Origin of the sequence: Microbacterium ginsengiterrae (assembly GCF_014205075.1) — a bacterium.
Lineage (GTDB): Bacteria > Actinomycetota > Actinomycetes > Actinomycetales > Microbacteriaceae > Microbacterium > Microbacterium ginsengiterrae.
In genome coordinates this window covers 114,007-168,462 of the sequence record NZ_JACHMU010000001.1, presented here as the reverse complement: position 1 = coordinate 168,462, position 54,456 = coordinate 114,007, and the positions used below count along the sequence as shown (strand labels likewise).

Sequence of the window (54,456 nt, the reverse complement as noted above, 5' to 3'; positions counted from 1 at the left end):
GCATCGATGAGCAGGATGCGCATGGCGGCCCCGTTCGTGATCGCATCGAGGAACGCGTGCGACCCGGCCCTGAGCTGTTCGAGAGGCTGCGGGTCTGCATTCTCTGCTGCCGCGACGACGGCTCGTGCGACGTCGGCTTGGAGGCGGGCGACGACGTCGGCGAACAATGCGACCTTGTTCCGGTAGTGGTGATAGACCGCTCCTCGCGTGACCCCGGCGTCCCGGGCGACGTCGTCGACGGAGACTTCACTGAAGCCTCGTACCGAGAAGAGCTCCTTCGCCGAATCGAGGATGCGTTGGGCTGTCTGGGCGGCGTCGGCTGCGGAGGCGCGGGGCATGGTCCTCTTCCTTTACGTACAGTCTGTATGTATGCTGGCTTCGTTACATTCATATCGTACGTAAAGGAGTGCAATGTCCGTCACCAGCCTCTATCCCGTGCTCATGTCTCGCGATGTCGACGCCGCTGCGTCCTTCTACCGCGACGTCATCGGTTTCGAGACGACCTTTGAATCGGACTGGTATGTCAGCTTGCGCTTAGGCGCGTTCGAGCTGGCGATCTTGGCTTACGATCACTCCACGGTGCCGGCCGGATACCGTGAGCTCCCCCGAGGAGTGATCGTCAACCTCGAAGTCGGCGACGTCGATGCCGTCCACAAGCAGTTGGCCGGCAGAACAGGGATGAACGTGGTGTTGCCGCTTCGCGATGAGGACTTCGGCCAGCGGCACTTCATCGTTGCTGCCCCCGACGGTGTCCTGCTCGACATCATCCAGCCCGTGGCCCCCAGTGAGGACTACGCGAGCGCGTATGCGCAGCCATAGCGGCTCCCGTTCGGCGAGACCCTGGGTCCGGTCACCTCAGGTCTCGCCGAAGGGGAACGAAGACGGCGAGAATCGCCGCGATGACCGCGTATGCCACGAGGGTCGCAGCGCCGACCACAGGTGAGACCATCGTCGCGGGCGTCAGGGCTGTCTGGCTCGCGATCGCGCCGGTGAGGAAGTCAAAACTCGTCAGCGATGCCGTTGCGCCGCCCGGCAGGAACGGGTAGATCGCATTGACCCCGGGAACCATCATCAGGACGTACTCGACGAACAGGAAGTAGCCGAGAACGACGCCGATCGCGACGAAGGGTGAACGGGTCAACGCGCCGATCCCTACGCCGAGCAGTGTGTAGGCGGCAGCGGCGAGGCTGAGCTGTATGAGTGCCGGTACCAGATCCACCACATCGACGCCCAGCGGTACACCGCGCATCCATGTTGCGACGATCAGGGCGAGCAAGGCCGACAGAGATGCGACCATTCCGTAGACGATGCCCAGCACCGTGTACACGGCGAGCTTGGCTGTGAGTACTCGACCTCGTCTAGGAACGACGAGGAACGTCGTGCCGATCGTGCGGTGTCGATACTCGCTTGTGATCGCGATGGTCCCGATCAGCGCGGGGACGAACAGAAGCACGGTTCCGATGCCGAGCACGAATCCCACGCCTTCGGGGGTGTCGATGTCCGGCATGGGAGGCTGGGCGTTCTGCGGCCCGGTGAGCGCAAGGAGAAGCGTCAATCCGCCACCACACGCGAGCGCAACCACTGCCGACCACAGTGCTACTCCGGTGGCGCGCAGTCGCACGACCTCTCCGTAGACGGCATTCATGAGAGAGGTCCTTTCTGCGTGAGGCGCAGGAATGCTTCCTCGAGAGGAGCATCTTGCGCCACGAGTCGTTCGAGTGCGCCCGTCCAGACGGTGCGGCCCTGGTCGATGAGGATGACGTCGTCGATCGTGTGCTCGATCTCATGAAGCACATGGCTGGAGAGCAGTACGGCGCCGCCAGCATCGGCGAACTCGCGCAGGAATGTGCGGAGCCAGGCGATTCCGCTTGGGTCCAGACCGTTCGACGGCTCATCGAGCACGAGGATGTCCGGGTCGCCGAGCATCGCGGTGGCCAGCGCGAGGCGCTGCCGCATCCCGGTGGAGAAGGTGCCGATCCGACGATCGGCGTACGACTGCGCCCCCACGAGGGATAACACGGTGTCGACCCGCGACCGGTCCATTCCTCCGAGTGCCGCGCACGTGTGAAGGTGAGCGCGTGCCGTCACGCGCGGATGCGCCGAGGCGATGTCCAGGACTGCGCCCACGGTGGTTGCGGGAGCAGGCAGGCGGGCATAGGGCACGCCACCGATGTGCGCCTCCCCGCTGTCTGAGCGGATCAGGCCGAGTAGCGCGCGCATCAGCGTCGACTTCCCTGCCCCGTTGGGCCCGAGGAACCCGACGACGCGCCCGTACTCGACCTTCACGGTGACATCTTCGAGCGCAACGACTACCCCGAACCGTTTTGAGAGCGCCTCTACCTCGATCGCAGCGTTCAAGAGTGCACGTCCGATCGAAGGTCTGCCGCAATCGTCTCTGCAGCATCGGTGCTCAGGAGGACCTCGTCGAACCCGACGGCGGCCCGGTCGACGGTGATCCGCAGCAGCCGGAGCCCGCGCTTCATCGAGACCAGGCGCCGCACTCCCGAAGGGTGCCTGAACGTGCCCAGTTTGCGGTAGCCAGAGATGACGAGACCGGATCTCATCCCGAGGATCTCGGAAGTCCATCCCTGCTCGCTCGCGACACCACGGATCGCCGACCTCGGAATCGACAGCTTCGGCAAGCCCGTCATCGTCGCCTCCCAACCGGGAAACTGCACGTGCACTCCCGTTCGGTCGCATGTGATGTCCGTCATCGTGCTCTCCTCGATCGCTAGAATGGAATCGTACTGATAACATTATCATCGTGATAACAGTGGGGAGTCAAGGTGCCGGACAATACTGCTCTAGCAGAGGTCGTGCTGCACCCGGTGCGATTACGGATCATCCAGCAGCTGGGTGGACGCAACCGCACGACGGCACAGTTGCGCGAGGCGCTCCCGGATATCCCGCAGGCCACGCTCTATCGACATGTGGCGGCCCTCCTCGATGCCAAGGTTGTCGCCGTGGTCGATGAGCGCAGATCTCGCGGCGCGATCGAGCGAACCTTGGCGCTGGGGGACCGGATGGCCGCCGTTGACCACGCCGAACTTTCTGTGATGAGCAGCGCGCAGCTGAGCACTGCCTTCCTGACTTTCCTGGGAGACGTCACGGGTGACTTCGATCGCTTCCTCAGCGCGGATTCTCCCGAAGCCCGTGAGCTGGTCGGATTCGCCCGAACGCCCTTGTACGTGAACAGGGAGGATCTCGCCACGATCCAGTCAAGACTCGCCGAGCTACTGACCCCCTATCTGACGGAACGGGAGGACGGTCAGCAACGCGTCAACCTCGCCACGATCCTCCTTCCCGACGCGTGAACCCATAAAGAGAACGACGGCAACGCAAAGGAGCCAGGATGCCAACGACGAAGCACATACTCGTGTACTCGGACTCGCTGACCTGGGGCATCATCCCAACTACTCGGCAGCGACTTCCTTTCGAGGAACGCTGGCCCGGGGTTCTACACGCTGCCCTCAACGCGAGAATGGGCGGTTGCGTCCGGCTGACGGAGGACTGTCTCAACGGTCGTCGCACCGCCTTCGATGACCCGTACAAGCCTGGGCGGAACGCCCTCAGCGGCATCCAACAGGTCATAGAAGCGCAATCCCCGCTCGACCTCGTGATCCTGCTACTCGGTACGAATGACTTCCAATCCGTGCACCAGCACAAACCCTGGCACTCCGCGATGGGCATCTCAGCGCTCGTCCACGCGATTAGGACAGCGCCGATCGAGCCAGGGATGCCTACCCCGCCGATTCTCGTTATCGCGCCCCCGCAGCTGGACAACCCTCGAGGACCGATCGGCCCGAAGTTCGCGGGCGGGGATATAGCCGCTCGGGGTCTCGCGCGGGCGATTCGACAGGTCAGCGAAGACGCCGGCTGCCTCTTCTTCGACTCGAACACGATCATCACCAGCAGCAAGCATGACGGCGTGCATCTCGACGCCGACCAGCACCACGCCCTGGGTGTCGCACTCGCGCCCGTCGTCGCGGACCTGATGGCAGACCGTGATGGTGGCTGAGGCTCCACAGTCCAGCAACGAGGGTCTTCCGGCCCCTTCTGGGACGGTCAGAGCGTGGTTCCATTCGTGGTCACAGGCGGGGTCCGTTGCTGATGCCTGAATCGGCCTGGGTTTCGTTCCGTTCTTCAAGCAAGGATGGAACACGATGAACAGGAAGTACCCGCCGGAGATGCGTGAGCGGGCGCTCAGGATGCTCGCGGAGACGCGGCCGTCGCCCCCGACGATGATGAGCGCGGTCCGCCATGTTGCCGGGCTGCTGGGTATGAGCCCCGAGACGCTGCGGCTGTGGCAGCGCCGGGCCGAGGTCGACGCTGGGGTGAAGCCCGGGTTGACGACGGACGCGGCGGCGGAGATTAAGCGGCTGCAGAAGGAGGTCTCGGAGTTGCGGAAGGCGAACGAGATTCTCAAGGCTGCGAGCGTGTTTTTCGCGAAGGAGCTCGACCGCCCCTGACCGAGATGATCCGGTTCATCAATGAACACCGGGATCGTTTCGGGGTCGAGCTCATCTGCCGGGTCCTCAGACCCGCAGTCCAGGGCTTCCTCACTTCCCGCGGATACCGCTCCGCCGTCGGCCGCGCCCCATCAGCCAGGCAGCTGCGCGACGACCTGCTGGTGCCGGAGGTCGCCAGGCTGCATGCGGAGAACTACGGCGTGTACGGGCGTCGGAAGATGCATGCGCTGATGCGACGGCAAGGGTGGGACATCGGTCGTGACCAGACCGAACGGCTGATGCGGTTGGCCGGGGTCCGAGGCGTCAAGAAGTCGAAGCAGGTGTTCACCACACGCTCCGACAGGACCGCGGCACTGCCGAGCGACCTGGTCAACCGCCGCTTCACCGCCCCGGCGCCGCGGCGGCTGTGGGTGTGTGACGTGACCTACGTCGCGACGTGGTCCGGGTTCGCCTACGTCGCGTTCGTCACCGACGTCTACTCACGGCGCATCGTCGGCTGGAACGTTGCCTCGACTCTGCGGTCGGAGATCCGACCGATGCAGGCGCTCGATATGGCGGCGTGGGGCGCCGGCGGGGATCTCACCGGCCTGATCCATCACGCCGACCACGGGTCGAACTACACCGCGATGGTCTACACCGAGAGGATCGTCGAGCTCGGCGCCGTCCCCTCGACCGGCACGGTCGGGGACTCGTTCGACAACGCGATGGCCGAGGCGGTCAACAACCTCTACAAGACCGAGCTGATCCGACAGCAAGGTCCCTGGCGGACGGTCGAGCAGGTCGAGCTCGCAACGCTCGAGTGGGTGTGGTGGTGGAACAACCAGCGCCTCCACGGAGAGCTCGACATGCGCACCCCACTCGAGGTCGAGGACGCGTACTACGCTGACCTGGAATCAGCCCAACCGGCCCCTGCCGGACAAGGCTCCCGATAGGAACGAAAGTCAGGCCGATTCACTTCTTACCGCCGCCGTTGCCAAACATGCGTCAACGGTGCGCCCGTCGCAGGGACTGGGGTCCCATGAGCGGCGGACGCACCTTGCAAAGGTCGGGGTACGAGCAGCGGAAGGGCCCTCACGAGGGGAGCTTCATCGCACCGCTGAGTAAGAGCCCCGCCGACGAGAACGACGCCTCCGAACTCCCCAGAAATTCGTGCCGCGCTCTAGTCCGAACGCTACACCCGCGCTGGCCTCGCCATAACCCCCCTGGTGATCATGGCCTTCTGAAACGAGTCGCCAGGCATTGGATGGCGCGGTCGTGATCGCAAGGTCACATGTGCCCGAGGGGTGCGGTGCTGGTCGAGAGCCGCACCTGTGAGTGCGCACAGCTTGGGAGCGTACGGTCAGCAAATGAGTACACAACTGAAGAACGATTCCGCGCTCGGTTTGGGGGCGGTGCTGGTGGGGTCTCTGCCGGCGAAGCTGATGACGGACGAGGCTCCCGACCGTTACACAGTGGAAGCGGTGTTCACCCGCCAGGCAGATCGCGACGAAGTCGCCGCGGTCCATGACGGCGCCACCCGCGATTATCTGTCGACGAAGGGGTATCCCACCGTCGAGTTGCACGTCTCGGATCGACGCCTCGAGATCCACAACACGAACCTGGAAGAGCTGCGTGATGGCCTCGCGCAGGTCATCGCCGAACACCTGTCGGAGATGAGTGCAACGATTCGCGCTGAGCGTGAGGTCGCGTCCGCGCGATTCAACGAAGCATCCCATCGGGAGCAGACACGCGCTGCTGCTGTTGCGGCGTTGGCGGAGTCGGTCACGTTCTCCTCCAGCACCCCGCACGCGGATGAAGATACCGCGGCGCGTGCAGACGAATGGATCAGCGAGGGCGGCGCCGCCCGCAGTTAGCGGACACATCCGCCCGGAGGTGATCATGACTACCGTCCGCAACGCATCTCCCCGCGACCCATCCACAGCCGGGCCGCGGGGCACGAGCCCGTTCACCGATCTCGCGCAGCAGGTCAGAGATCGAGGCCTCCTACGGCGCCGGTACGGGTACTACTGGACGAAGCTGATCGCAGCGCCGGTGGTCGTGACAGCGTGTCTTGCAGTTTTCGTCTGGATCGGTGAGTCGTGGTGGCAACTGTTCACCGCCGCGGTGCTGGCGGTCGTGTTCACCCAGATCGCGTTCTTGGGGCACGACGCCGCCCACAGACAGATCTTCTCCTCGGGAAAGTGGAACGACTGGGTGAGCATCGTCCTCGGGGATCTGCTCGTGGGCATGAGCTACGGGTGGTGGCAGCACAAACACACCCGTCACCATGCCAACCCGAACAAGCTCGACGCCGACCCCGACATCGAACTGCCGGTGATCGCCGTCACTCCGGAAACCGCGGCAAAGCACCGAAACCCCGTGCTGCGATGGCTGCGCGAGCATCAAGGCCTGCTCTTCTTCCCGATCCTGCTACTCGAAGGGCTGTCGCTGCACGCGTCGGGCGTGCGGCGCGTTTTCTCGCCCGGCAAGCTTCCGCGACGGTGGGCAGAGATCCTCTTCCTAACCGTCCGGATCGGGGGATACCTGCTGCTGGTTTTCGTCGTGGTCTCCCCAGGGATAGCGTTCGTCTTCCTCGCCGTCCAGCTGGGGTTGTTCGGGTTCTACATGGGCATCTCGTTCGCGCCAAACCACAAGGGCATGCCCATCGTGCCGCGAGACATGAAACTGGACTTTCTCCGCCGTCAAGTGATGATGAGCCGCAACGTCCACGGGAACCGTGCCCTCGACGTGCTCATGGGCGGGCTGAACTACCAGATCGAACACCACCTCTTCCCCTCGATGCCCCGCCCGCACCTGCGTCGCGCGGCCCCCATCGTCGCCGCGTACTGTCGCGACAACGATGTCCCGTACACACAGGTCGGACTGCTCACGTCCTACAAAATCGTGGTCCGGTATATCAACCGTGTTGGGCTCGGTGAACGGGACGTGTTCACCTGCCCGCTCACCCAGGCGCGCACCGCCATCGGACGGTGACAGCACGTACACCGCATTGCCTGCAGGGGCGTTGCCAAAGTCGCATTCCAGCGGTAACCACCTCGCTCACCAACCTCGTGCCTCTACAGTTCCTCGAATCTCACTGCATTTCGGAACGAGCCGCCGTAACTGGCCCGCCCCGGCGTCGCGAAGGTCACGCACTGCACTCGAGGTGGACCTTGTCAACGGGCAGCGGCTGATCCTGGCTGCGAGTACGCTCACACTCATGTGGACCGTACTCATCATTCTCCTCGTAGTGTGGGCCGTTCTCTCCGTCGTCGGATTCGCCATCAAGGGACTCCTTTGGCTCGCAGTGATCGGCATCATCCTGTTCGTCGGCACGATCATCTTCGGGATGATCCGAAATCGCGCCCGGAAACGTTAGCGCCACGACACTGAACTACGTCTGAGGGTAGACGTGAGTCGTATCCCGGATCCGCGTAACGGCGTCACTGTGGACTTCGCCGACTCAGACCTGAGGCATATCGAGGACAACAGGAACGGCGCTGAGGTCGATCAAAGACTTGCGCCGTAAACGTGTGGTGTGCGCTACAGGAAAACTGCCTGTGGGGAACAGGAAAGCACCACGCACGCGGCTATCGTCATACGCGCCACGACGGGTTGTGCCAACAGCCCACTGAACCGAAGGGTTGTTGGCAGAACTGTTTGCTAAACGGTCGAGGAACGAGAAGGGCACTGGCTTCGAGCCGGTGCCCTTCTCGTTTCTGCCCCCTCATATCCGGGGCCCGAGGGTCAGACCACGGTAGAGAGCTGCCAGGGGACGAATTCGTTGTCGCCGTAGCCGAGCTCCTCGCTCTTGGTCTTCTCGCCCGAGGCGATCCGGATGATGAACTCGAATATCTCCTCGCCCATCTGCTCGATCGTCTTCTCGCCGTCGACGACCGACCCGCAGTTGATGTCCATGTCCTCGGTCATCCGCTCGTACAGCGGCGTGTTCGTGGCGAGCTTGAAGCTCGGCGCCGGTTTGCACCCGAACGCCGAGCCGCGACCCGTCGTGAACGCGAGTACCTGTGCGCCACCGGCGACGAGACCGGTCGCGTTCACCGGGTCGTAGCCGGGGGTGTCCATGAACACGAGTCCCTTGGCTGTGACCGGCTCGGCGTACTCGACCACGTCGACGAGGTTCGTCGAGCCGCCCTTGGCGGCGGCGCCGAGTGACTTCTCGAGGATGGTGGTGAGCCCGCCCGCCTTGTTGCCGGGGGAGGGGTTGTTGTTGATCGAGGTGCCGTCGGCGGTGACGTGGTCCTCCCACCAGCGGATGCGCTCGTTGAGCTTGTCGGCGACTTCGTCGCTGACCGCTCGGCTGGTGAGCAGGTGCTCCGCGCCGTAGATCTCCGTCGTCTCGCCGAACACCGCTGTGCCGCCGTGTCGGATGAGGATGTCGGCCGCGGCTCCGAGTGCAGGGTTTGCGGTGATGCCCGAGAACGCGTCCGATCCGCCGCACTCCATCGCCAGCACGAGCTCCGACACCGGCACGGGCTCGCGCTCTACCTCGTTCACTTCGGGGAGCAGCGCTGTGACGCGGCGGATGCCCTCCTCGACCGTGGCACGCGTGCCGCCGAGCGCTTGGATCGTCATCGACGACACCTTGCGGTCGGAGGGGACGTTCTTCCAGCTCTGCGTCATGTCGCGGATCTGGTTGACCTCGCAGCCGAGGCCGACGGCGATGACTGCGCCGAAGTTCGGGTGGCTGGCGTATCCGTGCAGGGTGCGGCGCAGGATGCCGAAGCCGTAATTGCCGGCACCGCCGGTGCCGCATCCGGTGTCGTGCGTGAGTGCCATGACGCCGTCGACGTTCGGATAGTCGTCGAGGATCCCGCTCATCTCCACCCGCATCGCGATCTGCTGTGCGGCGGTGGCCGAGCAGTTCACAGAGGTGATGATCCCGATGTAGTTACGGGTGCCCACCTTGCCATCGGCGCGGCGGTAGCCCGAGAACGTGCGGCGTTCGGCCTCGGGCACCATGACGGTCTCGCGCAGCGCAGTGCCGGCCACGCCCACGCGGTCGAACTCGCGGAACTCGACATTGTGCACGTGCGCGTGCTCACCGGGCTCGATCACGCGAGTGGCGAAGCCGATCACCTGCCCGTACTTGTGGATCGGAGCATCCTGCTCGATGCGGCGCACAGCCACCTTGTGACCGCGCGGGATGTCGGCGGGTACCGTGAGCGTCGCGCCGTCGAGGGTGTACGCGCCTGCGGCCAGGCTGTCGCGGACGATGCGCACGTCGTCGCCGTCGCGCAGCGACAGCGAGAGAGAGGCGAGATCAGTCATCGTCCCAACCACCCTCCGTCGACGGGGAGGACGGCCCCGGAGACGTAGTCGGATGCTGCAGAGGCGAGGAAGACCGTCGCGCCCGCGAGATCGTCGGATCGTCCCCAGCGTCCCACCGGTATGCGGTCGAGGATCGCCTGCGAGCGCTCCGGATCGTCCTGCAGAGCCTGTGTGTTGTCGGTGGCGATGTAGCCGGGGGCGATGCCGTTGACCTGCACACCGCGACCTGCCCACTCGTTCGACAGGGCCTTCACGAGACCGGCGACGCCCGACTTCGCTGCGGCGTAGCCGGGGACGTTGATGCCGCCCTGAAAGCTCAACAGGCTCGCCGTGAAGATGATCTTGCCGGCGCCGTGTCCGAGCATGCCCTGCCCGACAGCACGGGAGAGCACATACGGCGCGGAAAGATCGACCTCGAGTACCTCATCCCACCACTCGAGCGGGTGCTCGGCGGCGGGGGCGCGCTTGATGGTGCCGGCGTTGTTGACGAGGATGTCGACCCGTCGTCCGGTGAGCTCCCCGGCGAACGCCGTGACGGCGGCACGGTCGGAGAAGTCGACGGTGTGCGCCTCGAATGAGCGGCCGAGGGCGGAGACGGCCGCCTCGATGTCGCTGCCGGATGCCTCCAGCGTCGCGCTCACGCCGATGATGTCGGCGCCGGCGGCCGCGAGGGCTTCTGCCATCGCGAAGCCGATTCCGCGCTTCGCGCCGGTGACGACGGCGAGCTTTCCGGAGAGGTCGAAGGCGGTGGCCGGGTCGAAGGTCATCGTGTTGCTCCTGTGGTGACGGGTGCCTCGTCGCCCTGCACGTCGACGAGGATCTTCATCGCGCGGCCGGCCTCGAGGTCGTGGAAAGCCTCTTCGACGGCGTCGAGAGCGACGACCTTGGTGATCAGTGCCTCGCTCGGGATCGTGCCCTCGGCGAGCAGCTCGACGGCCTTCTCGAAGTCGGTGCGCTCGTAGACGCGGGCGCCGAGGATCTCCAGCTCTCGCCAGAAGACGCGCTGTAGATCGATGGGGCGCGGGGTCGGGTGAATCGCGACGACGACGATCGTGCCGCGCACCCTGGCGAGGTCCGTGGCGCCCAGCACGGCGGCGGCCGCACCGGACACCTCGAAGACGACATCGGCGCCGACGCCGCCGGTCCACTCCTCGATCCAGGCCTTCTGATCGACCGCGGTGGGGTCGACGGTGATGAAGCCGAGCTCCTCGACCTGCCCGCGACGAGCCGCGTCGACTTCGAGCACGGCGACGTCGGCGCCGAAGGCGCGGGCCACTGTGGCGATGAGCACTCCGATGGGGCCACCGCCGATGACTGCGGCCTTGGAGCCTTCGGTCAACCGCGAGCGCCGCACGTCGTGCACGGCGACGGCGGTGGGTTCGACGAGCGCGGCGGTGCGCAGGTCGAGTCCCTCGGGGAGGCGGACGAGCAGGTCGGTTCGCACGTTCCAACGTTGCTGCAGGGCGCCGGGGGAGTCGATGCCGACGAAGTTCAGATTGTGACAGATGTGCTGGTTGCCGGCCCGGCAGGCAGGACAGGTGCCGTCCCAGTCGAGCGGCATGACGGTGACGCGGTCGCCAACGGCCCAGTCTTCTACGGAGGAGCCGACGGCCGTGATCTCGCCGCTCATCTCATGGCCGAAGGCGAGCGGGGTGGCGACACGGGCGTCCATGTCGCCGTGGAAGATGTGCAGGTCGGTGCCGCACAGCCCTGTGTATGCGACGGAGATCTGCACTTCGTCCTGGCCGGGCGACGGCTGCGCGTCGCGGCGCTGCAGTTCGATGGTCTTGTTTCCGGTGTAGGCGGCGGTGAGCATGGAGGCGGCTCCTGTGGGGCGTGGGGATCAGAGTGGGCTGACGGGCGCGACCCCGAGGCGTGCGAACAGCTGCTGCAGCGCGTCGACGGTCGTCGGTGCAAGCGCGACGGCGGATGCTGCGGCGCGGCACCTGTGGTGCTCAGGGTCTCCGGGGGCGAGCACGCTCTCTCCGGTCGAGCGCACGCGCGCCTGCAGATCGGCGGCACGATCGGCGGTGTGCTGCGCGCCGCTGAAGGCCGCGGTGTCGATCGCGATGAGCAGGTGGCCGGTGTTCATCCGGTGGGACGGAGTAGACCAGATGTCGGTGGTCTGGAACGCGTAGTGGGCGTTCGTCAGCGATGCCGCCAGACCTTCGAGCAGTACGGAGACGGCGGAGCCCTTATGACCGCCGAACGGCAGCAGGGCGCCCGCCATCGCCTGGGCGGGATCCGTGGTCGGAGCGCCTGACGGGTCGATCGCCCACCCCTCGGGGATCTCGGATCCGGCACGGTTCGCGGCAAGCACCTTTCCGTATGCGCCGGCGCTGGTGGCCATGTCGGCGGTCAACGCGTGGTCCTCGCTGCTCGGGATGCTGATCGAGAGCGGGTTCGTGCCGAGGACGGCCTCCGCGCCGCCGTAGGGCGCAACAGTCGGACCGGTGGTCGAGGTGACGATGCCGATCATTCCGGCGTCGGCGAGCATCTGAGACCACCAGCCGCCCGCGCCGAAGTGCGTGCTCCCTTCGACGGCCACGGTGCTGACGCCGTGTGCGCGGGCGAGATCGATCGATTTCTCCGCTGCAGCATGTGCGGCGACCTGACCGAACGCGCTGTCGGCGTCGAGGATCGCGACGGCGTCGGCACCCGAGCGCCAGCGGAGGTCGGGGCGGGGATTGATGCCGCCGGCTTCGACCGCGGCGACGTACAGCGGCAGGCGCAGCAGCCCGTGCGAGTAGATACCGCGCTGATCGGCGGCGATGAGCGTGCGAGCGACGAGCTCGGCGTCGCCTTCCGGCACGTTGACGGCGACGAGCGCCGCTGCCGATGCGCGCTGCAGATCTTTCGGAGCAAGAGATATTTCGGGCATCGTTGCCTTCCTTGCGACATGCGTCTCTGGAGTCGAAGCGGGGATGCGAAGGATCCTACATGATTTATTCGGTCGTTCCAGGGTTGCACGGCGTTTGGGTTGACAAATCGTGCACGATCTCCCTAGTCTCGCCAAAGACGTCGATACCTGTCACGACAGGGCGTCTCACAACCCGAGATCAACGGAGATCATGAGCATCATCACCAACGCCACCGCGCGCCTCGTCGACATCCCAGTCGAAGCCGCCCGATCGGACGCCGTACAGAGTTTCCAGTCGCAGGAGACCCTGATCGTGGACCTCACAACGGATGCCGGTATCTCGGGCCGCGGCTACAGCTACACGATCGGAACCGGCGGCACCGCCGTGCTCGCGCTGCTGCGCGATGTCTTCCTCCCGCGCCTGATCGGGCATGACATCCGCCGCTACGAGCGCATCTGGTTCGATCTGTTCGCCTCGACCCGCTCGACCGCTCCTGGCGCCATCACCGCTCTCGCGCTCGCCGCGGTCGACACGGCCGTATGGGATGCGAACGCCAAGCGCCTCGGCGACCCGCTCTCCATCGCGGTCGGCGGTGCGCGCGACGAGGTCCCCGTGTACGACACCGAGCACGGGTGGCTGCACCTGTCGGAGCAGGAGCTCGTCGACGGCATCACCGCGGTGCGCGACGGCGGTATGCGTGCAGCCAAGGTCAAAGTCGGTGCGCCCACGCTCGCTGAGGACGTGCGCCGGCTGAGCGCCGTTCGCGACGCCGTCGGTGACGACTTCGAGATCTTCGTCGACGCCAACCAGTCCTTCACCGTCCCCGAGGCCATCCGCCGGTCGCGCGCCTATGCCGATCTCGGCATCGGCTGGTTCGAAGAACCACTGCCCGCCGATGACGTCGCCGGGCACCGCCAGCTCGCACAGCACAGCGCAGTGCCGATTGCCGTCGGTGAGACGCTGTACTCGGTCGGGCAGTTCCAGACCTACGTCGACGCCGAAGCGGCTTCCATCATCCAGGTCGACGTCGCCCGCATCGGCGGCATCACGCCTTGGTTGAAAGTCGCGCACCTCGCCGAGGCCGCCAACCTGCCCGTCTGCCCGCACTTCCTCATGGAACTGCACGTGAGCCTCACAGCCGGCGTGCGCAACGGCCGCTACGCGGAGTACATCCCGCAACTGCGCGCCGTCACCAGGAACGAGGTCGAGCTCACCGCCGCCACGCTCCGCGCACCCACGACCCCTGGGCTCGGCATCGACTGGGACGACGACCGGCTCGACGACCTCTGCGTCGCGACCGCGTGACGAGACCCGTAATCGCATACCCTGCATCACCCATTCGAAGGAGAATCATGATGAAGAAGAAGACCCTGCCCCTGGTGGCGACCGCCGCCGTCGGCCTGCTCGCACTGAGTGGCTGCGTCGGCACCGAGGCGCCGGCGGCGAAGGGCGACGCCGCGGGCGGCGCGGACAGCGACGCCACCGTGCTCCGCCTCGCCTACCAGTACGACGAGACCCACCCCGTCGGTGCGTGCGGCATCCCCGCGCTGAACGAGTCGCTCTCCGGCTCCGGTCTCCAGGTCGAGGGGTACCCCGCCGGCCAGCTCGGCAACGAGGAGGAGAGCATCCAGCAGGTCGCCGACGGCAGCCTGGATCTCGCCATCGGAGGTCCGTCGTTCCTCGGTCTCTACGAGCCGAAGGTCGCGATGCTCGACGCGCCATACGCGTTCGCGGACGTCGACCAGTTCGAAAGCGTGCTCGACGGCGAGGTCGGCCAGGAACTCTGGGACAGCCTCCGCGAGAACGGCGACCTCGAGGTGCTCGGAGCCTGGTACTACGGCACTCGCCACGTCACCAGCAACAACCCTGTCAACACATATGAGGACCTGAAGGGGCAGAAGCTGCGCGCCGCGAACGCCCCGATGTACCTGACCATGGCGGAGATCATGGGAGGCGCTGCGACGCCGATGGCGCTCGACGAGGTGTACCTCGCGTTGCAGCAGGGCACGATCGACGCCCAGGAGAACCCGATCCCGACCATCGCATCGCAGAAGCTCTATGAGGTGCAGTCGTACATCAACCTCACCGGCCACATGATCCAGGGCGTCATGCTGCTGGGCAACGCGTCGTCGATCGAGGCGCTGTCGGCAGAGCAGCAGGAGGCTCTGCACAGGGCGGGTAAGGACGCACAGGCGGCGGTGCGCGAATGCGTCGAGACGCAGGAGGCCGACTTCCTCGAGGAGTGGACGGCCGATGGCGAGGTCACTGTGAACGAGGACGTCGACGTCGACAGCTTCCGCGAGCGCGCGAGCGAGATCGTGCCGAAGAACTTCCCGGAGTTCGCGGACTTCTACGAGCAGCTGCAGGAGGGCTGATCCGATGACAGAGGTCGCCCCCTGGCACCCCGAGTTCCCGGAGCGCAGATCAAAGCTCTACCGTGTGCTCGTGCGCGCGGAGATCACCGTCGCCGCTGCGCTGCTCGTCGCGCTGTTCGCCCTGATCATCCTTCAGGTGTTCACCCGCTTCGTGTTGAACTCGCCGCTGATCTGGACCGAGGAGCTCGGACGCTTCGTGTTCGTCTGGTTCGTGTTCGTGGGGGCGACCTTTGTCACCGCGCAACGACGGGGAATCGTCGTGGAGATCATCCAGGCGAGGAGCACCGGCCGGATCATCTCTCTCATGGAGGGGTTCGCCGCGCTCGTCGGCGCCGTCGTCAACGGCCTGCTCTGCTATGCGTCCATCGAACTCTCGACCGGGCGGGCCTCTCAACTGGCCTTACCCGCCACCGGGATCCCGTACCCCCTTCTCTATCTGTCCGCCGCGCTCGGTTTCGCGCTGCTGACCGTTCATTCCGTAGTCAATGGCGTCATCGCTCTCAGGTACCCGTCGCAGTACCTCGAGCGCCACGTCGAGGTGGAGGCAATCGACTGATGTGGACTCTCACGTGGATGATCGGCCTGCTGCTCATCCTCCTCGCAATCCGTGTACCCGTGGTGGTGGCGCTGTTCGTGCCGTCGCTGCTCTACATCGCCCTCGACCCCGGCGCGAAGTGGGGAGTCGCGGCGCAGCAGACGATCTCGGGCGTCGACAGCTTCCCGCTGCTGGCTGTTCCGATGTTCATCCTGCTCGGCAACATCGCGAACGTCAGCGGTGTGTCCGACAAGCTCTTCGACGCAGCCACCGCCCTCTTCGGCCGTGTGCGTGGCAGCCTCGGATACGTCTCGATCGCGAGCAGCTTCGGCTTCTCATGGATGAGTGGCGCTGCGATCTCCGACGCCGCAGCTCTCGGGCGCGTGCAGGTGCCGGCGATGACCAAGCGCGGGTACTCCTCGAGTTTCGCCACCGGCATCACGGCGTCCGCATCGCTCATCGCTCCGGTGCTTCCGCCCTCGCTGCCGGCGATCATCTACGGCGTGGTCGGCGGGGTTTCGGTGGGCGCGCTCTTCGTTGCGGGTATCGTGCCGGCACTGGTGCTGGTCACGCTGCTCACGGTGACGGTCTGGTGGATGATGCGCAAGCGCGATGATCTGCGGCTCGAGCCCGTGCACGGCTCGGAGCGCTGGATCCCCGTGCTGAAGGCCCTCCCGCCGATGGGTGCCGCTGTCATCGTGCTCGGTGGCATCCTCGGTGGCGCGTTCACCCCGACAGAGGCGGCCGGCATCGGTGTGGCGTACATGCTCGTGCTGTCAGCGTTCTACCGGGCGCTGACCTGGAAGAACATCAAGACGATGCTGCGCTCGACGGCTGAGACATCCGGCGTCGTGATGCTCATCGTCGCGGCATCCGCGCTGTTCGGGTGGGTGCTGACCCGTGAGCGTGCGCCGCAACTGGTCGCCGAGGCGATGCTGAGCATCACGACCAACCCTGTCGTGTTCCTGCTTCTGCTGAACATCCTGCTGCTCATCGTCGGTGCGTTCATGGACGTCACCCCGGCCATCCTGATCCTCGTGCCGCTGATCGCGCCGATGGCCGGCGACTACGGTCTCTCGCCGATCCATCTGGGCATCGTCATCATCTTCAACCTGCTCATCGGCCTTCTGACACCACCTGTCGGTCTTGTGCTCTTCGTGCTCTCGAGCGTCACCGGCGTCTCGGTGCAGCAGGTCACGAAGGGGGTGCTGCCGTTCTTCATACCGCTGCTGGGCGCACTCGTCCTCATCACCTACTTCCCGTTCTTCGCAACCTGGCTGCCCGGGCTGCTCGGAATGGGCGGCTGACGCCGTCACACGTCTGGAAAGGACAATCAGATGTCGAAAATCATCTCGATCGAGACGAGCGATGTGCGGTTCCCGACGTCGCTGGAACTCGACGGATCGGATGCCGTCAACGTCGATCCCGACTACTCGGCCGCATATGTGCGGATCGTCGCCGAGGACGGCGAGGCGGGGTACGCGCTCGTCTTCACCGGCGGGCGCGGCAACGAGATCGTGGTCAAGGCGATCGAGTCCTACGGTCAGCTGATCGTCGGCGAAGAGCTCGATGACCTCGTCGGCGACCTCGGCGCCGCGGCGACGCGACTCGTGCACGACTCGCAGCTCCGATGGCTGGGGCCCGAGAAGGGCGTCTCGCACATGGCGGCCGGAGCGATCATCAATGCGCTGTGGGACGTCGCCGCGCGCCGTGAGGGCAAGCCGCTGTGGCGCTACCTCGCGGATCTGACGCCCGAGCAGGTCGTCGCCGCGATCGACTTCACACACATCTCCGACGCGCTCACGCCCGACGAGGCACGTGAGATCCTGCGCAGGGGTGAGCAGGGCAAGGCCGAGCGCATCGCGGAGCTCGAGCAGAACGGTTTCCGCGCGTACACGACCTCGCCAGGATGGCTCGGCTACTCCGACGAGAAGATGTTGCGCCTCACGCGCGAAGCGGTCGCCGACGGCTTCGAGCTCATCAAGTTGAAGGTCGGGGGCAGCCTTGAGGACGACATCCGTCGCTTCGAGCTCGTGCGCGCGGAGGTCGGCCCCGACTTCCCTGTGGCGATCGACGCGAACCAGCGCTGGGATGTCGAAGACGCCATCGCGTGGCTCGCGCCGCTCAAGCGGTTCGAGCCGTTCTGGATCGAAGAGGCCACCAGCACGGACGACGTGCTCGGCCATGCCACGATCCGCAAGGCCATCGCGCCGATGCGCGTCGCGACCGGTGAGGCCGTCCAGAGTCGCATCATCTTCAAGCAGCTGCTGCAGGCTCAGGCCATCGACGTCATGCAGATCGACTCGGTGCGTGTCGCGGGCGTGAACGAGAACCTCGCCAACATCCTACTCGCGGCGAAGTTCGGTGTGCCGGTGTGCCCGCACGCCGGTGGCGTCGGGCTGTGCGAGCTCGTACAGCATTTCTCGTTCTTCGACTACGCCGCCGTGGCCGGCACGCAGGATGACCGCTACATCGAGTTCGTCGACCACCTCCACGAGCACTTCGCCGAACCGGTTGTGGTGACGGGCGGTCGCTACCGCGCGCCGCAGCAGCCCGGCAACGGTGCGGAGATGCTGCCCGATTCCGTCGCCACATGGACCTTCCCCGACGGTCCGGGCTGGCAGGAGCTCGAGCGCCGGGGACTGCGCGCCGCGACACGAACAGCCCGATAGGCGGCAGGCTAGAGGGATGAGCGAGAACTCCACCGAGACGCCGGAAGGCGGCGTCTCCGCGCACGTGTATCAGAAACTGTTCCGGATGGTCATGTCGAACGACATCGCCCCCGGTTCACGGCTGAACATCGACAAGATCGCCGTCGAACTCGGGGTGTCGACGACCCCGGTGCGCGAGGCGCTGGCGCGGTTGGAGACTCAGGAGCTGGTCACCAAGGAGCCCATGCGAGGCTATTTCGTCAGTCCGATCATGAGCGGCGAGGAGTTCGACGACCTGTGGGAGTTCCGTCTGCTGCTCGAAGTGTACGCCGCCTCACGCGCGGCGGAGAGGGCGAATGCGGACGACATCGATCGGCTCCGCCGTGAGCTCGCGAGCATTCGGCCGGTCCGCCTGCTCGATGATGATTACACCTCGATGGCGACCTTCCGCAACCACGACCAGTGCTTCCATGAGCTCGTCCTCGACATCGCGGGCAACCGTCAGGCGAGCAAAGCACTCGCCCAGGCGCACGTCCACACCCGGATGCTGCGCATGCGCTTCGTGCCCCTCGACGGCTATCACGCCATCCAGGAGCACGACGACATCATCGACGCGATCGCGGCCGCCGACCCCGACCGCGCAGCCGAGGCGATGCGCACACACGTCCAGAACGCACACGAGCGCATCCGCGCCTATGCACAGTGAAGTTGGAGAAATGATGACATCCCAGTCGTACGGCGCTGCCCGCGACATCCTTCCCGACGATGCCGACCGCGCGCTGTTGGTCGGCCGCGTGTGGCTGCCCGAAGAGAACGGTCCCGCCGTCGTGGCACTGCGCGAGGGCGAGCTGATCGACCTCAGCCGCACGTTCCCGACCATGCGGGAACTGACTGAGCACCCCGTCCCGGCCGAGGTCGTGCGGATCGCCGATGGTGCATCGATAGGCTCGCTGGAGAGCGTATGGGCGAACACCTTGCCCGATTCTCGAGACGAGACGAAGCCGTGGCTGCTGTCGCCGATCGACCTACAGGTCGTCAAGGCGTCGGGCGTCACCTTCCCCGTGTCGATGCTCGAGCGGGTCATCGAGGAGCGAGCCCGCGGCGACGCGGACTCGGCCCGCAGCATCCGCGAGACGATCGTCGGCGCGCTCGGAGGCGACATTCGCGATCTCGTGCCAGGATCGCCGGCTGCGATGAAGCTCAAGGCCGTTCTCATCGAGGAAGGCGTGTGGAGCCAGTACCTGGAGGTCGGCATCGGGCCGGACGCCGAGATCTTCACCAAGGCGGCCGTACTGTCGTCGGTCGGCGCCGGATCCGACGTCGGCGTGCTCGCTGAGTCGGAGTGGAACAACCCCGAGCCCGAGATCGTCTTGGTGGTGTCGTCGGCCGGGGAGATCGTGGGAGCGATGCTCGGCAACGACGTCAACCTGCGCGACATCGAGGGGCGCTCGGCGCTTCTCCTCGGCCGCGCGAAAGACAACAACGCCTCGGCGTCCGCCGGTCCTTTCATCCGTCTCTTCGACGAGAGCTACGGCCTCGACGACGTGCGTGACGAGACCGTCGAACTCCAGGTGACCGGTACGGACGGCTTCCGGATGACCGGCCGCTCGCACATGACGCAGATCAGCCGCGACCCCGCCGATCTCGTGCGGCAGGCGTCGGGCGCGCATCACGCCTATCCGGACGGTTTCGTGCTGTACCTGGGCACGATGTTCGCGCCCACCGACGACCGTGGTGAGGAGGGGCGCGGATTCACCCACCACGAGGACGACATCGTGCGCATCGCGTCTCCTCGTCTCGGTGCCCTCGTCAACCGAGTGCGTCACTGTGAGAAGCTTCCCCCGTGGAGCTTCGGCATCGGCGCTCTCATCCGTAACCTGGCCGACCGCGGCCTGCTCGGAAGGAGTAACGCATGACCACCTTGTTCAGCACTGATCCCCGTACCGGCACGGAGAGTGCCACCGCGATCCAGGCGACCGAGGATGCCGAAGTCGCTGCGATCGCCGAGCGCGCTCAGCAGGCGTTCTCTGAGCTGCGCGTCCGACCACGCGCCTGGCGCGCCGGCCTGCTGCGCGCGATCGCCGAGAGACTGGACGTCGACCGCACCGAACTCGTCGCGGCAGCGATCGCCGAGACAGGTCTCGCTGAGGCGCGTCTGAACGGAGAGCTCAGCCGCAGTGTCTTCCAGTTCCGTCTCTTCGCAGACGCCGTCGAGGACGGCGGCTATCTCGAGGCCATCATCGACCACGCCGGCGACACCCCGCTCGGCGCCGGCCCCGACGTGCGCCGAATGCTCGTTCCCATCGGTCCAGTCGCGGTGTTCGGCGCGAGTAACTTCCCCTTCGCCTTCTCCGTGCTCGGCGGTGACACCGCCTCCGCTCTCGCGGCCGGGAACCCGGTCGTCGTGAAGGCGCACGGCTCGCACTTGCTCACTTCCCAGCGCTCGTACGAGTCGCTGGTGAAGGCTGCCACCGACTACGGCGCACCGGCGGGCACGTTCGGCATCGTCTACGGTCAGCAGCCGGGCTCGGTGCTCGTCGCCGACCCGCGCATCGCCGCCGTCGGCTTCACCGGGTCGCTGCACACCGGTCAGATCCTCCAGCGCATCATCGACGGTCGCGACACGCCGATCCCCTTCTATGGTGAACTGTCGAGCGTGAACCCGCTCGTCGTCACCCCGGAAGCCGCGGTGGCGCGCACCGCGCAGATCGCCGAGGGGCTGTTCGGGTCGGTCACCAGCTCCGCCGGTCAGCTCTGCACCAAGCCCGGCGTCGCATTCGTACCCAAGGGGGACGCCGGCGATGCGCTTGTCGCAGACATCGTCAGCCGCGCGCAGGATGCCGCGCCGCAGACGATGTTGAACTCCCGCATCCATTCGGCTTTCGACGAGATCCGCTCTCGGCTGATCGCCGAGGGTGGCGCCCGCAGTCTGGTCGACCCGGCGCCGGGGGAGCAGGGGTACTCGCTGACTCCCGCCGTGCTCGAGATCGACGCCACCGATGTCACGGCTGAGGTGACCGAGGAGGCCTTCGGGCCGCTCGTCGTGGTGGTGCGCTACAGCGACGTCGCCGAGATCGCGCGCGCGCTTGACGCCGTCCCCGATTCGCTGACGGCGACCATCCACAGCGAACCAGGAGAGACCGAGCTGCGCGCCGAGCTCACCGACGTGGTCAGCGGCCGCGTCGGGCGCATCGTCTACAACGGTTACCCGACAGGCGTGCGGGTCTCCTGGGCGATGCATCACGGTGGCCCGTGGCCGGCGACGAACACGCTGCACACCTCGGTGGGTGTGACCGCGATCCGACGCTTCCTGCGTCCGCTCGCCTGGCAGGATGCCCCGGCCGAGGTGCTGCCGGAAGAACTGCGCGACGGCCCCGTCGATGTTCCGCGCCGCGTCGACGGCGTGCTGGAACTCGCCTCCCGCTGACGGGCGCTGACGTGTCAGCCCGAGCGAAAGGGCTGTGGCAGGACTGATCGTGGAGACGGTCGAGAACGAGAAGGGCACTGGCTTCCCGCCGGTGTCCTTCTCGTCTTCTGCGGTATGGGTCGGGGGGACGGTCCGACCGGTGCTCGCTTGGCGTGGGTGGGTCGAGTCACTCGGCTCGGCTCAACGGCTGAGGCGCTCCGCGAGATACGGGGCCGTACGGCTCGCTGGGTCTTTCGCCACGGCATCCGGTGTTCCCGTCGCGACGATGCGCCCGCCCGCATCCCCGCCCGATGGCCCGAGGTCGATGACCCAGTCCGCGGCGGCGACGACATCCATGTCGTGCTCGACCACCACGACCGTGTCTCCGGAGTCGACCAGCGCGTGCAGCTGCGCGAGCAGCCGCCGCACATCGGCGGGATGCAGACCCGTCGTCGGCTCATCGAGCAGGTAGAGGGTGTGGCCTCGGCGCACGCGCTGCAGCTCGGTCGCCAGCTTGATGCGTTGCGCCTCGCCACCCGACAGCTCGGTCGCGGGCTGACCGAGTCGCAGGTAGCCGAGCCCGACGTCGAGGAGGGCCTGCAGGCTGCGCGCGGCCGGCAGCACCGGCGCGAGGAAGTCGGATGCCTGCTCGACCGTCAGCGCCAGCACGTCGGCGATCGTCTTGCCCTTGTAGGTGACCTCGAGAGTCTCGGCGTTGTACCGGGCGCCGTGACAGGTCGGGCAGCGCCCATAGCTGCCGGGCAGGAAGAGGAGCTCCACCGACACGAACCCCTCGCCGAGGCAGGTCTCGCAGCGCCCACCGGCGACGTTGAACGAGAAGCGTCCTGCGGTGTACCCGCGCTCCCGAGCGAGGTCGGTCTTGGCGAAGGTCGTCCGGACCGCATCGAACAGGCCTGTGTACGTCGCCAGGTTCGACCGAGGGGTGCGTCCGATCGGCTTCTGATCCACGCGCACGAGCCGGTCGATGTGCTCGAGCCCCGTGGCACGGCGCACCGTCAGTGTGTCGGCGCGCGCATCCGGGACCGTCGCTTCGGTGAGCCCCGCGTCATCGCCTGCGGGGTCGGTGGTCGTCGCGTCATCGTCCGGATCATCGATACCGTCGCCCTGGCCGGAGCGCAGATGCTCACGAACGACATCACGCAGCACGCGGCTCACGAGCGTCGACTTTCCCGACCCTGAGACGCCGGTGACCGCGACGAAGGTTCCGAGCGGAATGGCCGCGTCGACGCCGGCGAGGTTGTGCAGCGTGATGCCCTCCACGGTGAGCCAGTTCGCGGGCTCGCGCACGTCGCGACGATCTGCCGCCGTGGTGTCCTGATCGGGGAAGAGGAACGGCCGAGTGACGGATGCCTCGACCGCGGCGAGTCCGTCGACCGCTCCGCTGTAGAGCACGTCACCGCCGCCCTCGCCCGCTCCGGGGCCGACGTCGACGATCCAGTCGGCGCGGCGGACGACATCCATGTTGTGCTCGACCACGAAGACCGAGTTGCCCGAGCGCTTGAGCTGCTCCAAGACGTCGAGCAGCGGCTCCGCATCGGCGGGGTGCAGTCCGGCCGACGGCTCGTCGAACACGTAGATGACGCCGAAGAGCCCCGACCGCAGCTGGGTGGCGAGCCGCAGCCGCTGCATCTCGCCGGGGGAGAGCGTGGTCGTCACCCGTCCGAGCCCGAGGTACCCGAGACCGAGGTCGGTGAGCACAGTGATGCGCGCCAGAAGATCGGTCGTGATCGCGACGGCGACATCAGTGCGCTCGCCGGAGAGCGTGGTCGGCAGCGCGTGCTCAGGGTCCGTGAGCTGCGTGGTCGGGCGCAGCACGTCGGCGAGCTCGGTCAGCGGGAGGGCGTTGAGCTCGGCGATCGTGCGCCCGGCGAACGTGACGGCCAGTGCTTCGCGGCGAAGACCCGTGCCGTGGCAGAGCGGGCACGGTCCGGACCGCACGAACTGCAGCACCTTCGTGCGCATCATCTGACTCTTCGAGTCGGACAGCGTGTGGAAGACGTACTTCTTCGCGCTCCAGAACATGCCGTTGTAGGGCTTCGCCACGCGGTCGCGCTGCGGGGTGATCTGCACGATCGGCTGCTCGTCGGTGAAGAGCAGCCAGTCGCGGTCGGCCTGATCGAGGTCGCGCCATGGTCGATCGACGTCGTACCCGAGCGCGATGGTGATGTCTCGCAGGTTCTTCGCCTGCCACGCACCCGGCCAGGCGGCGATGGCACCATCGCGAATGCTCAGCGAGGGATCGGGCACCAGCGAGTCCTCGCTGACGGTGTGCGAGACGCCGATGCCATGGCACTCGGGACAGGCGCCCGCTGCGGTGTTCGGCGAGAACGCGTCAGAATCGAGGCGCGTCGTGAACCCTTCGGGGAAGGTGCCGGCGCGGGAGAACAGCATCCGAAGCGAGTTCGACAGCGTGGTGACGGTGCCGACGCTCGATCGCGAGCTGGGGGCGCCGCGGCGCTGCTGCAGCGCGACGGCCGGCGGCAGGCCCGAGATCGACTCGACGTGCGGATCATGCCCCTGCTGGATGAGGCGCCGTGCATACGGGGCGACGGACTCCAGGTAGCGGCGCTGGGCCTCGGTGAAGATGGTGCCGAACGCCAGGGAGGACTTGCCCGATCCGGAGACGCCGGTGAACGCGACGATCCTGTCGCGCGGCACATCGACGTCGACGTTCCTGAGGTTGTTCTCGTTGGCACCGCGAACGCGGACGAACGCATCGGTCGGGTCGTTCGGGGTTTCGGGCACCGGTCGAGCGTACAGGCGGGCCCGACGAGAGCGCCGGGGATTGACTACGGGTACACCCGTCGCAACAATGCCACGTCGTCTTCACTCAGTGCGCCGCATCCGTCAAGCCCCTCACTCCAGGTGTCGACGTGCGCGTACGGTCGTCGGATTCGACAAAGGAGACATCATGAGTGATCCGAAGGATCCGAAGGAGCACACTGACGGCACTGCCGCCCAGGCCGGGTCGGAATCCCCCGAAGAGGGCGCCGAAGCCGAAGAGGCCGCGGAGGATGCCGTCGTCGACGGCGAACACCTCGACCCCTGAAGACGTGGCCTGACGCATCGCCCGAATTCAGCGCTCGAAACCAGCGCCGCGACCTCCGTCTCGATGGACGAGGGGGCCCTGCACCACCGCGCAGGGCCCCCTCCTCTCGAGCCGTTCGTCAGGCGTGGGTGCGCCGTCGCATGATCAGCGCGAGACCGGTCGCGGACATCAGGAGGGCGAGGACCGCCGGGACGACCCACGTCCCTTCTCGCTGCCCAGTGGCCGGGAGCGACTCCTGGGATGAGCCCTCGCTGTCCGCATTCGCGCCCGAGTCGCTGTCCGCGTCCGACGGGCCATCCTCGGCGACCGCGACATGAACGCGTGCCGTTGACTCCGCGAGCGTCGAGGAGTCGGGCTGGAAGGTCACGATCACGTCATGCACGCCGGGGTCGAATCCGCTCAGGCGCAGCTCGGCGGTGCCGGTCTGCTCGTCGACGACTGCGGGGGTGCCGAACAGCTCCCCGGCGATGGTGGCGTAGACCGACCCGTGCGGTTCCTGCGGTGTTTGCCGCGCCAGCGAGGCGCCCGTCACCGTGACGTGCGCCTCGATCACGGCGGTGTCGCTCTCCGAAATCGAGATATCGGTCGGCGTTGCCTCGAGGAACGTGTCGATCGCCCGCAGTGAGACCGTCGCTTCGTCGGACGCGGAGTCGCTGAATCCTGGTGAGGCCACGAAGCGAGCAGTGAAGGAGTGCGTTCCGGCGTCGAGGTCGCCGAGTTCCAGGTGGAAGCGCGCGATGCCATCCCGCGGAGTGTCGTCTCCGTCCTCTCCGGTCGCCGCGGTGGCCACCACCTCATCGCCGGCGAGGATCTCTACGACGCCCCGGGGCTCAAAGGTGCTGCGGGCGTCCGCCGCGACCACGACGTCGACGTCGACCGGCTCGCCTGCCCGCCCCGACGGGCTTTCGACCGCCAGCCGCGTTTCGGTGCTCGCGGCGGCCACGGTCACGTCCGTGGAAGGCGAGTGAGATCCGCTGTATACGTCATCGCCGCCGTAGACGGCGGTGAGAGTAGTGGTTCCGACTGGCAGGAGAAGGTCGTCGAACGCCGCGTTGCCATTGCCGTCGAGAGCGGCCATCGCGATGTACTCGTCACCGTCGGAGAGGAGGACGAGACCGCTGGCGGCGTCCCCCGAGCCGTCCTCCGGCGACACCGTCGCGTTCACGCTCACCGGTTCGCCGTACACCGCATCCGTCGGGGAGACATTGAGCGCGACGACCGACTGGTCGTCGTAGGTCTCGATCCGCATCGTGCCTGACATGGACGGCCCGATGGCGTCGTTTCCGTCGAACTGCGCCCGGATCGTGAAGGCAGAGGGATGAGACGGTGCCTGGAAGCTGAAGGAGAAGCGTCCATCGGCGTCCGAGCGCGACCACATGCGCTGACCGTTGACGTTGAGGCTGATCTGCTGTTCCTTGTCCACCGCCGCGTCGCTCGCGTGCAGGGTACCCGTCACGGTCACGGTGCTGCCTCCTGCGACGCGGGTCGGAAGCTCATCGAGGGTCACACTCGATGCGGCCGGGCTCGGGCCGATGACGACGTCGACAGAGGTTGTGGCGTGCTGCGTTCGATCCCGCGAGGTGAACTCCGCCGTGAGGGTGTGCTGCCCTTGCGGGAGGCTGTAGCGGAAGTCGACCCGGCCGTCGATCACGTCGTCCACACCGAGGAAGGTGTTTCCGACAGTGAGAATCACCTTGCCGGGCTTGACCGTCACATCGTTGTCGCCGAAGACCGTGACGTGCGCGTTGTGCGGGACCTCTGCGGCGACCAGCGTCGGGGCCGTGAGGGTGATCTTGACCGGATTCTCGTACGAGATCTTCACGTACCCGTCACCGTCGGCACTCGTCGTGAGCCGTGGGTTCTGAACCGCCGAGCTCGTGAACGAGGCGCCGCCTGCGCCGCCGCCTCCGGTGCTCGTGCTGAAGGCTTTCTTGCCGGACTGGCCACCGTTGCCGGACGGCCAGCCGCCGCCGCCTCCGCCACCGCCGCCCGAGGAGGTGAGGTTCGCGGCCTTCGAGCCGTTCGTACCGGACTTGCCGGTCTCGGTCCCGGCCGATCCGCCCTTGCCCGGGTGCCCGCCGTAGACGCCGTCGTCGCCCGCGAGGTCGGTGCCGCTCGTGCCCCACCCACCCGAACCGCCGAACCGCCACCGGAAGGGGTTCGAGAAAGTGGGCTCGGTCTGCACTGATCCGCCGACACCGCCGCCGCCTCCCGCGACAGCCACAAGGTCATCGTTGAGAAGGACAGCGGATGCGCCGCCGCCGCCGCCGCCGCGCTGCGCACCCCCTGAACGGTCGCCGCCGGAGCCGCCGTTCAGATAGCCGAGGCCCGGCAGATGCGCCTTACTGATTCCGCCTGCTGTGGCTCCGACGAACAGCAGATCATCTCCGGAGGTGACGGGGAGGTCGAACTCCAACCGTCCCGCGCGGCCACCGTAGCCGCCCTGCCCCTCTCGGATGAAACTCGCGCCCGCGCCGCCGGCCATCTCCACGGAGATCTTCTCCACGCCCACCGGGGGAGTCCACGACACGCCTCCGGTGTCGGTGAAGGTGAGGGTGGTCGTCTCGGACGAAGTGGACGATGTCTCCGCGGCGTGCGCGACGCCGGGAAGGGTGAGAGTGAGGGCTGCCGCGAGGACTGCGCTCATGGACATGTTCAGGACGCGCCGATGCCGGCGCCCGCCATAGCGGGTGGGCGAGAAGTTCACATACTCGAAGATATCCACAACCGAGCGACGTTAAAACTCGCGCACTGCCGTGCGGAGCCGGCGTGCCGGGTCGAACCTACGGACAGACGACGATGCACCGTCCGCCGCTTCGGGAGGAGGGTCAGCAGTACCGTGCCATCGCGGCTCGATGGATGGTGGTGTCGGTGATGTCGTGCCAGCCCAACGCGACGTCCCCGGCGATGCCTGCGGGTGTCGCGACCGTCTGCACGATGCGGTCGCAGAGCGCTTCGTCGTCCTCCCAGCCGGTGGCGTCGATGAAGACGACTTCCACGAATCTGCCGCGTGAGCGTTCGAACTCCGTATGTAGGCGGGCCGCGGCCTGGGCAGCGGAGCTCAGGCAGGCGCCCTCGTGGAGTGCCGCACCGTGGGAGTACACGATGAAGAGGTGCACGAGCGAGGGATGAGTCGCGGTGATCGCCGCGATGTCCTTCGATTCCTGACGCAGCCGCTTGTGCACTGCATCCCGGTTCGGTGCCGTGGACAGGTCCAGGCCCCAGATCATCGCGCGGGGAGCGTCGAGCCCCGTCGACTGACCGGCCGCGAGCGCGGTGAGGATCGGCAGATGGTCGCCGCGGACGATGAAGCCACCGGTCATGAGAAGCCTTCCTGTCGGGTACACAGATGCTCGTGCCGACCAGACTTCCCGGCTCACCATGCTCCTCAGAGCGAATGAGAGACTACACGGCACGCCGCCGTGCACGCCAACAGGAGAGGTCGATCGGCGTGCGTCGGCCGTCGCCTGTCTCATCACCGCGCCGCTCCATCGTCGCGCCGGCACACCGCGTTTCCCCACACCCAGCAGCGGAACGTCTGATCTCCGGCTCGGAACACTATTCCCGCAGCGAGAGGCGTCGACCGTGCCAGCTTGGCATCCACGCGTATCGCCTCTGGGCCGAACCTCACCCACGCGGACACCGATGCCAGCGGATGCGGGTAGATCGTCAACGGCTGCTCGCGGAGCGCGAGCTCACGATCCGTGAGCGACTGCAGCGGGCCGGCCTTCGCCGCGGCGAGGATGGCGCGATGCTGGGCCTGCATGTCGTAGTACGGGGCGAGGCGCTTACTGGTCCCCATATGCCGACGTTCCTCTCTCCGGCCCTGGCGTCAAGATTAGCAAGATTCGAACATAGCTTCTATTCGCATGATGCTCCGATGAATCTGTGACGAACTCCGAGGCGGCTCCGTCTCATGTGTAGAGCGTTGTTCCTCGCTCCTTTGGACAGCACGACGACGGGTCGTGCTGCAGACACACGGAGGTAGTTCAGATGGCGATCGAAGAGACCAACACGGCGGAGGCCGTCGAGCGCACGTCGGCCACGCGGAAGACTGTCGGTGCGACTCCCCGCGTGGACCGCGTCGCTCCCACGCTGACCCCGGGCGTCGATGTCGACGCTGCGGGCCGCACGACGATCGCGGAGGGTGTGGTGGCGAAGGTCGCCGGCATCGCCGCGCGCGACGTGGCGGGCGTGCACGCACTCGGTGGTGGGGGAGCGCGCGCACTCGGCGTCATCCGGGACGCGGTCAATGCGACCGACCTCACTCAGGGAGTGAAGGTCGAGGTCGGTGAGACGCAGGCGGCCGCGGACATCACGATCGTCGTCGACTACCCGGCGCCGATCCAGGATGTCGCCGAGAACGTGCGGTCCGCGGTCTCCCGGGCGATCTCGCGCCTGGTCGGTCTGCAGGTCGTCGAGGTGAACGTCGAAGTGAACGACGTGCACCTTCCCGATGACGACGCGGATGCCGACGAGTCCCGCGTCGCATGAGCACCACACTGACGGGGGCGGCGGTCGGCGGTGTGCTCGCCTTCGCTGCGCTGGCCTTCGGGTTCTGGGGGTTCGTGCTGGTCGCTCTGCTGATGGCCGTGGGCGCTCTTGTCGGACGCGTGGTCACCGGGCAACTGGATCTGCGCGCACTCGCCGGAGTCTTCACAGGAAGGCGCACGTCCTCATGAGTACCGGCACCGTCGCATCCTCAGCCGCGGCGTCGCTCTCGACACCGGCGCGCGTCCCCGGCAGCATCCGGGTCCGCGAAAGGGCGATCGAGAAGGTCAGTCGCGAAGCCTCGGCGGATGCGACCGGGGTCTCCCGGGACGACGTCGACGTCGAGGTGTCCGAATGGGGCGGCGGGCTCGCCGTCCGCGTCGCGGCGAAGCTGCCGATCCCCGACCTGGATCACACCCAGGTGATCAGCGCGGAACCGACGATCGTGGACCGCGTTCGGCGACTGCAGGAGACGGTCGCGAACGATCTCGCCCGGGTGACCGGTCGCGAGATCCGGCGCGTGTCGTTCTCGGTGACGGGAGCGATCATTCCCACGCGAAAGCGGGTCGGGTAGATGAGCACGTCGATCCTGAGACGAGTGGTCCGGCGTGAAACCCACTCGCCCCGAACGGCGTGGACGGTGATCGTGCTGCTCCTCGTCATCGCGGCCGTCACCTATGCGGGCGTGGAGATCGTGCTGCACCTGATGAATGCCGCGCCGATCCTCGTCGCACCGGGAGCCGCACTGTCCTGGGCTGCGGCACTGCCGGAAACGGCCCCGCGCGCGACGCTGGTCGGCGGCGGAGCAGTCGCGGTCGTCATCGGTCTCGGGCTCGGGTGGGTGTCGTTGACCCCCGGCCGGCGCCCGAGGCACCGGCTCGGAGCGTCGCAGCACGCGGTGCTCGCGGACAACGGCACGATCGCCTCCGCTGTTGCGGAGCAGGTACGACGCGACCTCGACCTTCCTCGGGGCGCGGTCGTGGTCGGCCTCGGGCACCGGAGCATGGACGTGACAGTGACCCCCGAGCCAGGACAGGTCATCGAGAAGGAGCAGATCCGCTCGGCCGCCGAGAGGGAGATCACCAGCTACGAGCTGTCGCCGCGCGTGAGAGTTCGGGCACGCGTCCGACGACCCGCTGCGGACCAGGGAGGAATGGCATGAACGCGACGAACCGGGCGGTGAACCGCGGTGTCCTCCTCGTCGTGGGCGCCGTGCTCATCGCCGTCGGAGGAGGGGGCGCCGCGGCAGCGCTGTGGCCCGTCGCCGCGGCAACCTGGCAGAGCAGCGCCTCGTCCGCGATCGAATGGATGCACGAAGCGGACCGCGCGTCCCGTCTGTCCGAGGAGTCAGCGGTGAGTTGGTTCGTCGTCGGCATCCTCGCCGCGCTCCTGCTGATCGCGGCTGCCGCGGTGCTCGTGATGGCACGGCTCGGAGGTGGGCGCAGCAGCACGGTGCTCCGAGAAGAGGCCTCGGGTGGCGCGCACGGCGCGATCACGATCCACCCTGGATTCGCGTCCGACGCCATCACTCATTCGTTGAACGATCGGGATGAGATCCTCGCGTGCCGGGTGGCGGCCCGTCGCGTGCGCGGTGCCGATGTGCTGCATGTGAGTGTCACACCCAGGAAGAACACATCACCGATCGCCGTGGCGAACACGGTGACGCGTCTCGTGGACAACCTCGCGGCGTTGACCGGGCGAGAGACACCGACGCTCGTGTCGATCCATGCCGGAGTCCGCTCCCGACTCGCTGCCGATCACTCGCGCGTCGCATCATCATGAACTCCGCTCCCGAGGGACGGGAGCGGCTCGAGGAAAGGAACCACACCATGAGCGCAGGAGACAGGATCAAGGCGGCAGCCGACAAGGTCGCCGGACAGGTGAAGGAGACCGTCGGGAAGGCGACCGACAACGACGAACTCGTCGCCGAGGGCAAGGCTGATCAGGCGAAGGGTGCCGTCAAGGACAAGGTCGAGGACGTGAAGGACGTCTTCAAGAAGTGACGCAGGGCGGGTGAGCGGCGCGCATCGCGTCGTTCACCCGACTCCGTGCGCGATCCGGAGCGCCGTCGCCGCTCGCCGCCCTTCGTGTCGCACCTCGACCCTAGGATGACTCGCATGCGCCTGAGCGAGACCCGTCCGTCCGATCCCCACGCGACAGAGATCGTCCGGTCGTACATGACCGAGGTCGCCTCACGCTACTACGGGCGACCGGCGTCGGCGGACGAGATCGATCAGGCGCTCGCCGAGGAACCCTACGACGACCTGCACGGCACGTCGGGGCTTCTCCTCGTGGTCGTCGATGACGACCGGCCGGTCGCATGCGCGGGGGCCCGCATGCTTGGCGACATCGCCGAACTGACCAAGGTGTTCACCCTCCCGTCGCACCGAGGGCGCGGCCTCAGCAGAGCCCTCCTCGAGCAGGTCGAGGTGGCCTGCCGCGAGCGCGGAGTCTCTGTTCTGCGGCTGGACACGCGGTCCGAACTCGCCGAGGCGTGCGCCCTGTACGAGCGACTCGGCTTCGAACAGATGGAGCCGTTCAACGCCGAGCCCTACTCGGACCGCTGGTATGCCAAGTCGATCGCGTCAGAGGATCGACCGTGACGCGCCCGTCGAGCTCCGAGGTCCCCGACCTGCGCGTCGACGACCTCGGCGATCCGCACGGCCGGCCCGTTCTGCTTCTGCACGGCGGGGGTGTGGGCGGCTGGATGTGGCAACCGCTGATCGCACGCATGGGGTCCGGATATCGGTTCCTCGTACCGGATCTCCCCGGCCATGACCGCAGCGCCCACGTCGACTATGAATCGCACGCCGTCACCGTTCGCGCACTCCTCGCCGCCCTGCAGCACAGAGAGCAGCGCCCGGTCACCGTCGTCGGATTCTCGCTCGGCGCGCAGATCGCGGTGCTGCTCGCCGCGCATCATCCGGACCGCATCGCTCGGGTCGCGATCATCAGCGCCCAGGCGGAGCCCTCCAGATGGCCTGGGATGACGCTCGGACTGCTGCGCGCCGCCGCGCCGCTCGCGACCAGGGAGTGGTTCGCCAAAGCACAGGCGAAGGAACTCTTCGTCCCACCGGCACTGTTCCCCGAGTATCTCCGCACGGCGCAGCGGCTCTCCACGCGCAGCCTCCTCACGTCCGTCGGTGAGAACATCCGCTTCACCGTCCCAGACGCATGGAGCGGATATCCCGGGGAGTCGCTCGTCCTCGCCGGCGAGCGGGAGCGCGCCCCCATGATCCGCTCCGCGCACCGGCTGGCCGGTGTCCGGCCGGGGCAACATGCGGAGATCATCCCCGAATGCGGGCACGGCGTCCCGCTGCAGAAACCGCAGTGGTTGGCCCAGCGCCTTCGTGTCTGGCTCGACGGGGCCCACCGAACGGAAGAGGAGTGAGATCTGTGCCTGACCGAGCAGGGGAGCGTTCCCGGCTGCGACAAGGCCCCGGGCGACGAGGCGGCCATCATCGATCACCCGGCGGCTTGCTGACCGCCCGGTGGCGTTGCCCGAACACCGCGTAGCGGTGGTCCTCGGTGCAGATTGCAGCATTTTCGTCGGCATCGCTCTCGATGTGCTCGCCGAGGTGTCGGCGGACAGTCGAGCATGACGGAGTGTCACGGAGAGAGGTGACACCAGGTCACTTCCGCGCGCGAGCATGCGGCGGGAGGGTGGAAGCATCATGAGAATCATCGACATGGTGCTCAGCGCCATCCTCTTCCTGTCCGCGATCACCTTCCTCGCCTACATCGGTCTGTACTACTTCGAGTTCGGCCTCTTCGCCGTCCTTCCCGAGCCGGTGGTGTCCTTCTTCACGCGCAACGCGGCGATCCAATACGTGGCCCTCGGACTCGCCATCGTCGCGGTGATCGCGAAGATCGTCATCAACCGCCGGCTCCGACGGCGCGAGGAGCGCTCCGTCATCGAGGCAGGGTCCTAGCGTCACACGCCCTCTTCAGCAACCCCCTCGTTTCCCCTCGGCGGAGCTATCAGGCTGGCCGTGAAGGCAGAGAGTACGCCTGTGAGGACGAAGGAGAGATCATGGCATCCACACCCGACCCGGCCCAGCAGGAATGGGAGCGGACGCAGGCCCTCGATGAGGGCGTCGAACTCGACGAGACGGTGGTCACGGGGCGTGACCCGGCGGAGCTCCCGGATGCGGACGATGAGATCCCGTTCGAGGACATCCCGGCGGAGGGGCTCCTGCCTGAGACGCAGGACGACGACCCCGTGACGGCGGAACTCGGCGAAGACGGTCAGGGCGACCTGTCGCCGGAAGATCTCTGAGCGGGCTCGCTGATGATCGATGAGGGGGAGTGATCATGGTGGAACTGCCGGTGTTCCGCGCACCGATGAGATCTCGCGACGACCGCATCCCGGCCGGATCCGCCGTGGCTCGTGCTCTCGAACGCGGGCTCTGCGGCCTCGGTGGGCGGTTGGACACCGTTCCGCAGTCCCTGCGGGCTGCCGTCGCCCGGACTGCGGAAGCGATCGGTGAGCGGGCAGCGCAACGCCTCGAACGGTTCGCCGCGGCCCCGCACGGGGCGTTCGTGTGGGCGAAGGACGCTTACGACTTCCTGTGGCTCGGCCGCCTCACGGGAGATTGGCACTACGACTCGAATCCGGGTGCATGGGCGGTGGATCTCGTGCATGTCAGGGCGTGCACCTGGAGCGAGACGCCCATTCCGCATGATGAGGCGCCGCCATCGGTGAACGCGACCTACGCGCGAGGCGGTCGGAACTGGCAGCGCATCCGTGATGAGCGGGCCGCACCGGACACGGTGCGTCTCTGGGAGCGCTTCGGGGTCGCGTAGTCAGCTCACGCGTGTCGTCGGGTACACGTCGCGGATCCGGTCCAGGAAGAACCGTCCATGGCTCTCGGCATCCATGAGCGCGTCGTGGACGGACGCCGGGACCGCGTGATACCGATAGACGTCGCCGCTGACGAACTCGATCTCGAGCACCGCGAGATCCGCGCGGTAGCCGACGGATCGCAGAGCGGAGGACTCCACCGGCACCCTTTCGATCCGCGGCGTCGCCGCGGCTGCGGCTTCGCCTCTCGCCCGCGCGACGACGATCCCGCGCTGCGAATCAGCGAACCCCTCGAGCATTCCACGCAGGGACGCGGCGTCGACATCCGCCCCGAACGCCTCGGCGCCGGGCTCCATCGCGATCCCCGCGGCGAGCGGACCCGCGAAGACCGGATCGAACCCCAGGTCGTCCACGAGCGCGGCCACGACCGCGACGTCGCGCGGTTCGTCTCCGGCGATCGCGATGGCCTTGCGATCCGGATCGCCGGCGGGGCGCGGCTCGTCCTCAAGGTCCTGGTACCCCATGTGGCTCAGCGCCTTGACGACCCTCGCGCCGGGCAGGTGCGACTGGACGAGCTCGCTCGTCGAGGTGCGCGGATCGCTGAGATCGTCGCGGACCCCGTCGCTGGCCCACCAATAGTTCATCGCGTCGATGACGAGCGAGCCGTCGAGGGCATCAGCGGGTAGAGACCGGTATCGCCCGAGGGGAAGCGCGAGGACGACGGCATCCGTCTGGTCGATGACCTCCGCGGAGGTCGCCGGAGTGGCACCGATCGCCCGCACCCTCCGCGAGATCGGCGCAGGGTCGCCGGACCGCGCGATGAGCACGCGCAGGCCCGCCGAGACGGCGAGCTGGGCCAGCGTCATGCCGAGTCGGCCCGCTCCGAGAATGCCGAGCGTCTCGATCCTGTGCCCCGTCTCCACCCGGCCATCGTATGTCCGGTTCAGCGCTGGTTGACGCGGATGAGGTTGCCCGAGGGGTCGCGGAATGCGCAGTCCCTGACGCCGTAGTCCTGGTCCGTCGGTTCCTGAACGACATCGGCGCCTCCCGCCTCCAGACGTTCGAACAATGCGTCGAGGTCGTCCGTGGACAGCGTGATCGCGCCATAGACGCCCTTGGCGATGAGGGTGGTGATGGTCTCGCGCTCCTCGTCGCTGATCCCCGGATCGGCGGCCGGTGGATGCAGCACGATCGTGGTCGCGCTGCCGGCCGGCCCGACGGTGATCCAGCGCATGTCCGCGTATCCGACGTCCTTGCGGACGTCGAACCCGAGCAGGTCGCGGTAGAAACCGAGCGCCGCCTCGGCGTCGAGGTGCGGCAGGAACGCGTGGTGGATGTCGATGTTCATGCCGCCAACGCTAGGCGGATGCCGACGGCGAGTCTTCTCGATTCCTGACAGGTCTGGTGATCTGCCGCGCCAGACACGGGGGGATCCCCTCGACGGACCGGGTGGGGTCCGCACGGTAGGCCTTCGGAGAGACCCCGACGAGCTCGGAGAAACGGGTGCTGAACGTCCCCAACGACGAGAAACCGACGGCGAAGCAGATCTCCGTCACTGTGAGGTCCCCGCGGCGCAGCAGGGTCATCGCCCGCTCGATGCGCCTGGTCATCAGGTAGGAGTACGGCGGTTCGCCGTAGATCCGTCGGAACTCCCGGCTCAGGTGACCGGCGGACATGTGTACGCCGCGGGCGAGATCCTCGACGTTGAGCGGACGGGCGAACTCCCGATCGATCCGGTCGCGCACGCGGCGCATGGCGGTGATGTCCTGCCGGTCGTCCGCTGCCACCATGGCTCCATGGTGGCAGGCTTTCCCACGGCGCAGGAGAGGTCGATGCATCAGGAATCGAGAAGCCCCTCGCCGATCGTCGTCGTAGCGTGGATGTCACCGACACACGAGGAGGGGCCGAGGATGACACGCAAGGATTCCGCAGCAGGCTTTTCAGCCGAGGAACGCAAGGCGATGAAGGAGCGGGCGGCCGAGCTCAAAGCCGAGGCCAGACGAGCCAAGGGCGCGGAGAAGGCAGCCGCTGAGGCTGCGGAGCTGAGGGAGCGCATCGCGCAGATGCCCGACGGTGACCGTGAGTTGGCAGAGCGTGTGCATGAAATCGTCACGAGTGTCGCACCTGACCTGGCTCCGAAGCTCTACTACGGTCAACCCGGCTACGCGCGCGACGGCAAGGTCGTGGTGTTCTTCCGCAGCGGTCAGATGGACAAGGAACGCTATTCGACCTTCGGGGTGAGCGTGCAGGCAGCGCTCGATGACCCGAGCGGTCTGTGGCCGACCTCGTACGCGCTGACCGATCCGAGCGAGGAGGCGTGGGGCCGCCTCACGGAGATCGTGCGGCGTGCGGCGGGAGATGCGCCGTCGTGACGCGCGGTCAGGCGTCGACGGCGAGTCTCCTGCGGCGCAGCTGACGCACTCGCACGACGATCCACGTGATGACGGCGACAGCGACGACGCCGATGACGATCTTCTGGAAGATCCCCGCATAGTCCTCGACGACGTGCCAGTTCGCGCCGAGGAAGAATCCCGCCAGGACGAAGATCGAATTCCAGATCGCGCTGCCGGCGAGCGTCAGGAGGGTGAACCGGACCAGCGGCATCCGCTCGATACCAGCGGGGATGGAGATGAGGCTGCGGAAGATCGGGATCATCCGCCCGAAGAAGACCGCCTTCGAGCCGTGCCGTGCGAACCATGCCTCGGTCCGCTCGACGTCCTGGATCTTCAGCAACGGGATCCTGTCGGCGATGGCGTACATGCGGCGGCGCCCCAGCCATGCCCCGAGCCCGTACAGCGCGAGCGCGCCGACGACCGAACCCACCGTCGTCCAGATGAGGACCTCGAACAGGCCGAGCGTGCCCTGAGCTGCGGCGAACCCTGCCAGGGGGAGGATGATCTCGCTCGGCAGCGGGGGGAACAGGTTCTCCGCGGCGATGGCGACCCCCGCTCCGAGCCCTCCGAGAGTCTCCATGAGGGAGACGGCCCAGGCCGCGACAGCATTGAGATTCTCGGCTCCGGCATCCATGGCCATCAGCGTAGGAGGGAGCACCTGTGCAACCCCGCATAGTCATCAGATGACCACTTTCGCGAGCGTATCCTGCGTCCACGCACATGGGTGTCCTGCCGGCGCCCGAGTTCGTAGGCTGTAGTCATGGACAGGACGATCGTGATCTCCGTGCCGGCGCCCGTCCCGCACGGGCACCGCGTCGAGGTCGCCGAGCGCCTCGACGGGGAGGGCGAGCGAATGGTGCTCGCGGTGACGGATCTCGAGACGCGGGTCCGATATCAGCACGGTGCGACGGTCGGTCACGGCGCGACGACCTGGGTCGGTCGTGTCCTCGAATGCACGATCGCACAGGGGCGCTCCGGTGTCGTCACGACGCTCCTCATCGATCCGGTCGGCCCTGGTGCGGCCGAAGCGGACCTCGCCCTGCGCGGGGCGGATGCCGCGGCATCCGCCGTCACCAGCGAAGCACTCCGCTGGGGCGGCGCGAACCGGGAGCCGGAACCGGAGCCGCCGCGCTTCTGGTGACGATGCCGCTCAGCGGAAGTCACGGGATCGATGCTCGATCCCGGTGCGCAGATCCTCGAACGCGTCGGCGAGGACGTTGATGACGCCTTCGGGTGAGCGCTCCAGGATGCCGCGCACGATCAATGCGGGTGAATCCCTGGCCACGCGGCGATATCGAGCCCACACCCCGCTCGAGCAGACGATGTTGACCAGCCCGTGCTCATCCTCGATGTTGAGGAAGGTGATCCCGGAGGCGGTCGCCGGCCGTTGCCGGTGGGTGACCAGTCCGGCGACCTCGATGCGCCGACCGACCTCGTGATCTCGCAGCTGATCGGCGGAGAGCACTCCGCGGTCATCGAGGGCGGATCGGAAGTGCCTCATCGGATGATCCTCGATGGAGACCCCGGTGGCGGAGAGATCCGACGCCAGCAGTTCGTAGCTGGTCTGATCGGTGAACAGCGGCGGCTGCACCGACACGGTCGTGCCGGGGAGGAACCGGGCGCGGTCCTCTGCGGCGGCTCCCGCGAGCCAGACCCCTTCACGTCTGGTCAGCCCCAGGCACTCGAACGCGCCGGCGGTCGACAGTGCCTCCAGCTGCGCTGCTGTCGCATCCGTCCGCCGCACCAGGTCGTGCAGATCCCGATACGGGCCGTTCGCCTCGCGCTCCGCGACGATGCGCTCCGCCATCGGCATGCCGATGCCCCGGACGCTGCCGATCCCCAGCCGCACGGCGTACCGTCCGTCTCGGCGGTGGCTCTCGGACTCGTCGGGAGCATTCCGATCGAACTCACCCGGTGTCGGCTGCTCGTAGACGGTGCAGGAGTGCGCACCGGTCGGTCCGGTGGAATCCGCCAACGGCTCCAGGGCGGCGGAGGCCGCAGAGGCATGCAGGTCCGGTCGGCGCACCTCCACGCCGTGCCGCCTGGCATCCGCGGTGAGTGTCGAGGCGGAGTAGAAGCCCATCGGCTGCGCGTTCAGGAGCCCGGCGAGGAACGCGGCCGGGTAGTGCAGCTTCAACCATGAGCTGGCGTAGACCAGCAGGGCGAAGGACAGCGAGTGGGATTCGGCGAACCCGAAGTGCGAGAACGCCTGGATCTGGGCGTAGATGCGGTCGGACTGCTCCTGACTCAGACCGTGACGGGCCATCCCGGCGTACAGCTTCTCGCGGATGCTGTCGATCCGTTCCAGACCGCGTTTGGAACCCATGGCCCGGCGCAGGGTGTCGGCCTCGTCGGCGGTGCAATCGCCGATCGTGGTCGCCATCTGGATGAGCTGCTCCTGGAAGACCGGGATGCCCTTGGTGCGCTCCAGCACCGGTTTCAGAGCGGGGTGCGGATAGGTCACCTCATCCGTTCCCATCTTGCGTCGGACGAACGGGTGCACGGCCCCGCCCTGGATGGGGCCGGGGCGGATGAGGGCGATCTGGATGGCGAGATCGTAGAAGCGGCGCGGCTGCAGTCGGGGGAGCAGCCCGATCTGCGCACGGGACTCCACCTGGAACACTCCGATCGAATCCGCCCGGCAGAGCATGTCGTACACCCCCGCCTCCTCTTTGGGGATCGTCTCCAGCATCCACTTCTCACCGGTCGCGGCGGCGATGAGGTCGAAGCAGTTCTGCAGGGCTGCGAGCATGCCCAGCCCCAGCAGGTCGAACTTCACCAGCCCCATCCATGCGGCGTCGTCCTTGTCCCACTGGATGACGGTGCGATCGTCCATGCGCGCGTGCTCGACGGGGACGACCTCACCCACCGGGCGCGCGGTGAGCACCATCCCGCCGGAGTGGATCCCCAGATGCCGTGGCGCCTTGAGCACCTCGCCGGCGTACTCCAGCACGGTCTCGGGGATGTCGTGTCCGTCTGCCGGTTGCAGGCCAGCACCCCACCCGTCGACCTGGCGGGACCACGCGTCCTGCTGTCCGGGAGAGAATCCCAGCGCCCTCGCCATGTCGCGCACGGCGTTCTTCGGACGGTACTGGATGATGTTCGCCACCTGGGCGGCGCACTCTCGTCCGTACTGCTCGTAGACCCACTGGATCACCTCTTCGCGGCGCCCGGAGTCGAAGTCCACGTCGATGTCGGGTTCCTCCTCGCGCGTACTGGCGAGGAAGCGCTCGAAGGGCAGTTCGTAGAGGATGGGGTCGACGGCGGTGATGCCCAGCAGGTAGCAGACCGCGCTCGCCGCAGCAGAACCCCGCCCCTGACAGAGGATGCCGCGGCGCTTCGCCTCGGTGACGATGCCGTGCACGATGAGGAAGTATCCGGGGAAGTCCTTCTCCTCGATCACGTTCAGCTCGCGTTCGATGCGCGCACGCCCAGCGTCGTCGAGCCGGGGATACCGCGAGGGGACAGCCTCCCACACCAGCCGCCGCAGCCAGCTCATCGGGGTATGCCCCTCTGGGACCTCCTGCCGCGGCAGGTCGGGTCGCGCTCGTCGCAGCTCGAACGCGGACTCTTCGGCGATGGTGAGGCCGTGCGAGATCGCGCCGGGGTAGCGGCGGAACCGCTCGGTCATCTCTGCCCCGCTTCGCAGATGCGCCGAACCGTGCGAGGGCAGCCAGCCGTCCAGGGCGTCCATGCTGCGCACAGCGCGCACGGCGGCGATGGCCTCGGCGAGTCCTGCGCGCTGCGGGGCGGCGTAGTGCACGTTGTTCGTCGCCACCAGGGGGAGGCGGTGGGCGGAGGCGAGGTCGGCGAGCGCGTCGTTGCGGCGGGTGTCCTGAGGGTCGCCGTGGTCGAAGAGCTCCACCGCGATGTTGTCCTGACCGAAGAGGTCGACCAGGCGTCGCAGCGGGGTCTGGGCATCACCCAGGGCCAGCCCCTGTCGGACACCGCCCTTGCGACATCCGGTGAGGATGGTCCAGTGGTCGCCCGCGCTCGCCGCGAGGTCGTCCAGATCGTAGACGGGCCTTCCCTTCTCTCCACCGCGCAGCTGGGCTCTCGTGATCGCACCGGAGAGCCGGTGGTATCCCTCGATGCCGCGTGCGAGCACGAGGAGATGTTCGCCGACAGGGTCGGGGACACCGGCCTGTGGGGAGGGCAGATCCAGTGACAGCTCGGCGCCGAAGACGGTCTGCAGCGGAGAACCCATGAGATCGGCGGTCTCGGCGAACCGTGCGGCGCCGTAGAAGCCGTCGTGGTCGGTGATCGCGAGCGCACTGAGTCCCAGTCGGGTGGCCTCTGCCAGGAGATCCTCCGGTGAGGAGGCCCCGTCGAGGAAGGAGTACGAGGTGTGCGCGTGCAGCTCGGCGTACGGGACGGCATCGCCAGGACGCTCCACCTCCGGGGGCGTCGTCCGCCGCCGCCGGCTGACCGGGCCGGGGTCGGGTCTGGTCGGCTCGGCGGCCGGGCGCCCGCTCAGGGTCCGCTCGAGCTCCTTCCACTGCATCTCGGGGTTGTGCCAGCCCATCAGCGGTACCGCCCCTCGAACCACCAGGCGCCGTCCTCCCAGAGGGCGAGCCAGGCGCGCTGGGATTCGTCGACGATCTGGAAACGCTGGGCAATGCGGGCATGAGCGGCATCCCAGGTGCGTTCCCGCAGCGGCCACGGGCCCGCCCAGCTGAGCACGGGGACGTCGTCGATCCGTGCGGGGGGTGCGGACAGGGTTCCGCGCTCGTCCACCGTCGGCGCAGTGCCGTCGGCCGCCGTCACCCTGGCAGGCAGCGGCGGGGCGAACACCTCGGAGGGGTGCGGCGGCGGGAGGCTGCCCGGCCAGGGCAGCGCCGCATCCCGTTCATGCGGGGTCTTGTCGCCCCACGGCTGGAACAGCTGCCGTTCGGCGAGCCGACGCCCGCCGGTGACCTGCGGGGTGACGACACCGCGATGCCCGAGCATGGCCTGAACGCGGGAGACGGCATGATGCAGACGCTGCTCCGGACCCTGCCCGAACAGCCCTGGTTGGTGGTGAGCGCTGTCATCGACGCGCGTGGGGGTGATGCGCACCTCGAGGATGCCGGCGCCCACCCGTTCCGTGGCGGCGAACTGCGCGGCCATCCCCTCGAGCTGCCAGCGCACCCGATCCACCAGATCGCTCGCCTCGAAGGATGTGGGATGCATCCATGCCCGCGAGGAGACCACCCCGTCGTCATCGGTCAGGTCGATGCGGACCTCGGTGCACACCTGCGCGAGCTCGGTCAGACCGCCGATGACGGCATCCGCGGTCTGACGCACGGCGAAGGCGACCTGCTCGGCCTGCGCCAGGGGGCTGTCGAACACGATCTCGCGGGCGAGCTGCGGCTCGGGCTTCTGGGGTGTCAGCGGACGCGAGTCGGCACCCGCTGCGAGGTCGTGCAGGCGCACGCCCCGTTCGCCGAGCCTGTCGCGGACGTGGGCCACCTCGAGGGCGGCGAGGTCGGCCAGCGTGCGCACGCCGAGCTTGGTCATCAGTGCGGTGATCTGCTCGTCACCCAGTGCCTGCACGGGAAGAGGTGCCAGGAACTCGCGGGAGCCGCCTTGCGGGACCACGAGGACGGGGTCGGCCAGGCGAGCGGCCTGTTCCGCCGTGAACAGACCGTCGGCGACACCGGCACGGGCTCCGGGGTGGCCGTGTGCGGCGAGCGCGTCGATGAGATGCATCGCCGCCTGCTCCTCTCCGCCGTAGTAGCGTGCGGCGCCGCGGGCGCGCAGCGCGACGAGCCCAGGGCGCAGGGGCTGGACGCCGGGGACCAGCTCCTCGAGCAGTCGCAGGACCGGCACGAACACGCGCTGCTCCTGCTGCGGGTCGGCGGGCAGGATGCGCAGGCCGGGGGAGCGGGTCTGTGCGACGCGGCGTCGCTGCCCGCGGCGGACCCCCTGTGCGCGGGCGGAGGCGGAGCACGCGACGACGAGGTTCGCCTGCATGACGGCGACGGGGTCGTCGCCGGGGGCGGTGCCCAGCGCCGCTCGAACCGGCCAGTCCGGAACCCACAGCACGAGATGGCGCGGTGGGCTGGTCATCCGGCCACCGCCCAACGCGCCGGCGTCTGCTCGGCAGTTGCTGAGGCAGCCGGGATCGGCATCTTCGGCATCGTCGCGGGGGAGAGGGGCACGGGCTGAACGGTGCGAAGGGGAGTGGGTGCGGCATCCACCCGGCCGAGGGAGGTCGGCATCTGCACGCGCACCCGGCGACCGGACTCGAATCGTCTGCCGGATGTGCGCAGGGTCACCGTGCGATCGGAGAGCAGCCCCCAGCCCGAGCCCAGCCCATGCCACTCGGTGTCCTCGACGCGGATCGTCGCCTCGCTCTGCGGCCATGGCGCGGTGACCAGCAGTGTGCAGCCGCGATCGCGCAGTCGCGCGTTCAGGCGAGAGATGTCGGCATCGGCCACGCGGCTGCGTGGATGCACGGCGATGAGCGGGATCACCTCGGAGAGCGCCGTGGCGACGGTGAGCCAGCGGGGACCGGGGTCGGGGACGAGCACGAGTCTCTCGAGCTCCACACCGAGGTCGCTCATCGCCTCGAGGCCGATCGTCGGCATGCCGATGATCGCGCACCAGGAGCCCTTCTGTGACGGCGCGGCCAGCAGCGCTCCGAGCAGGCTCGGTGACGGGGACAGGGAGTAGGCGGAGCCGACGCGGAGACCCTGGTCGGGCAGAAGGCCCTCCAGGGCGGGGTCGAGCGGAAGGAGCGGCGACTCGCTGCGTCGCCGCTGCATGCGAGAGATCTCACTGCGCAGCCGATGCACCTCTTGCGCGCGGGAAGCGGTGCCCGAGAGGGGGAGAGCCGCGGGGGCCGGAAGTGCTGTGCCCATGCCTACATCCTCGAATATATCTACGAATAAATCAAGCGGTGCTCCGATCGTAATTCGCACATCGGACATCGACGTTTTCCACAGGGTCACATCGCGGAACCCTCGATGTGGCCTACTCTTCCGGCATGCCATCCGTCGCCTGGTACGACATCGCCGTGGTCGTCGTGCACCTCGCTCTCGCCGGAGTCGGCATCTGGTTGCTGGTGATCGACGCGCGCACCCATCGGCTGCCGAATCGCATCGTCCTGCCGGCGCTCGCCGCGACAGCATGCCTCGTCCTGGCCGACGCTCTCGTGACCCAGCGCGGTGCCTCATCTCTCGCGGCATTCGCCGGGATGGTGATCCTCGGCGGCTTCTACGCCGTGCTGCGCGCGGTGAGCAGGGGCGGGATCGGGGGAGGAGACGTGAAGCTCGCCGCCCTCATCGGACTCGTCCTCGGATGGCACGGCTGGCAGGTGCTCGCGATCGGGGCGGCTGCGGCGTTCGTGCTGGGTGCGCTCCACGCCCTCGTGCTCATGGCGTTGCGACGCGCGGACAGCTCGACGCGCATCGCATTCGGGCCCTGGATGATCATCGGCGCAGTGCTGGGGATCGCCGTCGGATGAGGACTATGGTGAGCACATGGCAATCGCACGACTCCACGGCGGCCCGCTGGACGGGCAGATCGTCCCCATCGAGGACGCGGACGACAAGCTGATCGTCCCCTACAGCGAGACGCAGGTGGTCTACAACCGGCGCGGCGAGCCGCAGAAGACCGGATCGGACGACGGCCCCACCGAGATCGACTACTGGTTCGACGAGGCGCTCGAGGATCTCACCTCCACCGATGACTGAGGGTGCGACGGAACCGACCAGGATCGTCGAGGTCGAGCGGAAGTACGACGTCGACGACGACACCCCGCTGCCGGCATGGACGGACGTCGCGGCGGTGCTCTCCGTCACGGACGGGGAACTGCGAGAACTCGACGCCCGGTACTTCGACACCGCGGAGGCGGAGCTCGCGCGAGCCGGCGTCGCCGTCCGGCGCCGCACGGGTGGCGGGGATGCCGGGTGGCACATCAAGGGTCCGCGTCAGGGCGACGGGCGCCTGGAGATCTCCTGGCCCCTCGGCGACGATGACACGGTGCCCGAGGCCGTGCGAGAGGCGCTCGGCCGCTGGACGTCGGCCCCGCTGGCTCCGCTGGCGCGCATCGAGAACAGCCGGACGGCCTACCTCCTGCGCGGGGAGGGCGGCGTCATCGCGGAGTTCGTCGACGACCGTGTCCGCACCACCGACCTGCGCGGCGGTACACGGCGGCAATGGCGGGAGTGGGAGGTCGAGCTCGGTCCTGCCGCCCCGGACGACGAGGCGGAGCGGGAGAGATTCTTCGCCGCCGTCGAATCCGTCGTCTTCGCCGCAGGTGCCCGTGCCGCGGCATCCGACTCGAAACTGGGTAGGGCGCTCGGCGCCTAACGCAAGCCCTATCTTCAGAATCGTTCCTCATGCTTGAGTGACCTCATGAGCCACTCCGCGGTACTCCGCTCCCTGCAGACGATCGTTCCGGACACCGTGTTGCGACAGGAGGAGGTCCGCGACGTCTTCGCCGCGCAGCCCGGTCTCGGGCGCCTGGCCACGCGTATCGTGAACACGTCGTTCAACGGGTCGGGGATCGACACCCGGTACACCGTCATCGATGAGCTCTCGCTGGAGTCGGATGCCGAAGATCCGCAGTTCTTCGACCGGTCGAATGGTGCGCTGCTGTCTCCGAGTACGAAGACGCGCAACGAGGTCTACGTCCGAGAGGCGTGGAAGCTCTATGTCGACGTCGCCAGGGCGTCCGTCGAGGCGGATCCGGACATCACTCCGGCCGATGTGACCCACCTCATCACCGTCTCGTGCACCGGCTTCCACGCTCCTGGCCCCGACTATGAGATCGTGCGCGCGCTCGGTCTGAACGACAACGTCCAGCGCTACCACTTCGGGTTCATGGGATGCTACGCGTCGATGCCGGCGCTCAGGGCGGCAAGCCAGTTCTGCGCGGCCGATCCGGATGCCGTGGTCCTCGTCGTCAGCGTCGAGCTGTGCACCCTGCACCTGCGCACCTCTGAGGACCCGGACATGATCGTGGCCACGTCGCTGTTCGCGGACGGGGCCGCCGCCGGTCTCGTGACGGCCCGGTCGTTCGACTCGTCCGTGCCGGGATTCGCCCTGGATCGCTTCCACACCGGCATCATCCCGGAGGGGAAGAAGGACATGGCGTGGACGATCGGCGACGAGGGATTCGAGATGATCCTGTCCACCGCCGTCCCGCAGCTCATCGGAGAGAACATCTTCGATGCCCTGCGACCGCTGTACGCGCCGGAGCCCGAGCTCGCCGCAGCCTTCGACGACCGTTCCATCGGTGAGCAGGTCGCGCACTGGGCGATCCATCCCGGAGGGCGCAGCATCCTCGACCGCGTGGAGGAGCGGCTGCAGCTGTCCCCGGAGCAGCTCACCCCCGCCAGAGAGGTGCTCAGGCAGTACGGCAACATGTCCAGTGCGACGGTGCTGTTCGTGCTGCGCCGCATCCTCGAGGAGGAGGGAGCGCGTGACGGTGAACGCGTCGCCGCGATGGCCTTCGGACCCGGCCTGACCGCGGAGTCCGCCCTCATGACGGTCGTGGCGCCGCGCGGATGAGCGTCGATCTCACTCTTCGCGCCGTCAGCGCGCGCGAGCTGATGGACGACCCCGGTGCGGACATCACGATGCTCGAGCGCACCTACGACCGGTTCTCGCTCGTGAACGCCGTCGTCTCCCGGTGGCGATCGGTGTATCGCCGAGAGATACGACCTCGCGCGCGAAGAGGACCGATCCACCTCCTCGACGTCGGCGCAGGCGGAGGAGACGTGTCCAGGGCGATCGCCGGATGGGCGCGGCGCGACGGACTGCCGATCTCCGTCACGGCCTTGGATGCCGACCCCAGGGCGATCCGATGGGCGCGCGAGCGCGGCGGAGGGGTCGAGTACCGATGCGCGCACACCAGCGACCTCGTGGCGGACGCCGAGCGATTCGATCTCGTCGTCTCCAACCACCTGATCCACCACCTCTCGGGAGACGAACTCACCGGCGTGCTCGACGGCTCCGTCGCTCTCGTGCGGGAGGGCGGTGTCGTGCTGCACCGCGACATCGCACGCAGCAGGCTCGCCTACTGGGGCTTCGCCATGGGGACCGCGCCGTTCGCGAAGAACGTCCTCGCCGGGTCGTTCATCCGTGAGGACGGTCTCATCAGCATCCGCCGGTCGTTCACCAGAGCAGAGGCGGCGGAGGTCGTCCCGCGCGGCTGGCAGGTGAACGAGGAGTTCCCCGCGCGACTGGAACTGCGATGGGAGGCGGGGGATGCCGGACCATGAGGTCGTGATCGTGGGAGCGGGACCGGTCGGACTGCTCCTCGGGTGCCTGCTCGCCGAGCGCGGCATCGATGTCGCGGTCTACGAGGCGCGTGAAGGTGCCGATCATCGCTCCAGGGCGATCGGGATCCACCCGCCCGGGCTGGCGGCGCTGCAGGCCGCAGGTGTCGGTGCGCAGGTGCGCGCGGAGAGTCTCGCCCTCGACCGCGGCGAGGTGATCTGCGACGGGCGGGTCCTCGCGTCCATCGCGTTCTCGGGTGAGCACCGTGTGCTGATCCTTCCGCAGCATCGCACCCATGCGCTCCTCCGTGAGCGGCTCACGAGTCTGCGGAGCGACGCGCTGCGCCTCGGGCACACGGTCGGGGTGGTGCGGAACACCCAGAGCGGGGTCTCGATGTCGATCGGCCACCGCGAGGTCAGCGCCGCCGTGGTCGTGGCCGCCGACGGTGTGCGCAGCGGCATCCGGCGGCAGCTCGGCATCCACTGGCGTCGAGGTCCGGGTCGTGGACGCTACGCGATGGCCGATGTCCCCGATCACGCAGCGGATCGGACGGCACGCCTGCACTGCGAGCGGGACGGACTCGTCGAATCCTTCCCGCTTCCCGACGGGATGCGACGCTGGGTCGTGTCGGACCCGGATGGCGTTCTGGCGGAATCGGAGGCCTTCGGCCGCGCGATCCGCGATCGTGCCGGCCTCCGCGTGGAACTGCCATCCGGCACGCACCCCACCCCGTTCATCGCGCGCCAGCACCGGGCAGCGCGCCTGGCGGCGGGACGAGTGGTCCTCGTGGGGGATGCCGCGCACGAGACGAGTCCGATCGGCGGCCAGGGGATGAACCTCGGCTGGGCGGCAGCGCCGCACCTGGCCGCCGCCGTCGCACGCACTCTGGACGGCCGTGCCCCGGATTTCCACGACTACGAACGCACCGCGCTCCGCGCCGCCGCTCGCGCCCAACGCAGGTCGATGTTCTACATGACCATGGGGCGCTCGGTGCGCGGACCGGCCCTCGCCGTCCGGAACGCGGGAATCCGGATGCTGGGATCACCGGCGCTGCGACGGCGTAGCGCCGCCATGATCACGATGCAGGGACGCTGAGAGCACGAAGAACGGCCCGGCAGGCAGAGCCTGACCGGGCCGTTCTTCAGAGGTGTCTGATCAGAAGTTGATCATGTGGCCCGCGAGGCCGTGGAAGCCCTCCTGCAGCGCCTCCGACAGCGTCGGGTGCGTGTGCACGTTGCGTGCCAGCTCCAGGGCGGTGAGGTCCCACTTCTGCGCGAGGGTGAGCTCGGGCAGAAGCTCGGACACGTCCGGGCCGATCATGTGGGCACCGAGCAGCTCGAGGTGCTCGGCATCCGCGATCATCTTGACGAAACCGACCGGCTCGCCGAGACCGTGCGCCTTGCCGTTGGCCATGAAGGGGAACGAGACGACCTTGATCTCGCGACCGGTCTCCTTCGCCTGCGCCTCGGTGAGTCCGAAGGAGGCGACCTGCGGCGAGCAGAACGTCGCGCGGGGCATCATGCGGTAGTCGCCGAGGGTCTGCGTCTCCGCGCCGCCGATCGTCTCGGCAGCGACCACGGCCTGGGCCTCGGCCACGTGTGCGAGCTGCAGCTTGGCGGTCACGTCGCCGATGGCGTAGATGCCGTCCACGTTGGTGCGCATGTGGTCGTCGATGTCGATGGCGCCGCGCTCGGTGAGCTTCACGCCGGTCTTGTCGAGACCGAATCCTTCGACGTTGGGTGCGAATCCGACCGACATGAGCACCTTGTCGGCCTCGATCGAGCTCTGCTGGCCGTCCTTGCCCGTGTACGAGACCGTGACGGACGAGCCGTTGTCGACGACGGACTCGACCTTGGTCGAGGTCAGGATGTCGACGCCGTAGTTCTTGTACTGCTTCGTGATCTCCTTCGACACGTCGGCGTCCTCGTTGGGGAGCGCGCGGTCGAGGAACTCGATGATCGTCACCTTGACGCCGTAGTTGGTCATCACGTAGGCGAACTCCATGCCGATGGCGCCGGCGCCGACGATGACGATCGACTTCGGAAGCTCACGCGAGAGGATCTGCTCCTCGTACGTCACGACGTTGTCGCTGAGCTCGACGCCGGGAAGCAGGCGCACCTTCGAGCCGGTCGCGATGATGGCGTTGTCGAACGTGACCTCTTCGGTCGAGCCGTCGGCCTTGGCGACGGAGATCGCCTTCGGACCGGTGAAGGTGCCTCGGCCGTCGTACTCGGTCACCTTGTTCTTCTTCATGAGGAAGTGGATGCCCTTGACGCGACCGTCCGCGACGACACGGCTGCGGTCGAACGCCTTGCCGTAGTCCATCGTGAATTCGCCGGAGATCCCGAAGAAGTCGGCCTTGTGGTTCAGGGTGTGTGCGAGCTCCGCGTTCTTGAGGAGAGCCTTCGAGGGGATGCAGCCCACGTTGAGGCACACACCGCCCCAGTACTTCTCTTCGATGATCGCGGTGGAGAGTCCGAGCTGTGCGCTGCGGACTGCGGCGACGTACCCGCCGGGGCCCGCGCCGAGGATGACGACGTCGTAGTGTGGCATGCCTCCAGCCTAACGCTCCGAGGGGGCGTCCGATCCGGATTCGGCGGGCCGGCGGCGGCGCAGCAGCAGGAAGAGCAGGAACGCCACGATCAGCAGGATCACCGCTCCGGCGATCAGCCAGCCGGGGGAGAACGATGCGATCGACTCCATGTTCGGGTCCTCGACCGGTTCGGAGGTCTGCGACTGCTCCGGTGCGGGGGCGGCGGTGGCCTCCTCGGCGGGGGCGGTGGACGGCTCCTCCGGCTGCGAGCCGGTCGTGACGGTGAAGGAGAACTCGCCCGATGTGGGGTGCCCATCGCTGGAGACCACCTTCCACAGCACGTGATACTCGCCCGCAGGCGCGTCGGTTGCGAGGGGCTGCGTGACGAGGGCGCCGTCGACCTGGGCCGGTCCCTCCGCGACTGCCTCTCCTTCCGGATCCGTCACGACGACCTCGGTGGCGCCTTCGCCGCCGATCAGCGCGGCGCTGAACGTCAGAGTGAGCTCCGCGGGCAGTGTGTCCACAGTCGCATCGGCCGCCGGCGAAGACTCGACCAGCGCGTCGTGTGCGGCCGCGGATGACGGCCAGGCGAACAGCAGGACGAAGGCGGCGAGGAGCACGGCGGCGATGGTGGACGAGGCGGTCGGTCGACCGATTGTGAGAGTGCGCACACCTCAACCATAGGAAACGGTCGTGTGGGGTCGCTGTGTCCCACAGACCCTCGCTCGGCGACGCCTCGATCCGTTAGTGTGGTGGGGAGGAGGGCCACCGTGACAGATTTCGAAAGCCGACCGGCTCGCGACGAAGCCATTCATCGCGACGGCGAGCAGCGCCACGACGCCACGCAGACGTTCGGACACGATTCCGATCTTTCTTTCGTGCCCTTCGGCGCCGAGCTCACAGAGGTCGAGCAGTCGGCCATCGCAGCTCTGCCATCAGGGTCGGCTCTGCTGCTGGTCCGTTCCGGCGCGCTGGCGGGTGCTCGATACCTGCTCGACACCGACGTCACGACGATCGGACGCCACCCGGAGGCGGACATCTTCTTCGATGACGTCACGGTCTCGCGACGTCACGCCGAGATCACCCGGTCGGGGAGCGCCTTCGAGATCATCGATCAGCGCTCGCTCAACGGCACCTACGTCAACGGTGAGCGCGTGGACCGCAGTGCCCTCGCCAACGGCTTCGAGCTGCGCATCGGCAAGTTCCGTCTGAACTTCTTCGTGTCGCCCGCCGACCTCGCCGCGGCGACGGAGTGATGGCGGCGCTTCCGGCCCGCGATCGCTCAGCGTCCGCGGGGCTCTTGAGCATCGGTCAGGTGCTCGCCAGGCTCACACCGGACTTCCCGGATCTCACCTCGAGCAAGCTGCGTTTCCTCGAGGTTCAGGGCATCGTCAGCCCGTCCAGGACGGAGTCCGGGTACCGAAAGTTCTCGCAGTCGGACATCGAACGTCTGCGACTCGGGCTCACCCTTCAGCGTGATCACTACCTGCCGCTCAGCGTCATCCGCGAGCAGCTCGACGAGGCCGAGGCCAACGGAGAGACGGGGCTCGCGTTCGCGCCCCCTGTCTCCATCGCACCCGCCCCTCGGCGATACCGTCGCGACGAACTCCTGTCGGCCGCCGGAGCGGGACCGCAGATCCTCAACGACGCCATCAGCACCGGCATCATCACCGCTGCGGAGACCTATCCGGAGTCCACGGTGACGCTGCTGCGCGGTCTCGTCGCGCTCGACCGCCACGGCATCGAGCCGCGCCATCTGCGTACGCTGCGGCAGAGCGCGGAGCGCGAGGTCTCGCTGATCGAATCCGCGATGTCCTCGCTGCTACGGCGGACCGACGCCACATCTCGCGGCAAGGCGCGCGAGATGGCGCCGCAGCTCGCCGCCAAGATCGACGAGGTGCGAGCGGCCTTCGTGAACGAAGCGCTCGCTCGCGTTCTTTCGTAACGAACAGGTTGCGACACACCTTCGCCGCGCGGCGGATGTGATTGCCCGGGGTGGGGCACTGCTCTACCGTTGAGGTAAGCCCGTCAGAGAGGAAGTCATATGAATGCGGATGAGCGTGCAGGCGACCCGCGGTTCGTGACCGAACTCCTCTTCACGGACGGTCTTCCGGCCATGGATGACGAGGTCGGTTATCGCGGAGCGGTCGCCGCCCGCGCGGCCGGCATCACCTACCGTCAGCTCGACTACTGGGCTCGGACGGAGCTCGTCGAACCGACGGTGCGCGGTGCCAGCGGATCAGGTTCGCAGCGCCTCTACGGCTTCCGCGACATCCTCGTCCTCAAGCTGGTGAAGCGGCTCCTCGACACGGGCATCTCCCTGCAGCAGATCCGCACGGCCGTCGACCAGCTCCGTGCCGCCGGCATCCGCGACCTCGCAGGCACCACGCTCATGAGCGACGGCGCCTCGGTCTACCTGTGCACGTCCAACGACGAGGTCATCGACCTCGTCAGCCGCGGCCAGGGCGTCTTCGGCATCGCAGTCGGCAAGGTGCTGCGTGAGGTCGAGACCACGCTGGTCGAGTTCGACCCGACTGCACCGGACCCCGTCGACGAACTCTCCGCGCGTCGCGCCAAGCGCACCGCGTAGCCGAGGCTCTGGGGCTCCGAGAGGTTCGTGCTCTCGGCGAGGTTTCGACTCGCCTTCGGCTCGCTCAACCCGTTCGTCTGCGGCGGCTTCGCCGCCTCCGCTCAACGACCCGCCAAAGGCCAAGGCCCGAAGGTCGCTCCTGCGGGTCGTTGAGCGAGGAGCGGAGGGCTCCTGCGGGTCGTTGAGCGAGCGCAGCGAGACGAAACGCGTTGAGCGAGGAGCGGAGCGACGAGTCGAAACGTCTCGTCCTCACGCAACGAGCTCTCAGGAGGAGGCGGCGCCCGCCTCGGGAACAGGCACGCGCCCGGTGCGGATGATCCGATCCAGCAGCGCGTCGAAGTCCGCCGCCAGCTCCTGTGCGGAGTCGCCGGGCCAGATGTGCAGCGGCTTCGCCGCGCCCTGCGCCTGCTGGAGCGAGGTGCGCTCCGGCAGCTGCGGCGAGAGCACGAGGGGGCCGAACATGTCACGCAGCTCCTTGATGCGGAACTGGTGCTCGATCGACTGCGGGCGCACACGGTTGACCACGATGCCCAACGGCTGCAGACGAGGGGAGAGGCCTCGGCGGATCTCCTCGATGGCACGAAGGGCCCTGTCGGCTGCTGCCACGGAGAACAGGCCGGGCTCGGTGACGACCATGACGCGGTCGCTCGCCGCCCACGCCGTGCGGGTGAGCGCGTTCAGCGATGGCGCACAGTCGACGAGGACGAGGTCGTAGTCGCTCTCCACGGACGCGAGCGCCTCTTCGAGCTTCCACACGTCGCGCACGCTCGGGTGCGGGCCGTCGTAGTTGATCGCGGACGGGCTGCCGATGAGCACGTCGATCGTTCCGGGGTGCACCTTCGCCCATCCGCTGGAGGTGATCGCCTGACGGACGACCTTCTCCTTCGGGTTGGCCAGGACGTCGGCGATGTTGAGCCGCCCGGCGATCTGGATGTCCATTCCCGTCGAGACATCGGACTGGGGGTCGAGGTCGACGACGAGGGTTCGGACGCCGCGGGCGAAGGCCGCAGAAGCCAGACCGAGAGTCACGGTCGTCTTTCCGACACCGCCCTTGAGAGAGCTGACGCTGAGTACGTGCACGGAGACCACGTTACCTTCCCCTAGGCTTGGAAAACACTCAGCCCCGCCCCGTGTGCGTCGACAACGCCGCACATCGAGCCATCAGAGGTGTGCATGTTCCAGAAGATCCTTGTGGCCAATCGCGGCGAGATCGCGATTCGTGCTTTCCGAGCGGCGTTCGAGGTGGGAGCGCGCACTGTCGCGGTCTTCCCGTATGAGGACCGCGGCTCGCAGCATCGGCTGAAGGCCGATGAGGCGTATGAGATCGGCGAGCGCGGTCACCCTGTCAGGGCCTACCTCGACGTCGACGAGATCATCCGAGTCGCTCGCGAGTCGGGCGCCGATGCGATCTACCCCGGCTACGGGTTCCTGTCCGAGAACCCCGAGCTGGCCGAGAAGGCCGCGGCGAACGGCATCGTGTTCATCGGGCCGCCGTCGAAGGTCCTCGAGATGGCGGGCAACAAGGTCGAGGCGAAGCGTCACGCGATCTCCGCCGGCGTCCCCGTCCTCCGGTCCACCGAGGCATCCGCCGACGTCGACGATCTCGTGGCTCAGGCCGATGAGATCGGATTCCCGCTCTTCGCGAAAGCCGTCGCCGGCGGTGGCGGTCGCGGGATGCGGCGGGTGGAGTCGAAGGCCGAGCTCGCCCCCGCCCTCGCCGAGGCGATGCGCGAAGCGGAGAGCGCATTCGGGGACCCTCGGATGTTCCTCGAGCAGGCGGTCATCCGGCCGCGTCACATCGAGGTGCAGATCCTGGCCGACAAGTCCGGCGAGACGGTCCACCTCTTCGAACGTGACTGCTCGGTCCAGCGTCGCCACCAGAAGGTGGTCGAGATCGCGCCGGCCCCGAACCTCGACGACAGCATCCGTTCGGCTCTGCACGGATACGCGATCGCCTTCGCCCGTTCCATCGGATACGAGAACGCGGGCACCGTGGAGTTCCTGCTGGAGACAGCGGGGGAGCGCGCCGGTGAAGTCGTCTTCATCGAGATGAACCCGCGCATCCAGGTCGAACACACCGTGACCGAGGAGGTCACCGACGTCGACCTCGTCCAGACCCAGATGCGCATCGCATCGGGGGAGACGCTCGCCGAGCTCGGCCTCCAGCAGGAGAACATCCACCTTCGTGGTGCGGCGCTGCAGTGCCGCATCACGACCGAGGACCCCACCCAGGGCTTCCGCCCCGACACGGGCAAGATCACCACCTACCGCTCACCGGGTGGTGCCGGCATCCGCCTCGACGGTGGAACGGTGCACCAGGGGGCGCAGATCAGCCCGCACTTCGACTCCATGCTGTCCAAGCTGACCTGCCGCGGACGCGACTTCCCCGCTGCCGTCGGCCGCGCACGGCGCGCGCTGGCCGAGTTCCGGATCCGTGGCGTCTCGACGAACATCCCCTTCCTGCAGGCGCTGCTCGATGACGACGCCTTCGTCGCCGGGGACGTCAGCACCTCCTTCATCGACGAGCGTCCTGACCTGTTGCAGGGGCGCGTGTCGAAGGACCGCGGGACGAAGCTGCTCAACTGGCTCGTCGATGTCACGGTCAACAAGCCCAACGGAGAGCACCCTGGGGCGATCGACCCGATCTCCAAGCTGCCGCAGATCGACCTCACCGCGGAGCCGGCGCCCGGATCTCGCCAGCGTCTGCAGGAGTTGGGCCCCGACGGGTTCGCGCGCAGCCTCCGCGAGCAGAAGCCCCTGGCGATCACGGACACGACGTTCCGGGACGCGCATCAGTC

General features: G+C 67.6%; 61 protein-coding genes (2 of these 61 cut by a window edge). 39 read left to right on the top strand and 22 right to left on the bottom strand.

Annotated features, from left to right (window positions below):
• Nucleotides 1–338 carry the 5' portion of a TetR/AcrR family transcriptional regulator gene (locus tag HD600_RS00860; RefSeq protein WP_096799356.1) on the bottom strand. Its footprint begins 241 nt before the window's first position, so 338 of the gene's 579 nt are visible here — the first part of the coding sequence; the start codon lies at nt 336–338; its stop codon lies beyond the left edge, outside the window.
• Between the two features lie 73 nt (nt 339–411).
• On the opposite strand from HD600_RS00860, the gene HD600_RS00855 reads away from it, so the two are divergent.
• Nucleotides 412–819: a VOC family protein gene (locus HD600_RS00855; protein ID WP_096799357.1), complete on the top strand. Its 408-nt coding sequence runs from the start codon at nt 412–414 to the stop codon at nt 817–819.
• Nucleotides 820–850: 31 nt separating this feature from the next.
• Here HD600_RS00855 and HD600_RS00850 read toward each other — a convergent pair whose 3' ends face one another.
• From HD600_RS00850 to HD600_RS00840, 3 genes are read right to left on the bottom strand one after another with little or no spacing between them, the layout of a single operon-like run.
• Nucleotides 851–1,645 (bottom strand): ABC transporter permease, encoded by a 795-nt coding sequence (locus HD600_RS00850; protein WP_184280907.1) that lies wholly within the window; start codon nt 1,643–1,645, stop codon nt 851–853.
• Nucleotides 1,642–2,358 (bottom strand): ABC transporter ATP-binding protein, encoded by a 717-nt coding sequence (locus HD600_RS00845; RefSeq protein WP_184280905.1) that lies wholly within the window; start codon nt 2,356–2,358, stop codon nt 1,642–1,644. Before HD600_RS00845 ends, HD600_RS00850 begins: the two co-directional genes overlap by 4 nt.
• On the bottom strand, nt 2,355–2,714 hold the full coding sequence (locus tag HD600_RS00840; RefSeq protein ID WP_184280903.1) for a hypothetical protein: 360 nt from the start codon (nt 2,712–2,714) through the stop codon (nt 2,355–2,357). Before HD600_RS00840 ends, HD600_RS00845 begins: the two co-directional genes overlap by 4 nt.
• Before the next feature lie 102 nt (nt 2,715–2,816).
• On the opposite strand from HD600_RS00840, the gene HD600_RS00835 reads away from it, so the two are divergent.
• The 6 genes from HD600_RS00835 (at nt 2,817) to HD600_RS00810 (ending at nt 7,827) form a co-directional block, all read left to right on the top strand.
• Nucleotides 2,817–3,314 (top strand): helix-turn-helix domain-containing protein, encoded by a 498-nt coding sequence (locus HD600_RS00835; protein ID WP_260980529.1) that lies wholly within the window; start codon nt 2,817–2,819, stop codon nt 3,312–3,314.
• A gap of 38 nt (nt 3,315–3,352) precedes the next feature.
• Nucleotides 3,353–4,018 carry an SGNH/GDSL hydrolase family protein gene (locus HD600_RS00830; protein WP_144796838.1) on the top strand — a complete coding sequence of 222 codons (666 nt, stop codon included), beginning with the start codon at nt 3,353–3,355 and terminating at the stop codon, nt 4,016–4,018.
• Nucleotides 4,019–4,163: 145 nt separating this feature from the next.
• Nucleotides 4,164–5,401, top strand: a protein-coding gene (locus tag HD600_RS00825; protein WP_184280901.1) for an IS3 family transposase whose coding sequence is annotated in 2 segments (ribosomal slippage) — nt 4,164–4,449 and nt 4,449–5,401 — 1,239 coding nt in all. Because the reading frame shifts where the segments join, the coding sequence is not laid out codon by codon here.
• Between the two features lie 378 nt (nt 5,402–5,779).
• On the top strand, nt 5,780–6,322 hold the full coding sequence (locus HD600_RS00820; protein WP_338402255.1) for a hypothetical protein: 543 nt from the start codon (nt 5,780–5,782) through the stop codon (nt 6,320–6,322).
• Between the two features lie 25 nt (nt 6,323–6,347).
• Nucleotides 6,348–7,442, top strand: a complete 1,095-nt coding sequence (locus HD600_RS00815) for a fatty acid desaturase family protein (protein ID WP_184284587.1) — start codon at nt 6,348–6,350, stop codon at nt 7,440–7,442.
• A 226-nt stretch (nt 7,443–7,668) separates the two neighbouring features.
• The gene (locus HD600_RS00810) at nt 7,669–7,827 is read left to right on the top strand and encodes a hypothetical protein (RefSeq protein ID WP_184280899.1); all 159 of its coding nucleotides are present in this window, start codon (nt 7,669–7,671) and stop codon (nt 7,825–7,827) included.
• A gap of 368 nt (nt 7,828–8,195) precedes the next feature.
• Here the strand turns inward: HD600_RS00810 and HD600_RS00805 are convergent, their stop codons facing one another.
• The 4 genes from HD600_RS00805 to HD600_RS00790 are packed head-to-tail and all read right to left on the bottom strand — an operon-like array spanning nt 8,196 to nt 12,618.
• Entirely contained in the window at nt 8,196–9,737 is a 1,542-nt protein-coding gene (locus HD600_RS00805; RefSeq protein ID WP_184280897.1) for a UxaA family hydrolase, read from the bottom strand.
• Entirely contained in the window at nt 9,734–10,504 is a 771-nt protein-coding gene (locus tag HD600_RS00800; RefSeq protein WP_184280895.1) for an SDR family oxidoreductase, read from the bottom strand. The genes HD600_RS00805 and HD600_RS00800 overlap by 4 nt, the downstream gene beginning before the upstream one ends.
• The gene (locus HD600_RS00795; RefSeq protein WP_184280893.1) at nt 10,501–11,553 is read right to left on the bottom strand and encodes a zinc-dependent alcohol dehydrogenase; all 1,053 of its coding nucleotides are present in this window, start codon (nt 11,551–11,553) and stop codon (nt 10,501–10,503) included. The genes HD600_RS00800 and HD600_RS00795 overlap by 4 nt, the downstream gene beginning before the upstream one ends.
• 27 nt (nt 11,554–11,580) lie before the next feature.
• Nucleotides 11,581–12,618 (bottom strand): Ldh family oxidoreductase, encoded by a 1,038-nt coding sequence (locus HD600_RS00790; protein ID WP_033107444.1) that lies wholly within the window; start codon nt 12,616–12,618, stop codon nt 11,581–11,583.
• A 190-nt stretch (nt 12,619–12,808) separates the two neighbouring features.
• Here HD600_RS00790 and HD600_RS00785 point away from each other — a divergent pair, with 190 nt between their 5' ends.
• The 8 genes from HD600_RS00785 to HD600_RS00750 are packed head-to-tail and all read left to right on the top strand — an operon-like array spanning nt 12,809 to nt 21,586.
• Entirely contained in the window at nt 12,809–13,903 is a 1,095-nt protein-coding gene (locus tag HD600_RS00785; RefSeq protein ID WP_033107445.1) for a mandelate racemase/muconate lactonizing enzyme family protein, read from the top strand.
• Nucleotides 13,904–13,950: 47 nt separating this feature from the next.
• The gene (locus tag HD600_RS00780; protein WP_184280891.1) at nt 13,951–14,973 is read left to right on the top strand and encodes a DctP family TRAP transporter solute-binding subunit; all 1,023 of its coding nucleotides are present in this window, start codon (nt 13,951–13,953) and stop codon (nt 14,971–14,973) included.
• A 4-nt stretch (nt 14,974–14,977) separates the two neighbouring features.
• The gene (locus tag HD600_RS00775) at nt 14,978–15,529 is read left to right on the top strand and encodes a TRAP transporter small permease (protein WP_184280888.1); all 552 of its coding nucleotides are present in this window, start codon (nt 14,978–14,980) and stop codon (nt 15,527–15,529) included.
• The gene (locus HD600_RS00770; protein WP_184280886.1) at nt 15,529–16,815 is read left to right on the top strand and encodes a TRAP transporter large permease; all 1,287 of its coding nucleotides are present in this window, start codon (nt 15,529–15,531) and stop codon (nt 16,813–16,815) included. Before HD600_RS00775 ends, HD600_RS00770 begins: the two co-directional genes overlap by 1 nt.
• A gap of 30 nt (nt 16,816–16,845) precedes the next feature.
• Nucleotides 16,846–18,180 carry an enolase C-terminal domain-like protein gene (locus HD600_RS00765; RefSeq protein ID WP_184280884.1) on the top strand — a complete coding sequence of 445 codons (1,335 nt, stop codon included), beginning with the start codon at nt 16,846–16,848 and terminating at the stop codon, nt 18,178–18,180.
• 16 nt (nt 18,181–18,196) lie between these two features.
• The gene (locus tag HD600_RS00760) at nt 18,197–18,865 is read left to right on the top strand and encodes a GntR family transcriptional regulator (protein ID WP_184280882.1); all 669 of its coding nucleotides are present in this window, start codon (nt 18,197–18,199) and stop codon (nt 18,863–18,865) included.
• Between the two features lie 10 nt (nt 18,866–18,875).
• Complete coding sequence (locus tag HD600_RS00755) at nt 18,876–20,075, top strand: fumarylacetoacetate hydrolase family protein (protein WP_241731695.1); 1,200 nt, start codon at nt 18,876–18,878, stop codon at nt 20,073–20,075.
• Nucleotides 20,072–21,586 carry an aldehyde dehydrogenase (NADP(+)) gene (locus HD600_RS00750; protein ID WP_184280880.1) on the top strand — a complete coding sequence of 505 codons (1,515 nt, stop codon included), beginning with the start codon at nt 20,072–20,074 and terminating at the stop codon, nt 21,584–21,586. The genes HD600_RS00755 and HD600_RS00750 overlap by 4 nt, the downstream gene beginning before the upstream one ends.
• 180 nt (nt 21,587–21,766) lie before the next feature.
• On the opposite strand, the gene HD600_RS00745 is transcribed toward HD600_RS00750, so the two are convergent.
• The gene (locus HD600_RS00745; protein ID WP_184280878.1) at nt 21,767–24,331 is read right to left on the bottom strand and encodes an excinuclease ABC subunit UvrA; all 2,565 of its coding nucleotides are present in this window, start codon (nt 24,329–24,331) and stop codon (nt 21,767–21,769) included.
• A gap of 166 nt (nt 24,332–24,497) precedes the next feature.
• Between HD600_RS00745 and HD600_RS00740 the strand changes: the two genes are divergently transcribed.
• Complete coding sequence (locus tag HD600_RS00740; RefSeq protein WP_184280876.1) at nt 24,498–24,635, top strand: hypothetical protein; 138 nt, start codon at nt 24,498–24,500, stop codon at nt 24,633–24,635.
• 118 nt (nt 24,636–24,753) lie between these two features.
• Here HD600_RS00740 and HD600_RS00735 read toward each other — a convergent pair whose 3' ends face one another.
• The 3 genes from HD600_RS00735 to HD600_RS00725 all read right to left on the bottom strand — a co-directional run bounded on the left by HD600_RS00735 (nt 24,754) and on the right by HD600_RS00725 (nt 28,437).
• The gene (locus tag HD600_RS00735) at nt 24,754–27,282 is read right to left on the bottom strand and encodes an Ig-like domain-containing protein (protein ID WP_184280874.1); all 2,529 of its coding nucleotides are present in this window, start codon (nt 27,280–27,282) and stop codon (nt 24,754–24,756) included.
• A gap of 181 nt (nt 27,283–27,463) precedes the next feature.
• Nucleotides 27,464–27,958, bottom strand: coding sequence for a hypothetical protein (locus tag HD600_RS00730; protein WP_184280872.1), 495 nt, complete (start codon nt 27,956–27,958; stop codon nt 27,464–27,466).
• Nucleotides 27,959–28,110: 152 nt separating this feature from the next.
• Nucleotides 28,111–28,437 (bottom strand): hypothetical protein, encoded by a 327-nt coding sequence (locus HD600_RS00725; RefSeq protein ID WP_184280870.1) that lies wholly within the window; start codon nt 28,435–28,437, stop codon nt 28,111–28,113.
• A gap of 191 nt (nt 28,438–28,628) precedes the next feature.
• Here HD600_RS00725 and HD600_RS00720 point away from each other — a divergent pair, with 191 nt between their 5' ends.
• The 11 genes from HD600_RS00720 (at nt 28,629) to HD600_RS00670 (ending at nt 33,932) form a co-directional block, all read left to right on the top strand.
• Entirely contained in the window at nt 28,629–29,129 is a 501-nt protein-coding gene (locus HD600_RS00720; protein ID WP_184280868.1) for an Asp23/Gls24 family envelope stress response protein, read from the top strand.
• Complete coding sequence (locus HD600_RS00715; protein WP_184280865.1) at nt 29,126–29,317, top strand: DUF2273 domain-containing protein; 192 nt, start codon at nt 29,126–29,128, stop codon at nt 29,315–29,317. Before HD600_RS00720 ends, HD600_RS00715 begins: the two co-directional genes overlap by 4 nt.
• A complete protein-coding gene (locus tag HD600_RS00710) occupies nt 29,314–29,700 on the top strand; it encodes an Asp23/Gls24 family envelope stress response protein (RefSeq protein ID WP_184280864.1) in 387 nt (128 codons plus the stop codon). Before HD600_RS00715 ends, HD600_RS00710 begins: the two co-directional genes overlap by 4 nt.
• A gap of 24 nt (nt 29,701–29,724) precedes the next feature.
• The gene (locus HD600_RS00705; protein ID WP_184280862.1) at nt 29,725–30,288 is read left to right on the top strand and encodes a DNA/RNA endonuclease G; all 564 of its coding nucleotides are present in this window, start codon (nt 29,725–29,727) and stop codon (nt 30,286–30,288) included.
• Complete coding sequence (locus HD600_RS00700) at nt 30,285–30,908, top strand: hypothetical protein (RefSeq protein WP_184280860.1); 624 nt, start codon at nt 30,285–30,287, stop codon at nt 30,906–30,908. The genes HD600_RS00705 and HD600_RS00700 overlap by 4 nt, the downstream gene beginning before the upstream one ends.
• A gap of 47 nt (nt 30,909–30,955) precedes the next feature.
• Nucleotides 30,956–31,129, top strand: coding sequence for a CsbD family protein (locus tag HD600_RS00695; RefSeq protein ID WP_144796803.1), 174 nt, complete (start codon nt 30,956–30,958; stop codon nt 31,127–31,129).
• 114 nt (nt 31,130–31,243) lie between these two features.
• Nucleotides 31,244–31,729 (top strand): GNAT family N-acetyltransferase, encoded by a 486-nt coding sequence (locus HD600_RS00690; protein WP_184280858.1) that lies wholly within the window; start codon nt 31,244–31,246, stop codon nt 31,727–31,729.
• Nucleotides 31,726–32,517 carry an alpha/beta fold hydrolase gene (locus HD600_RS00685; protein WP_184280856.1) on the top strand — a complete coding sequence of 264 codons (792 nt, stop codon included), beginning with the start codon at nt 31,726–31,728 and terminating at the stop codon, nt 32,515–32,517. Before HD600_RS00690 ends, HD600_RS00685 begins: the two co-directional genes overlap by 4 nt.
• 283 nt (nt 32,518–32,800) lie before the next feature.
• Nucleotides 32,801–33,058 (top strand): hypothetical protein, encoded by a 258-nt coding sequence (locus tag HD600_RS00680; protein WP_184280854.1) that lies wholly within the window; start codon nt 32,801–32,803, stop codon nt 33,056–33,058.
• A 101-nt stretch (nt 33,059–33,159) separates the two neighbouring features.
• A complete protein-coding gene (locus HD600_RS00675; protein ID WP_184280852.1) occupies nt 33,160–33,405 on the top strand; it encodes a sugar ABC transporter ATPase in 246 nt (81 codons plus the stop codon).
• A 35-nt stretch (nt 33,406–33,440) separates the two neighbouring features.
• Nucleotides 33,441–33,932, top strand: a complete 492-nt coding sequence (locus tag HD600_RS00670) for a GAF domain-containing protein (RefSeq protein ID WP_184280850.1) — start codon at nt 33,441–33,443, stop codon at nt 33,930–33,932.
• Here HD600_RS00670 and HD600_RS00665 read toward each other — a convergent pair whose 3' ends face one another.
• From HD600_RS00665 to HD600_RS00655, 3 genes are read right to left on the bottom strand one after another with little or no spacing between them, the layout of a single operon-like run.
• Nucleotides 33,933–34,853, bottom strand: a complete 921-nt coding sequence (locus HD600_RS00665) for a KTSC domain-containing protein (RefSeq protein ID WP_338402253.1) — start codon at nt 34,851–34,853, stop codon at nt 33,933–33,935.
• Between the two features lie 20 nt (nt 34,854–34,873).
• The gene (locus tag HD600_RS00660) at nt 34,874–35,278 is read right to left on the bottom strand and encodes a VOC family protein (protein ID WP_184280848.1); all 405 of its coding nucleotides are present in this window, start codon (nt 35,276–35,278) and stop codon (nt 34,874–34,876) included.
• Between the two features lie 10 nt (nt 35,279–35,288).
• On the bottom strand, nt 35,289–35,720 hold the full coding sequence (locus HD600_RS00655) for a helix-turn-helix transcriptional regulator (RefSeq protein WP_184280846.1): 432 nt from the start codon (nt 35,718–35,720) through the stop codon (nt 35,289–35,291).
• 120 nt (nt 35,721–35,840) lie between these two features.
• On the opposite strand from HD600_RS00655, the gene HD600_RS00650 reads away from it, so the two are divergent.
• A complete protein-coding gene (locus HD600_RS00650; RefSeq protein ID WP_206705757.1) occupies nt 35,841–36,302 on the top strand; it encodes a DUF1801 domain-containing protein in 462 nt (153 codons plus the stop codon).
• Nucleotides 36,303–36,309: 7 nt separating this feature from the next.
• Here HD600_RS00650 and HD600_RS00645 read toward each other — a convergent pair whose 3' ends face one another.
• A complete protein-coding gene (locus HD600_RS00645; RefSeq protein WP_144797145.1) occupies nt 36,310–36,963 on the bottom strand; it encodes a DedA family protein in 654 nt (217 codons plus the stop codon).
• A 120-nt stretch (nt 36,964–37,083) separates the two neighbouring features.
• Between HD600_RS00645 and HD600_RS00640 the strand changes: the two genes are divergently transcribed.
• Nucleotides 37,084–37,464, top strand: coding sequence for a hypothetical protein (locus HD600_RS00640; RefSeq protein ID WP_184280842.1), 381 nt, complete (start codon nt 37,084–37,086; stop codon nt 37,462–37,464).
• Between the two features lie 9 nt (nt 37,465–37,473).
• Here HD600_RS00640 and HD600_RS00635 read toward each other — a convergent pair whose 3' ends face one another.
• From HD600_RS00635 to HD600_RS00625, 3 genes are read right to left on the bottom strand one after another with little or no spacing between them, the layout of a single operon-like run.
• Nucleotides 37,474–40,848, bottom strand: coding sequence for an error-prone DNA polymerase (locus HD600_RS00635; RefSeq protein WP_184280840.1), 3,375 nt, complete (start codon nt 40,846–40,848; stop codon nt 37,474–37,476).
• On the bottom strand, nt 40,848–42,374 hold the full coding sequence (locus tag HD600_RS00630; RefSeq protein WP_184280838.1) for a DNA polymerase Y family protein: 1,527 nt from the start codon (nt 42,372–42,374) through the stop codon (nt 40,848–40,850). The genes HD600_RS00635 and HD600_RS00630 overlap by 1 nt, the downstream gene beginning before the upstream one ends.
• Entirely contained in the window at nt 42,371–43,168 is a 798-nt protein-coding gene (locus HD600_RS00625; protein ID WP_184280836.1) for a hypothetical protein, read from the bottom strand. Before HD600_RS00625 ends, HD600_RS00630 begins: the two co-directional genes overlap by 4 nt.
• 125 nt (nt 43,169–43,293) lie before the next feature.
• Here HD600_RS00625 and HD600_RS00620 point away from each other — a divergent pair, with 125 nt between their 5' ends.
• Genes HD600_RS00620 through HD600_RS00595 form a run of 6 tightly spaced genes read left to right on the top strand, consistent with a single transcriptional unit; the run spans nt 43,294 to nt 47,630 of the window.
• Nucleotides 43,294–43,773 carry a prepilin peptidase gene (locus HD600_RS00620; RefSeq protein WP_184280834.1) on the top strand — a complete coding sequence of 160 codons (480 nt, stop codon included), beginning with the start codon at nt 43,294–43,296 and terminating at the stop codon, nt 43,771–43,773.
• A 16-nt stretch (nt 43,774–43,789) separates the two neighbouring features.
• On the top strand, nt 43,790–44,002 hold the full coding sequence (locus HD600_RS00615; RefSeq protein ID WP_144796783.1) for a response regulator: 213 nt from the start codon (nt 43,790–43,792) through the stop codon (nt 44,000–44,002).
• The gene (locus HD600_RS00610; protein ID WP_184280832.1) at nt 43,995–44,621 is read left to right on the top strand and encodes a CYTH domain-containing protein; all 627 of its coding nucleotides are present in this window, start codon (nt 43,995–43,997) and stop codon (nt 44,619–44,621) included. The genes HD600_RS00615 and HD600_RS00610 overlap by 8 nt, the downstream gene beginning before the upstream one ends.
• A 45-nt stretch (nt 44,622–44,666) precedes the next feature.
• Nucleotides 44,667–45,824: a type III polyketide synthase gene (locus tag HD600_RS00605; protein ID WP_184280830.1), complete on the top strand. Its 1,158-nt coding sequence runs from the start codon at nt 44,667–44,669 to the stop codon at nt 45,822–45,824.
• On the top strand, nt 45,821–46,537 hold the full coding sequence (locus HD600_RS00600) for a methyltransferase domain-containing protein (RefSeq protein ID WP_184280828.1): 717 nt from the start codon (nt 45,821–45,823) through the stop codon (nt 46,535–46,537). The genes HD600_RS00605 and HD600_RS00600 overlap by 4 nt, the downstream gene beginning before the upstream one ends.
• Nucleotides 46,524–47,630, top strand: a complete 1,107-nt coding sequence (locus HD600_RS00595) for an FAD-dependent oxidoreductase (protein ID WP_184280826.1) — start codon at nt 46,524–46,526, stop codon at nt 47,628–47,630. The genes HD600_RS00600 and HD600_RS00595 overlap by 14 nt, the downstream gene beginning before the upstream one ends.
• Before the next feature lie 60 nt (nt 47,631–47,690).
• On the opposite strand, the gene lpdA is transcribed toward HD600_RS00595, so the two are convergent.
• Together lpdA and HD600_RS00585 are read right to left on the bottom strand one after the other, a co-directional pair.
• On the bottom strand, nt 47,691–49,088 hold the full coding sequence (lpdA, locus tag HD600_RS00590; protein WP_144796773.1) for a dihydrolipoyl dehydrogenase: 1,398 nt from the start codon (nt 49,086–49,088) through the stop codon (nt 47,691–47,693).
• A gap of 9 nt (nt 49,089–49,097) precedes the next feature.
• Nucleotides 49,098–49,739: a copper resistance protein CopC gene (locus HD600_RS00585; protein WP_184280824.1), complete on the bottom strand. Its 642-nt coding sequence runs from the start codon at nt 49,737–49,739 to the stop codon at nt 49,098–49,100.
• A 99-nt stretch (nt 49,740–49,838) separates the two neighbouring features.
• Here HD600_RS00585 and HD600_RS00580 point away from each other — a divergent pair, with 99 nt between their 5' ends.
• The 3 genes from HD600_RS00580 (at nt 49,839) to HD600_RS00570 (ending at nt 51,658) form a co-directional block, all read left to right on the top strand.
• Nucleotides 49,839–50,324 carry an FHA domain-containing protein gene (locus HD600_RS00580; RefSeq protein ID WP_144796769.1) on the top strand — a complete coding sequence of 162 codons (486 nt, stop codon included), beginning with the start codon at nt 49,839–49,841 and terminating at the stop codon, nt 50,322–50,324.
• A complete protein-coding gene (gene ftsR / locus HD600_RS00575; protein ID WP_184280822.1) occupies nt 50,324–51,013 on the top strand; it encodes a transcriptional regulator FtsR in 690 nt (229 codons plus the stop codon). Before HD600_RS00580 ends, ftsR begins: the two co-directional genes overlap by 1 nt.
• Before the next feature lie 99 nt (nt 51,014–51,112).
• Nucleotides 51,113–51,658: a MerR family transcriptional regulator gene (locus HD600_RS00570; RefSeq protein WP_144796765.1), complete on the top strand. Its 546-nt coding sequence runs from the start codon at nt 51,113–51,115 to the stop codon at nt 51,656–51,658.
• 264 nt (nt 51,659–51,922) lie between these two features.
• Here HD600_RS00570 and HD600_RS00565 read toward each other — a convergent pair whose 3' ends face one another.
• Nucleotides 51,923–52,738 carry an AAA family ATPase gene (locus HD600_RS00565; protein WP_184280820.1) on the bottom strand — a complete coding sequence of 272 codons (816 nt, stop codon included), beginning with the start codon at nt 52,736–52,738 and terminating at the stop codon, nt 51,923–51,925.
• A gap of 93 nt (nt 52,739–52,831) precedes the next feature.
• Here HD600_RS00565 and HD600_RS00560 point away from each other — a divergent pair, with 93 nt between their 5' ends.
• Nucleotides 52,832–54,456, top strand: the 5' end (the start) of a protein-coding gene (locus HD600_RS00560) for a pyruvate carboxylase (protein WP_184280818.1). 1,783 nt of this gene lie beyond the right edge of the window; the window shows 1,625 of its 3,408 coding nt (coding positions 1–1,625); the start codon lies at nt 52,832–52,834; its stop codon lies off the right edge, out of view.

Excerpts from the sequence above, each read along its gene's own strand:
- HD600_RS00740 (WP_184280876.1), top strand. The coding sequence starts at position 24,498 with ATGAGTGATCCGAAGGATCCGAAGGAGCACACTGACGGCACTGCCGCC.
- HD600_RS00600 (WP_184280828.1), top strand. The coding sequence starts at position 45,821 with ATGAGCGTCGATCTCACTCTTCGCGCCGTCAGCGCGCGCGAGCTGATG.
- HD600_RS00710 (WP_184280864.1), top strand. The coding sequence starts at position 29,314 with ATGAGTACCGGCACCGTCGCATCCTCAGCCGCGGCGTCGCTCTCGACA.
- HD600_RS00805 (WP_184280897.1), bottom strand. The coding sequence starts at position 9,737 with ATGACTGATCTCGCCTCTCTCTCGCTGTCGCTGCGCGACGGCGACGAC.
- HD600_RS00795 (WP_184280893.1), bottom strand. The coding sequence starts at position 11,553 with ATGCTCACCGCCGCCTACACCGGAAACAAGACCATCGAACTGCAGCGC.
- ftsR (WP_184280822.1), top strand. The coding sequence starts at position 50,324 with ATGGCGGCGCTTCCGGCCCGCGATCGCTCAGCGTCCGCGGGGCTCTTG.
- HD600_RS00730 (WP_184280872.1), bottom strand. The coding sequence starts at position 27,958 with ATGACCGGTGGCTTCATCGTCCGCGGCGACCATCTGCCGATCCTCACC.
- HD600_RS00855 (WP_096799357.1), top strand. The coding sequence starts at position 412 with ATGTCCGTCACCAGCCTCTATCCCGTGCTCATGTCTCGCGATGTCGAC.
- HD600_RS00840 (WP_184280903.1), bottom strand. The coding sequence starts at position 2,714 with ATGACGGACATCACATGCGACCGAACGGGAGTGCACGTGCAGTTTCCC.
- HD600_RS00610 (WP_184280832.1), top strand. The coding sequence starts at position 43,995 with ATGACTGAGGGTGCGACGGAACCGACCAGGATCGTCGAGGTCGAGCGG.
- HD600_RS00645 (WP_144797145.1), bottom strand. The coding sequence starts at position 36,963 with ATGGCCATGGATGCCGGAGCCGAGAATCTCAATGCTGTCGCGGCCTGG.
- HD600_RS00655 (WP_184280846.1), bottom strand. The coding sequence starts at position 35,720 with ATGGTGGCAGCGGACGACCGGCAGGACATCACCGCCATGCGCCGCGTG.
- HD600_RS00780 (WP_184280891.1), top strand. The coding sequence starts at position 13,951 with ATGATGAAGAAGAAGACCCTGCCCCTGGTGGCGACCGCCGCCGTCGGC.
- HD600_RS00690 (WP_184280858.1), top strand. The coding sequence starts at position 31,244 with ATGCGCCTGAGCGAGACCCGTCCGTCCGATCCCCACGCGACAGAGATC.
- HD600_RS00700 (WP_184280860.1), top strand. The coding sequence starts at position 30,285 with ATGAACGCGACGAACCGGGCGGTGAACCGCGGTGTCCTCCTCGTCGTG.
- HD600_RS00770 (WP_184280886.1), top strand. The coding sequence starts at position 15,529 with ATGTGGACTCTCACGTGGATGATCGGCCTGCTGCTCATCCTCCTCGCA.
- HD600_RS00775 (WP_184280888.1), top strand. The coding sequence starts at position 14,978 with ATGACAGAGGTCGCCCCCTGGCACCCCGAGTTCCCGGAGCGCAGATCA.
- HD600_RS00680 (WP_184280854.1), top strand. The coding sequence starts at position 32,801 with ATGAGAATCATCGACATGGTGCTCAGCGCCATCCTCTTCCTGTCCGCG.
- HD600_RS00735 (WP_184280874.1), bottom strand. The coding sequence starts at position 27,282 with ATGAGCGCAGTCCTCGCGGCAGCCCTCACTCTCACCCTTCCCGGCGTC.
- HD600_RS00620 (WP_184280834.1), top strand. The coding sequence starts at position 43,294 with ATGCCATCCGTCGCCTGGTACGACATCGCCGTGGTCGTCGTGCACCTC.
- HD600_RS00570 (WP_144796765.1), top strand. The coding sequence starts at position 51,113 with ATGAATGCGGATGAGCGTGCAGGCGACCCGCGGTTCGTGACCGAACTC.
- HD600_RS00790 (WP_033107444.1), bottom strand. The coding sequence starts at position 12,618 with ATGCCCGAAATATCTCTTGCTCCGAAAGATCTGCAGCGCGCATCGGCA.
- HD600_RS00800 (WP_184280895.1), bottom strand. The coding sequence starts at position 10,504 with ATGACCTTCGACCCGGCCACCGCCTTCGACCTCTCCGGAAAGCTCGCC.
- HD600_RS00765 (WP_184280884.1), top strand. The coding sequence starts at position 16,846 with ATGTCGAAAATCATCTCGATCGAGACGAGCGATGTGCGGTTCCCGACG.
- HD600_RS00605 (WP_184280830.1), top strand. The coding sequence starts at position 44,667 with ATGAGCCACTCCGCGGTACTCCGCTCCCTGCAGACGATCGTTCCGGAC.
- HD600_RS00640 (WP_184280842.1), top strand. The coding sequence starts at position 37,084 with ATGGACAGGACGATCGTGATCTCCGTGCCGGCGCCCGTCCCGCACGGG.
- HD600_RS00660 (WP_184280848.1), bottom strand. The coding sequence starts at position 35,278 with ATGAACATCGACATCCACCACGCGTTCCTGCCGCACCTCGACGCCGAG.
- HD600_RS00675 (WP_184280852.1), top strand. The coding sequence starts at position 33,160 with ATGGCATCCACACCCGACCCGGCCCAGCAGGAATGGGAGCGGACGCAG.
- HD600_RS00725 (WP_184280870.1), bottom strand. The coding sequence starts at position 28,437 with ATGGGGACCAGTAAGCGCCTCGCCCCGTACTACGACATGCAGGCCCAG.
- HD600_RS00830 (WP_144796838.1), top strand. The coding sequence starts at position 3,353 with ATGCCAACGACGAAGCACATACTCGTGTACTCGGACTCGCTGACCTGG.
- HD600_RS00815 (WP_184284587.1), top strand. The coding sequence starts at position 6,348 with ATGACTACCGTCCGCAACGCATCTCCCCGCGACCCATCCACAGCCGGG.
- HD600_RS00595 (WP_184280826.1), top strand. The coding sequence starts at position 46,524 with ATGCCGGACCATGAGGTCGTGATCGTGGGAGCGGGACCGGTCGGACTG.
- HD600_RS00810 (WP_184280899.1), top strand. The coding sequence starts at position 7,669 with ATGTGGACCGTACTCATCATTCTCCTCGTAGTGTGGGCCGTTCTCTCC.
- HD600_RS00760 (WP_184280882.1), top strand. The coding sequence starts at position 18,197 with ATGAGCGAGAACTCCACCGAGACGCCGGAAGGCGGCGTCTCCGCGCAC.
- HD600_RS00635 (WP_184280840.1), bottom strand. The coding sequence starts at position 40,848 with ATGGGCTGGCACAACCCCGAGATGCAGTGGAAGGAGCTCGAGCGGACC.
- HD600_RS00785 (WP_033107445.1), top strand. The coding sequence starts at position 12,809 with ATGAGCATCATCACCAACGCCACCGCGCGCCTCGTCGACATCCCAGTC.
- HD600_RS00850 (WP_184280907.1), bottom strand. The coding sequence starts at position 1,645 with ATGAATGCCGTCTACGGAGAGGTCGTGCGACTGCGCGCCACCGGAGTA.
- HD600_RS00715 (WP_184280865.1), top strand. The coding sequence starts at position 29,126 with ATGAGCACCACACTGACGGGGGCGGCGGTCGGCGGTGTGCTCGCCTTC.
- lpdA (WP_144796773.1), bottom strand. The coding sequence starts at position 49,088 with ATGCCACACTACGACGTCGTCATCCTCGGCGCGGGCCCCGGCGGGTAC.
- HD600_RS00750 (WP_184280880.1), top strand. The coding sequence starts at position 20,072 with ATGACCACCTTGTTCAGCACTGATCCCCGTACCGGCACGGAGAGTGCC.
- HD600_RS00650 (WP_206705757.1), top strand. The coding sequence starts at position 35,841 with ATGACACGCAAGGATTCCGCAGCAGGCTTTTCAGCCGAGGAACGCAAG.
- HD600_RS00630 (WP_184280838.1), bottom strand. The coding sequence starts at position 42,374 with ATGACCAGCCCACCGCGCCATCTCGTGCTGTGGGTTCCGGACTGGCCG.
- HD600_RS00695 (WP_144796803.1), top strand. The coding sequence starts at position 30,956 with ATGAGCGCAGGAGACAGGATCAAGGCGGCAGCCGACAAGGTCGCCGGA.
- HD600_RS00625 (WP_184280836.1), bottom strand. The coding sequence starts at position 43,168 with ATGGGCACAGCACTTCCGGCCCCCGCGGCTCTCCCCCTCTCGGGCACC.
- HD600_RS00755 (WP_241731695.1), top strand. The coding sequence starts at position 18,876 with ATGATGACATCCCAGTCGTACGGCGCTGCCCGCGACATCCTTCCCGAC.
- HD600_RS00670 (WP_184280850.1), top strand. The coding sequence starts at position 33,441 with ATGGTGGAACTGCCGGTGTTCCGCGCACCGATGAGATCTCGCGACGAC.
- HD600_RS00615 (WP_144796783.1), top strand. The coding sequence starts at position 43,790 with ATGGCAATCGCACGACTCCACGGCGGCCCGCTGGACGGGCAGATCGTC.
- HD600_RS00720 (WP_184280868.1), top strand. The coding sequence starts at position 28,629 with ATGGCGATCGAAGAGACCAACACGGCGGAGGCCGTCGAGCGCACGTCG.